Source organism: Stenotrophomonas sp. 22LJNL06-5-1, assembly GCF_056861455.1.
In genome coordinates this window covers 620,435-678,105 of the sequence record NZ_JBSPUE010000001.1, presented here as the reverse complement: position 1 = coordinate 678,105, position 57,671 = coordinate 620,435, and the positions used below count along the sequence as shown (strand labels likewise).

General features: G+C 65.9%; 46 protein-coding genes and 10 tRNA genes (1 of these 56 cut by a window edge). 35 read left to right on the top strand and 21 right to left on the bottom strand.

The annotated features are described in order from the left end of the window. Positions 1–40: 40 nt before the first annotated feature. Complete coding sequence (gene tdh, locus AC13GF_RS03185; RefSeq protein WP_010483949.1) at positions 41–1,063, bottom strand: L-threonine 3-dehydrogenase; 1,023 nt, start codon at positions 1,061–1,063, stop codon at positions 41–43. A 292-nt stretch (positions 1,064–1,355) separates the two neighbouring features. Here tdh and AC13GF_RS03180 point away from each other — a divergent pair, with 292 nt between their 5' ends. The 7 genes from AC13GF_RS03180 (at position 1,356) to AC13GF_RS03150 (ending at position 9,955) form a co-directional block, all read left to right on the top strand. Further along, positions 1,356–3,518, top strand: a complete 2,163-nt coding sequence (locus AC13GF_RS03180) for a S46 family peptidase (protein ID WP_483003231.1) — start codon at positions 1,356–1,358, stop codon at positions 3,516–3,518. 200 nt (positions 3,519–3,718) lie between these two features. Continuing rightward, entirely contained in the window at positions 3,719–4,363 is a 645-nt protein-coding gene (locus AC13GF_RS03175; RefSeq protein WP_010483945.1) for a histidine phosphatase family protein, read from the top strand. Between the two features lie 41 nt (positions 4,364–4,404). Continuing rightward, positions 4,405–5,676 carry a bifunctional tetrahydrofolate synthase/dihydrofolate synthase gene (folC, locus tag AC13GF_RS03170; RefSeq protein ID WP_483003229.1) on the top strand — a complete coding sequence of 424 codons (1,272 nt, stop codon included), beginning with the start codon at positions 4,405–4,407 and terminating at the stop codon, positions 5,674–5,676. Between the two features lie 81 nt (positions 5,677–5,757). After that, on the top strand, positions 5,758–6,798 hold the full coding sequence (locus AC13GF_RS03165; protein WP_483003227.1) for an SPOR domain-containing protein: 1,041 nt from the start codon (positions 5,758–5,760) through the stop codon (positions 6,796–6,798). A 46-nt stretch (positions 6,799–6,844) separates the two neighbouring features. Further along, positions 6,845–7,624, top strand: a complete 780-nt coding sequence (locus AC13GF_RS03160) for a CvpA family protein (RefSeq protein WP_019336370.1) — start codon at positions 6,845–6,847, stop codon at positions 7,622–7,624. A gap of 30 nt (positions 7,625–7,654) precedes the next feature. After that, positions 7,655–9,121, top strand: a complete 1,467-nt coding sequence (gene purF, locus AC13GF_RS03155; protein ID WP_483003225.1) for an amidophosphoribosyltransferase — start codon at positions 7,655–7,657, stop codon at positions 9,119–9,121. A gap of 9 nt (positions 9,122–9,130) precedes the next feature. After that, positions 9,131–9,955 carry a ferritin-like domain-containing protein gene (locus tag AC13GF_RS03150; protein ID WP_483003223.1) on the top strand — a complete coding sequence of 275 codons (825 nt, stop codon included), beginning with the start codon at positions 9,131–9,133 and terminating at the stop codon, positions 9,953–9,955. Between the two features lie 67 nt (positions 9,956–10,022). On the opposite strand, the gene AC13GF_RS03145 is transcribed toward AC13GF_RS03150, so the two are convergent. Further along, complete coding sequence (locus tag AC13GF_RS03145; RefSeq protein ID WP_483003221.1) at positions 10,023–11,480, bottom strand: DUF2235 domain-containing protein; 1,458 nt, start codon at positions 11,478–11,480, stop codon at positions 10,023–10,025. A 225-nt stretch (positions 11,481–11,705) separates the two neighbouring features. Here AC13GF_RS03145 and AC13GF_RS03140 point away from each other — a divergent pair, with 225 nt between their 5' ends. Beyond that, positions 11,706–12,959, top strand: a complete 1,254-nt coding sequence (locus AC13GF_RS03140) for a zinc-dependent metalloprotease (protein ID WP_483003219.1) — start codon at positions 11,706–11,708, stop codon at positions 12,957–12,959. Positions 12,960–13,046: 87 nt separating this feature from the next. On the opposite strand, the gene lpxH is transcribed toward AC13GF_RS03140, so the two are convergent. From lpxH to AC13GF_RS03090, 10 genes are all read right to left on the bottom strand, one after another. Then, positions 13,047–13,793 carry a UDP-2,3-diacylglucosamine diphosphatase gene (lpxH, locus tag AC13GF_RS03135; protein ID WP_126929886.1) on the bottom strand — a complete coding sequence of 249 codons (747 nt, stop codon included), beginning with the start codon at positions 13,791–13,793 and terminating at the stop codon, positions 13,047–13,049. A 66-nt stretch (positions 13,794–13,859) separates the two neighbouring features. Beyond that, positions 13,860–14,399 (bottom strand): phosphatase PAP2 family protein, encoded by a 540-nt coding sequence (locus AC13GF_RS03130; RefSeq protein WP_126929887.1) that lies wholly within the window; start codon positions 14,397–14,399, stop codon positions 13,860–13,862. Further along, positions 14,380–15,525: a glycosyltransferase family 4 protein gene (locus tag AC13GF_RS03125; protein ID WP_483003217.1), complete on the bottom strand. Its 1,146-nt coding sequence runs from the start codon at positions 15,523–15,525 to the stop codon at positions 14,380–14,382. Before AC13GF_RS03125 ends, AC13GF_RS03130 begins: the two co-directional genes overlap by 20 nt. Positions 15,526–15,669: 144 nt before the next feature. Then, a complete protein-coding gene (locus AC13GF_RS03120) occupies positions 15,670–18,594 on the bottom strand; it encodes a TonB-dependent receptor domain-containing protein (protein WP_483003215.1) in 2,925 nt (974 codons plus the stop codon). Between the two features lie 337 nt (positions 18,595–18,931). Further along, complete coding sequence (locus AC13GF_RS03115) at positions 18,932–21,901, bottom strand: TonB-dependent receptor domain-containing protein (RefSeq protein WP_483003213.1); 2,970 nt, start codon at positions 21,899–21,901, stop codon at positions 18,932–18,934. Between the two features lie 308 nt (positions 21,902–22,209). After that, a complete protein-coding gene (ppx, locus tag AC13GF_RS03110; RefSeq protein ID WP_010483920.1) occupies positions 22,210–23,736 on the bottom strand; it encodes an exopolyphosphatase in 1,527 nt (508 codons plus the stop codon). Positions 23,737–24,104: 368 nt separating this feature from the next. Further along, the gene (gene ppk1 / locus AC13GF_RS03105) at positions 24,105–26,192 is read right to left on the bottom strand and encodes a polyphosphate kinase 1 (RefSeq protein WP_483003211.1); all 2,088 of its coding nucleotides are present in this window, start codon (positions 26,190–26,192) and stop codon (positions 24,105–24,107) included. Positions 26,193–26,196: 4 nt separating this feature from the next. Then, positions 26,197–27,528, bottom strand: coding sequence for a phosphate regulon sensor histidine kinase PhoR (phoR, locus tag AC13GF_RS03100; protein WP_032129078.1), 1,332 nt, complete (start codon positions 27,526–27,528; stop codon positions 26,197–26,199). A gap of 106 nt (positions 27,529–27,634) precedes the next feature. After that, positions 27,635–28,324 carry a phosphate regulon transcriptional regulator PhoB gene (gene phoB, locus AC13GF_RS03095; protein WP_483003209.1) on the bottom strand — a complete coding sequence of 230 codons (690 nt, stop codon included), beginning with the start codon at positions 28,322–28,324 and terminating at the stop codon, positions 27,635–27,637. Between the two features lie 116 nt (positions 28,325–28,440). Next, positions 28,441–30,087 (bottom strand): M48 family metalloprotease, encoded by a 1,647-nt coding sequence (locus AC13GF_RS03090; RefSeq protein ID WP_483003207.1) that lies wholly within the window; start codon positions 30,085–30,087, stop codon positions 28,441–28,443. 142 nt (positions 30,088–30,229) lie between these two features. Here AC13GF_RS03090 and grxC point away from each other — a divergent pair, with 142 nt between their 5' ends. The 6 genes from grxC to AC13GF_RS03060 all read left to right on the top strand — a co-directional run bounded on the left by grxC (position 30,230) and on the right by AC13GF_RS03060 (position 34,958). Further along, positions 30,230–30,520, top strand: coding sequence for a glutaredoxin 3 (grxC, locus tag AC13GF_RS03085; protein WP_483003205.1), 291 nt, complete (start codon positions 30,230–30,232; stop codon positions 30,518–30,520). Then, complete coding sequence (locus AC13GF_RS03080; protein ID WP_005408260.1) at positions 30,517–30,909, top strand: carboxymuconolactone decarboxylase family protein; 393 nt, start codon at positions 30,517–30,519, stop codon at positions 30,907–30,909. Before grxC ends, AC13GF_RS03080 begins: the two co-directional genes overlap by 4 nt. A 317-nt stretch (positions 30,910–31,226) precedes the next feature. Next, positions 31,227–32,231, top strand: a complete 1,005-nt coding sequence (locus AC13GF_RS03075) for an isocitrate dehydrogenase (RefSeq protein WP_014036138.1) — start codon at positions 31,227–31,229, stop codon at positions 32,229–32,231. Positions 32,232–32,477: 246 nt separating this feature from the next. After that, entirely contained in the window at positions 32,478–33,221 is a 744-nt protein-coding gene (locus AC13GF_RS03070; RefSeq protein ID WP_483003203.1) for a cysteine hydrolase family protein, read from the top strand. Positions 33,222–33,274: 53 nt separating this feature from the next. Further along, positions 33,275–34,183 (top strand): LysR family transcriptional regulator, encoded by a 909-nt coding sequence (locus tag AC13GF_RS03065; RefSeq protein WP_483003201.1) that lies wholly within the window; start codon positions 33,275–33,277, stop codon positions 34,181–34,183. A 25-nt stretch (positions 34,184–34,208) separates the two neighbouring features. Next, positions 34,209–34,958, top strand: coding sequence for a sulfite exporter TauE/SafE family protein (locus tag AC13GF_RS03060; RefSeq protein ID WP_483003200.1), 750 nt, complete (start codon positions 34,209–34,211; stop codon positions 34,956–34,958). A 59-nt stretch (positions 34,959–35,017) separates the two neighbouring features. Here AC13GF_RS03060 and AC13GF_RS03055 read toward each other — a convergent pair whose 3' ends face one another. Further along, positions 35,018–35,776: a Bax inhibitor-1/YccA family protein gene (locus tag AC13GF_RS03055; protein ID WP_483003198.1), complete on the bottom strand. Its 759-nt coding sequence runs from the start codon at positions 35,774–35,776 to the stop codon at positions 35,018–35,020. Between the two features lie 180 nt (positions 35,777–35,956). On the opposite strand from AC13GF_RS03055, the gene AC13GF_RS03050 reads away from it, so the two are divergent. Together AC13GF_RS03050 and AC13GF_RS03045 are read left to right on the top strand one after the other, a co-directional pair. Then, a tRNA-Pro gene (locus tag AC13GF_RS03050) sits at positions 35,957–36,033 on the top strand. Between the two features lie 39 nt (positions 36,034–36,072). After that, positions 36,073–36,149: transfer RNA gene (locus AC13GF_RS03045), tRNA-Arg, on the top strand. 316 nt (positions 36,150–36,465) lie between these two features. On the opposite strand, the gene AC13GF_RS03040 is transcribed toward AC13GF_RS03045, so the two are convergent. Both AC13GF_RS03040 and AC13GF_RS03035 read right to left on the bottom strand, forming a co-directional pair. Next, positions 36,466–36,891, bottom strand: coding sequence for a hypothetical protein (locus tag AC13GF_RS03040; protein WP_483003197.1), 426 nt, complete (start codon positions 36,889–36,891; stop codon positions 36,466–36,468). A 75-nt stretch (positions 36,892–36,966) separates the two neighbouring features. Then, positions 36,967–37,887, bottom strand: coding sequence for a hypothetical protein (locus AC13GF_RS03035; RefSeq protein ID WP_483003196.1), 921 nt, complete (start codon positions 37,885–37,887; stop codon positions 36,967–36,969). A gap of 330 nt (positions 37,888–38,217) precedes the next feature. Here AC13GF_RS03035 and AC13GF_RS03030 point away from each other — a divergent pair, with 330 nt between their 5' ends. From AC13GF_RS03030 to AC13GF_RS02965, 14 genes are all read left to right on the top strand, one after another. After that, positions 38,218–38,925 (top strand): hypothetical protein, encoded by a 708-nt coding sequence (locus AC13GF_RS03030; protein ID WP_483003194.1) that lies wholly within the window; start codon positions 38,218–38,220, stop codon positions 38,923–38,925. 168 nt (positions 38,926–39,093) lie between these two features. Beyond that, positions 39,094–39,170 (top strand) — tRNA-His (locus tag AC13GF_RS03025). 79 nt (positions 39,171–39,249) lie between these two features. Further along, positions 39,250–39,325: transfer RNA gene (locus AC13GF_RS03020), tRNA-Lys, on the top strand. A 197-nt stretch (positions 39,326–39,522) separates the two neighbouring features. Then, positions 39,523–39,598 (top strand) — tRNA-Lys (locus AC13GF_RS03015). A gap of 682 nt (positions 39,599–40,280) precedes the next feature. Further along, a tRNA-Leu gene (locus AC13GF_RS03010) sits at positions 40,281–40,365 on the top strand. 188 nt (positions 40,366–40,553) lie between these two features. Then, positions 40,554–41,849 carry a trigger factor gene (gene tig / locus AC13GF_RS03005; RefSeq protein WP_043401326.1) on the top strand — a complete coding sequence of 432 codons (1,296 nt, stop codon included), beginning with the start codon at positions 40,554–40,556 and terminating at the stop codon, positions 41,847–41,849. Between the two features lie 76 nt (positions 41,850–41,925). After that, positions 41,926–42,552: an ATP-dependent Clp endopeptidase proteolytic subunit ClpP gene (clpP, locus tag AC13GF_RS03000; RefSeq protein WP_004146318.1), complete on the top strand. Its 627-nt coding sequence runs from the start codon at positions 41,926–41,928 to the stop codon at positions 42,550–42,552. Positions 42,553–42,678: 126 nt separating this feature from the next. Continuing rightward, the gene (clpX, locus tag AC13GF_RS02995; RefSeq protein ID WP_032129320.1) at positions 42,679–43,968 is read left to right on the top strand and encodes an ATP-dependent Clp protease ATP-binding subunit ClpX; all 1,290 of its coding nucleotides are present in this window, start codon (positions 42,679–42,681) and stop codon (positions 43,966–43,968) included. 142 nt (positions 43,969–44,110) lie between these two features. Beyond that, positions 44,111–46,561 (top strand): endopeptidase La, encoded by a 2,451-nt coding sequence (lon, locus tag AC13GF_RS02990; RefSeq protein ID WP_483003192.1) that lies wholly within the window; start codon positions 44,111–44,113, stop codon positions 46,559–46,561. A gap of 217 nt (positions 46,562–46,778) precedes the next feature. Next, on the top strand, positions 46,779–47,051 hold the full coding sequence (locus AC13GF_RS02985) for an HU family DNA-binding protein (RefSeq protein ID WP_004146343.1): 273 nt from the start codon (positions 46,779–46,781) through the stop codon (positions 47,049–47,051). A gap of 11 nt (positions 47,052–47,062) precedes the next feature. Continuing rightward, positions 47,063–47,137, top strand: a tRNA-Val gene (locus AC13GF_RS02980). A gap of 26 nt (positions 47,138–47,163) precedes the next feature. After that, positions 47,164–47,240, top strand: a tRNA-Asp gene (locus AC13GF_RS02975). Between the two features lie 106 nt (positions 47,241–47,346). Next, positions 47,347–47,423 (top strand) — tRNA-Asp (locus AC13GF_RS02970). Positions 47,424–47,605: 182 nt separating this feature from the next. Next, a complete protein-coding gene (locus AC13GF_RS02965) occupies positions 47,606–49,561 on the top strand; it encodes a peptidyl-prolyl cis-trans isomerase (protein ID WP_483003190.1) in 1,956 nt (651 codons plus the stop codon). A 205-nt stretch (positions 49,562–49,766) separates the two neighbouring features. Here the strand turns inward: AC13GF_RS02965 and AC13GF_RS02960 are convergent, their stop codons facing one another. Beyond that, positions 49,767–50,966 carry a lytic transglycosylase domain-containing protein gene (locus AC13GF_RS02960; RefSeq protein ID WP_483003189.1) on the bottom strand — a complete coding sequence of 400 codons (1,200 nt, stop codon included), beginning with the start codon at positions 50,964–50,966 and terminating at the stop codon, positions 49,767–49,769. Beyond that, the gene (gene gloB / locus AC13GF_RS02955; protein WP_483003187.1) at positions 50,963–51,727 is read right to left on the bottom strand and encodes a hydroxyacylglutathione hydrolase; all 765 of its coding nucleotides are present in this window, start codon (positions 51,725–51,727) and stop codon (positions 50,963–50,965) included. Before gloB ends, AC13GF_RS02960 begins: the two co-directional genes overlap by 4 nt. Positions 51,728–51,738: 11 nt before the next feature. On the opposite strand from gloB, the gene AC13GF_RS02950 reads away from it, so the two are divergent. Genes AC13GF_RS02950 through dnaQ form a run of 3 tightly spaced genes read left to right on the top strand, consistent with a single transcriptional unit; the run spans position 51,739 to position 53,585 of the window. Beyond that, on the top strand, positions 51,739–52,383 hold the full coding sequence (locus AC13GF_RS02950) for a methyltransferase domain-containing protein (RefSeq protein ID WP_049400387.1): 645 nt from the start codon (positions 51,739–51,741) through the stop codon (positions 52,381–52,383). 13 nt (positions 52,384–52,396) lie between these two features. Continuing rightward, a complete protein-coding gene (gene rnhA, locus AC13GF_RS02945; RefSeq protein WP_032129326.1) occupies positions 52,397–52,849 on the top strand; it encodes a ribonuclease HI in 453 nt (150 codons plus the stop codon). A 4-nt stretch (positions 52,850–52,853) separates the two neighbouring features. Then, positions 52,854–53,585, top strand: coding sequence for a DNA polymerase III subunit epsilon (gene dnaQ / locus AC13GF_RS02940; protein ID WP_483003185.1), 732 nt, complete (start codon positions 52,854–52,856; stop codon positions 53,583–53,585). A 65-nt stretch (positions 53,586–53,650) separates the two neighbouring features. Here the strand turns inward: dnaQ and AC13GF_RS02935 are convergent, their stop codons facing one another. Then, complete coding sequence (locus AC13GF_RS02935) at positions 53,651–54,355, bottom strand: PP2C family protein-serine/threonine phosphatase (protein WP_005408277.1); 705 nt, start codon at positions 54,353–54,355, stop codon at positions 53,651–53,653. 164 nt (positions 54,356–54,519) lie between these two features. Here AC13GF_RS02935 and AC13GF_RS02930 point away from each other — a divergent pair. Further along, positions 54,520–54,610, top strand: a tRNA-Ser gene (locus tag AC13GF_RS02930). 216 nt (positions 54,611–54,826) lie between these two features. Here the strand turns inward: AC13GF_RS02930 and fabF are convergent. Beyond that, a complete protein-coding gene (fabF, locus tag AC13GF_RS02925) occupies positions 54,827–56,161 on the bottom strand; it encodes a beta-ketoacyl-ACP synthase II (RefSeq protein WP_483003183.1) in 1,335 nt (444 codons plus the stop codon). Between the two features lie 20 nt (positions 56,162–56,181). Beyond that, positions 56,182–56,694, bottom strand: a complete 513-nt coding sequence (locus tag AC13GF_RS02920) for a winged helix-turn-helix transcriptional regulator (protein ID WP_483003182.1) — start codon at positions 56,692–56,694, stop codon at positions 56,182–56,184. A gap of 150 nt (positions 56,695–56,844) precedes the next feature. Here AC13GF_RS02920 and AC13GF_RS02915 point away from each other — a divergent pair, with 150 nt between their 5' ends. Beyond that, a complete protein-coding gene (locus tag AC13GF_RS02915) occupies positions 56,845–57,249 on the top strand; it encodes a DUF6165 family protein (protein WP_046982834.1) in 405 nt (134 codons plus the stop codon). Between the two features lie 48 nt (positions 57,250–57,297). Here the strand turns inward: AC13GF_RS02915 and AC13GF_RS02910 are convergent, their stop codons facing one another. Next, positions 57,298–57,671, bottom strand: partial view of a glycosyltransferase family 9 protein gene (locus tag AC13GF_RS02910; protein ID WP_483003180.1) — the end only. It continues 673 nt past the right edge of the window; the window shows 374 of its 1,047 coding nt (coding positions 674–1,047); its start codon lies off the right edge, out of view — the gene reads right to left on this strand; it ends in the stop codon at positions 57,298–57,300.

Sequence of the window (57,671 nt, the reverse complement as noted above, 5' to 3'; positions counted from 1 at the left end):
GCGGGGATAAGGAAACCTGCGGGGGAATTGACCCGAAGGGTCAATTCCAGCTCAGAACAACCTTGCCGGCCTTGCCTTCTTCCATCAGGTCGAAGCCCTTCTGGAAGTCGTCGATCGGCAGCTGGTGGGTCATCACCTTGCCGAGCGGGAAACCGGACAGCACCAGCTGGGTCATCTTGTACCAGGTCTCGTACATCTTGCGGCCGTAGATGCCCTGCACGGTCAGGCCCTTGAAGATGATCTTGTCCCAGTCGCAGCCGGCGCCCTTGGGCATGATGCCGAGCATGGCGATCTTGCCGCCGTGGTACATGCAGTCGAGCATGTCGTTGAACGCACGCGGGTTGCCGCTCATTTCCAGGCCCACGTCGAAGCCCTCCATGTGCAGTTCCTTCATCACGTCCTTCAGCGACTGGTTGGCCACGTTGACCACGCGGGTGGCACCCATGTCGGCGGCCAGCTTCAGGCGGAAATCATTGACGTCGGTCACCACCACGTTGCGCGCACCGATGTGCTTGCAGATGCCGGCGGCGATGATGCCGATCGGGCCGGCACCGGTGATCAGCACGTCCTCGCCGATCACGTTGAATTCCAGCGCGCAGTGCGCGGCGTTGCCGTACGGGTCGAAGAATGCGGCCAGCTCGGACGGGATCTGATCCGGGATCGGCCACAGGTTGCTGGCTGGCATCACCATGTATTCGGCGAAGGCGCCGTTGACGTTGACGCCGATGCCGACGGTGTTCGGGCACAGGTGCGGGCGGCCGCCACGGCAGTTGCGGCAATGGCCGCAGACGATGTGGCCTTCGGCCGAGACGCGCTGGCCGATTTCATAGCCGGTCACGGCCGAGCCGAGTGCGGCGACGCGACCGACGAACTCGTGGCCGATGGTCAGGCCCGGCTTGATGGTGCGCTGGCTCCACTCGTCCCACAGGTAGATGTGCAGGTCGGTACCGCAGATCGCGGTCTTCTCCAGCTTGATCAGGACCTCGTTCGGGCCCGGGGTCGGAACCGGAACTTCTTCCAGCCAGATGCCCTTGGCCGCTTCGCGCTTGACCAGGGCCTTCATCGTTTGCTGCGCCATCGGGGTGGAACTCATCAGGGGGAAAACGCGGATTATAGGGTGCCGCGCGGATTTCCCATGTTGCGCTGCGGGTGCAGTGGCGGAACGAAAGGCGTGCGCCGACGGGCGTTTCGAACGTGGCCGCTGTGCTCGACGGGCCATGCCCGGTGGATGCGCGGGTGCCAACCAAGGTTGGCTGCTACCGGGGCATCGGTGCGCCCGGCCCATGACTTCCGGGGTTCGGGGCGGGGCAGGGCGGCGGGCTACAATCGAAGGTTCCACTACCAGGGGCCGCTCCATGCGCTCGAACCTGCTTGCATTCTCCATCGTCGCCAGCCTTGGGCTGGCCCAGGTCGCCCATGCCGCTGAAGGCATGTGGGTGCCGCAGCAGCTGCCGGAAATTGCCGGCCCGCTGCAGAAGGCCGGCCTGAAGCTGTCCCCGGAACAGCTGTCCAACCTGACCGGCGACCCGATGGGCGCGGTCGTCGCCCTCGGCGGCTGCACCGCCAGCTTCGTCTCGCCGCAGGGCCTGGTGGTCACCAACCACCACTGCGCGTATGGCGCCATCCAGCTGAATTCGACTGCGCAGAAGAACCTGATCAAGGACGGCTTCAATGCGCCGACCCTGAAGGACGAACTGAGCGCCGGCCCGAACGCCCGCGTGTTCGTGCTCGACCAGATCACCGACGTCACCGCCCAGGCCAAGGCCGCCATCGCCGGCGCCGGCAATGACCCGCTGGCCCGCAGCCGCGCGCTGGATGCCTTCGACAAGGCCCAGGTCGCCGCCTGTGAAGCCGATGCCGGCTTCCGCTGCCGCCTGTACAGCTTCTCCGGCGGCAACACCTACCGCCTGTTCCGCAACATGGAAATCAAGGACGTGCGCCTGGTCTACGCGCCCCCGGGCAGCGTCGGCAAGTTCGGCGGTGACGTCGACAACTGGATGTGGCCGCGCCACACCGGCGATTTCTCGTTCTACCGCGCCTACGTCGGCAAGGACGGCAAGCCGGCCGCCTTCGCCGCCGACAACGTGCCGTACCAGCCCAAGCACTTCCTGAAGTTCGCCGACCAGCCGCTGGGTGCCGACGACTTCGTGATGGTGGCCGGCTACCCGGGCCGCACCAACCGCTATGCACTGGCCGGTGAGTTCAACGAAACCGCCAGCTTCACCTACCCGACCATCGCCAAGCACTACAACGCGGTGCTGAAGATGATCGCCGATGCCGGCAAGGCCGACGCCGACGTCAAGGTGAAGTACGCCGCCACCGCCGCCAGCATGAACAACGTGGCCAAGAACTACCTGGGCCAGCTGGAAGGCTTCAAGCGCATCGACGCCGCTGGCCAGAAGCAGGCTGAGGAAGCCGCCGTGCTGGCGTGGCTGAAGAAGCAGGGCGCTGCTGGCAAGCCGGCCCTGGCTGCACACGCGCAGCTGCTCAAGCATCTGGATACCAGCAAGTCGACCCGCGAACGCGACCTGTTCGTCGGTCAGTTCAACAACACCTCGGCCGTTGGCGCGGCGATCACCCTGTACCGCCTGTCGATCGAGCGCACCAAGCCGGATGCCGAGCGCGAAGCCGGTTACCAGGAACGCGACCTGACCACCATCGAAGGTGGCCTGAAGCAGATGGACCGTCGCTACGTGGCGAAGATGGACCAGCAGCTGCAGGCCTACTGGCTGGACCAGTACGTGGCCCTGCCGGCCGCACAGCGCGACAACGAAGTACTGAACAAGTGGCTGGCCGGCAGCGATGCTGCTGCGGTGAAGTCGCTGGTGGCCAAGCTGGGCGGCACCGAACTGGGCAACCTGGACACCCGCCTGAAGTGGTTCAAGGCCGACCGTGCCGCGTTTGAAGCCAGCAGCGATCCGGCCATCCAGTACGCCGTGGCCGTCATGCCGGCACTGCTGAAGCAGGAAGAGCAGAAGAAGATCCGCGAAGGCGAATCGCTGACCGCACGTCCGCTGTACCTGCAGGCCGTGGCCGACTACAAGAAGAGCCAGGGTGAGTTCGTCTACCCGGACGCCAACCTGTCGCTGCGCATCACCTTCGGCAACGTCATGGGCTATGGCAAGGACGGCGTGACGTACACCCCGTTCACCACCCTGGAAGGCGTGGCGGCGAAGGAAACCGGTGAAGATCCGTTCGATTCGCCGAAGGCGCTGCTCGATGCGGTCAAGGCCAAGCGTTACGGTGGCCTGGAAGACAAGCGCATTGGTTCGGTGCCGGTGAACTTCCTGTCCAACCTGGACATCACCGGCGGCAACTCGGGTTCGCCGGTGCTGGACGCCAACGGCAAGCTGGTCGGTCTGGCATTCGATGGCAACTGGGAATCGGTCAGCTCCAACTGGGTGTTCGACCCGGTGATGACCCGCATGATCGCCGTCGACAGCCGCTACATGCAGTGGATCATGCAGGAAGTGGCGCCGGCGCCGCAGCTGCTGAAGGAACTGAACCTGACGAAGTAAACCGGTTGCGGTAGTGCCGGCCGCTGGCCGGCAACCTCGACCAGACAGCCGGAGATTCCGAAACCCCGCGACGCAGGTCGCGGGGTTTTTTCATGCCCCGACCGGCCCGGTCCGCCGAACAGGTATCATCCCTGTTCCGCGTACTTCACAGGATGTGAACGAAACGCGGAAACCTCCTCCCCCCAGGACCCCTTGCACGCATGCGCATCCTGCTTGCCCGCCACGGCGAAACGCCGTGGAACGCCGAAGGCCGCTACCAGGGCCAGATCGATATTCCGCTTTCGCCGATCGGTGAAGCCCAGGCCCAGGCACTGGGTGCCCGCCTGGCCTCGGTGGACATCACCCGTGCCGTTGCCTCGCCGCTGTCGCGCGCGCAGCGCACCGCGCAGCTGGCGCTTGGCGCCGCCCGTGCCGACATGCTGCTGACCGAGCCGGAGCTGCAGGAAATCGCCCACGGTGAGTGGGAAGGGCTGCTGGCCAGCGAAATCAACGAGAAGGATCCGTCGCGCCTGCAGGCCTGGCGCGAGGAACCGGATACCGTGCTGATGCCCGGCGGCGAATCGCTGCGCCTGGTACTGGAACGCAGCTGGCGTGGCCTGGCCCGTGCCACCGAAGGCCTTGGCGAGCACGACACCCTGCTGGTGGTCGCGCATGACGCGGTCAACCGCGTGATCCTGTGCAAGGTGCTGGGCCTGCCGATTTCCCGCCTGTGGACCTTCCGCCAGGCACCGACCACGCTCAACCTGCTCGAAGGCGCCGACCTGGACAGCCTGGAAGTGGTGCGCCTGAACGACTGCGCCCACCACACGCCGTTCTTCGGCGAAGCCAAGCACCGCGCACTCTGACCCGCCACACCGAACCACCTGTACCTGCTGGAAGCACTGCCGTGACGAACACCCCGACCACCCTGGCCGATTGGCTGGATTACATTGAACGCCAGCACCCGGCGACCATCGACATGGGCCTGGAGCGCGTGCACGCCGTGGCCACGGCGATGGGTCTTGGCGCGCCGGCCGGGCGCACCATCGTGGTCGGTGGCACCAACGGCAAGGGCTCCACCGTGGCCTTCATCGAGGCCATCGGCCGTGCTGCCGGTTGGAAGGTCGGTGCCTACACCTCGCCGCACCTGCTGCGCTACAACGAGCGCGTGCGCATCGACGGGCAGGACGTGGACGATGCGGCGCTGGTCGCCGCGTTCAACGCCATCGAGGCCGCGCGTGGCGAGATCACGCTGACCTATTTCGAGTACGGCACGCTGGCCGCGCTGCAGCTGTTCGCCGACGCCGGGCTGGACCTGGCGGTACTGGAAGTGGGCCTGGGCGGCCGCCTCGATGCAGTCAACATCGTCGACGCCGACGTGGCGGTGATCACCACCGTGGACATCGACCACGCCGAGTGGCTGGGCGAGGACCGCGAAGCGATCGGCACCGAGAAGGCCGGCATCATCCGCGGCTGGAAGCCGGTGATCCTGGGCGAGACCGATCCGCCGTCCAGCGTGCTGGCGCGTGCCTATCTGGTGGGTGCCAACGCGATCCGCGGCGGCAGCGATTATTTCTACGAACCGATCGATGCCCAGCGCTGGCGCTGGCGTGATGTCGGCCTGCGCATGGAGCTGCCGACCCCGGCGCTGGCCGGCCCGATCCAGCTGGCCAATGCCGGTGCTGCCATCGCCGCCCTGCGCGCGCTGGACAAGCCGGTGCCGCGTGCGGCGTGGGCCGCCGGTATCGCGGCAGCACGCATTTCCGGCCGCATGCAGGCATTCGAACGGGATGGCGTGCAGATCCGTGTGGACGTGGGCCACAACCCGCAGGCGGCGGGCCAGCTGGCGCGTGCGCTGAAGGCCGAAGTATCGGCCGGGCGCACGCTGGCGGTGTACGCCGCGCTGCAGGACAAGGATGCGGTGGGTGTGGTGCAGGCGCTGCAGGATGTAGTGGGTGAGTGGACCCTGGCCGGGCTGGATGGCCTGCGTGGGCAGAGCGCCACCCAGCTGCAGGCGCGCCTGGCCGGCACGGCCGCGGCCCAGGCGCCGCTGGCCGATAGCGTCGAACAGGCACTGGCGCAGGTGCTGGCCCAGGCCGAGCGCGGCGACCGCGTGCTGGTGTTCGGCTCCTTCCATACCGCCGCAGCGGCTCTGCAGATGCTGCAGGGCGATGCCTGATCCGCGTTCAGCCAACGCCGACGCCGTCCGGTCCGGCACCCGTATAATCGACCGCAACCCCCGGACAGTTGCCTGCCTCACGTGGATACGCCTCTGAAACAGCGTCTGATTGGTGCCATCGTGCTGGTGGCACTGGCCGTGATCTTCCTGCCGATGCTGGTCAAGGGACCGGCACCCGACAGCGGTGTCGCCAATGTGCCGATCGCCGCACCGGATGCGCCGGCCGATGGCCAGTTCGAAACCCGTGAGCTGCCCCTGGTCGCCCCGGCCGGTGGTGCCACCGGCCTGCAGACCGGGCAGGCCAGGCCGCTGCAGGACGCCGCCACACCGGCCACGCCGCCGACCGTGGACACGTCGCCGGCGGTTGCCGCCGGCAACTACGCGGTCACCTTCGGTGCGTACGGCAGCAAGGCCGATGCCGATGCCGTGATCGCCTACCTGAAGCGCTCGCAGCTGCCGGGCTTCACTGAAACCGCCACCATCGGCGGCCGTCAGGCATGGCGCGTGCGCGTGGGGCCGTACGCCGACCGCGCACAGGCCGAGGCCGCCCGCCTGCAGGCGGTGAAGATCCGGGCGGATGTGAAGGCCGAAGTGATCACCCTGGACGCGGCGGCGGGCAACAGTGCCCCGGTTGCGGCCACCCCGGCACCGGCTGCGCCGAGTGCCAGCACTCCGTCCGCAGCGACTGCGCCCTCGGCCAGCAGCAACCCGGTCCGCAGCGAAAGCCTGCCGCCGAGTACGCCGGTCGCGACCGCGCCCCCGGCCGCCAAGCCGGAACCGCCGAAGCCGGCGCCGAAGCCCGAGCCGAAGCCCGAGCCGAAGCCGGAAGCCACCGCCAGCAAGCCGGCGACGGCGCCGACCACGCCGGCAGCACCGGCCGCCAGCGGCGTCGGCTTTGCCGTACAGCTGGGCGCGTTCGGCCAGGCCAACGATGCCAACGCCCTGCGCGACAAGGTCCGCGCCGCCGGCTTCAGCGCTTTCGTCGAACAGGTCCGCACCGAAAAGGGCACCCTGCATCGCGTCCGCGTCGGGCCGGTGGCCAACCGCGCCGATGCCGAGCAGCTGAAGGCGCAGGTCGCCGCCAAGGTCGGCGTGGCCGGCATGGTGCGACCGCACCCATGACCCACGCGCAGCCCCGTTGCCAGCGCCGCCGAAGGAGCGGGGCGCCATGATCGACGTGGTGCTGCTGATCGTGATCGCCGCCTCGACCCTGCTGGGGATGTTGCGCGGCTTCGTGGGAATCGTCATCGGCACCCTGTCGTGGCTGCTGGCCGCGTGGGCGGCCTTCGCCTTCGGCAACGATGCCGCCCATTGGTGGGCCGCCCCGGCGGCACCCGGTGGCGAACACTTCGTCGGCGGTTACCTGGGGGTCGGCATCGGCGTGATGATCGTGGTCGCGGTGATCGGCATGGTCATCAAGGCCCTGGTCCACCGCAGCATGCTGACCAGCCTGGACCGCCTGCTGGGCGGGGTGCTGGGCGCCGTGCGGGGCGGCCTGATCGCCGCGATCCTGCTGCTGCTGGGCAGCTTCACCCCGTTGACCGCCGAGCCCTCGTGGCAGCGTTCTGCGGTGCGCCCGCTGCTGAACCCCACGGTGGCCTGGATGAACAGCAAGCTGCCGCACTGGGAGGTTCCCGGGGCCGATCTGCTGCCCAAGGGCTTGCCGACCGACGCGCTGTCCCCATCTGCATTGATGGAGTTGGGCAAGAACGCAGGCGCCGGGTTGGGAAAGCCGGGCGCGGCAGGCGATAATGGCATCCTCAACCAGGTAGTGGCAGGCAGCGGATGGCTGCGGCCTGCGAAAGCGGAACAGGGCGATTCCTACGATCCGGCCGAAGTGCGCCCGGACGCTCCTGCACTGCCGGACAGTATCGAGCCGGGCGATCCGGCCAACGTCGACCGCGCGCGCGGCGACCACCGCGGCCAGGTACGGCCACCTTCCTTGTAACTGGGCACAGCCCAGCGGAGACCTCGCACCATGTGTGGCATCGTCGGAATCGTCGGCAACCAGAACGTCGCCGGGCAGTTGTATGACGGCTTGACCGTCCTCCAGCATCGCGGCCAGGATGCGGCGGGCATTGCCACCGTCAATGGCAGCCGCCTGCGGGTGCAGAAGGCCACTGGCCTGGTCCGCGATGTGTTCGATGCCCGCACCATGTCCACCCTGGAAGGCAGCGTCGGCATCGCCCATGTGCGCTACCCGACCGCCGGTTCGGAAGGCATGGACGAGGCGCAGCCGTTCTACGTCAATTCGCCGTACGGCATTGCGCTGGCCCACAACGGCAACCTGATCAACACCGAGGCGCTGCGCCAGCAGGTGTTCGAGCAGGACCGCCGCAACGTCAACACCGATTCGGACAGCGAAGTGCTGCTGAACGTGTTCGCCTACGAGCTGGAGCAGCAGCGCCAGCTCAGCCCGGAAGCCGCGATCCGCGCGGTGGCCGGCGTGCACCGCCGCTGCAAGGGCGGCTACGCGGTGGTCAGCGTGGTGCTGGGCCTGGGCCTGGTCGCCTTCCGCGACCCGCATGGCATCCGCCCACTGGTGCTGGGCAAGCGCAGCCATGCCGAGGGCGACGAGTACATCGTGGCGTCCGAGTCGGCCACGCTGGACGTGCTGGGGTTCCAGCGCGTGCGCGATGTGCAGCCGGGCGAAGCGCTGGTGATCACCGCGCGTGGCGAGCTGTTCTCGGAGATCTGCGCCGAGCCGGCCGAGCACACCCCGTGCATCTTCGAATACGTGTATTTCGCACGCCCGGATTCGATGATCGACAACGTGTCGGTGCACAAGGCGCGCATGCGCATGGGCATCAAGCTGGGCGAGAAGATCCTGCGCCTGCGCCCGGACCACGACATCGACACCATCATCCCGATCCCGGATACCTCGCGCGACGCTGCGCTTGAGATCTCCAACGTGCTCGGCGTGAAGTACCGCGAAGGCTTCATCAAGAACCGCTACATCGGCCGCACCTTCATCATGCCGGGCCAGGGCGAACGCGTGAAGTCGGTGCGCCGCAAGCTCAACCCGATCCACCTGGAGTTCCGCAACCGCGTGGTGCTGCTGGTGGACGACTCGATCGTGCGCGGCACCACCAGCCAGCAGATCGTGCAGATGGCCCGTGACGCGGGCGCGCGCAAGGTCTACCTGGCCAGCGCCGCGCCGCCGGTGCGCTACCCGAACATCTACGGCATCGACATGCCGGCGGCCGAGGAACTGGTCGCGCACAACCGCACGGTGGAAGAGATCGAGGCCCACCTGGGCTGCGACTGGCTGATCTACCAGGATCTGGAAGACATGGAAGCCGCGGTGAGCGAGGGCAATCCGGCGCTGCGCAACTTCGATTCGTCCTGCTTCAACGGCCACTACCCGACGGGTATCGAGCCGGGCTACTTCGAGCGCATCCAGCAGCTGCGCTCGGACGATGCCAAGCACAAGCGCCGCGCCTGAGGTCCAGGCGTGGTTGATGTGCCCGACGCTGGTGGCGACCTGCTGCGCGCTGCGCAGCAGTGCCTGGCTGAAGCCGACCCGCTGCGCAAGGTGGCGCTGACCCAGGCCTATGCCGCCGCGTTCCGTGCCGGTCGCCTGAAGGTGGCTGCGGATGCGCCGCCGCCGGAGCCGATCCGCATGCCTGGCCGGCCGGCGCAGCTGGTGCTGGTGCATCCGCGCGAAGTACCGCGGCGCGGTCTGGGCGGCGTGGAAGGGCGCGCCGCCTTCATCCACGCCATCGCCCATATCGAACTCAACGCGATCGACCTGGCCTGGGATGCGGTGTACCGCTTCCGTGGCCTGCCGCCAGCGTTCCATGCCGACTGGGTCAGCTGTGCCGACGACGAATCGCGGCACTTCATGCTGCTGCGCGAGCGCCTGCAGGCACACGGCCACGATTACGCCGATTTCCCCGCGCACAACGGCCTGTGGGAAATGTGCGAAAAGACCGCGCATGACGGTCTGGCGCGCATGGCACTGGTGCCGCGCGTGCTGGAAGCGCGCGGCCTGGACGTGACGCCCGGCATGATCGAGAAGCTGCGCAATGTCGGTGATGGCGAGACCGCCGATGTGCTGGAAGTGATCCTGCGCGAGGAAGTGGCGCATGTGGCTGCCGGTTCGCGCTGGTACCGCTGGTACTGCGACCGCGCCGGCGTCGAGCCGCGCGCACGTTTCAAGGAACTGCTGGTGGAGTATGCCGGCGGCTACCTGCATGGGCCGTTCAACATCGAAGCGCGCCTGCTGGCCGGTTTCGATGCGGATGAGCTGGCCAACCTGGTTGAACAGGCCGGTTGAAGAAAAGGGGACGGAGGGGATTAAGTCGTTTGTGGCACAAACGACTTAATCCCCTCCGTCCCTTTTTTCAGGCGTTTGGCAACACCACGCGCTTGCCATCCACTGTGGGCCGGTTGATGTAGAACAGGCCGGGACCCGGCCGGTACGGCAGTTCGCTGACGCCGGCATCGGCGGCGTAGGTCAGTGCGGTGTCGCCCAGTGCATCGAAGTTCCAGTGCGCCGACTGCATCAGGTAGCGCCGCCGCAGCAGCGCCTCCTGTGTCTGCGTCAGCGGCTGCCCGGCCACCAGGCGCCGTGCGATCGGCTGCAGGGCGGACGGCAGCTCCCAGCCGGGAACCTCGGCGGCATTGGCGGTCCATTGCACGCCGGCATCGATGGCCTGCTGCTGCATCACCTGCAGTGCGATCAGCTGGTAACGCCAGTCGATGCGCCGACGCAGCACCACTGCGGCGGTCACATACAGCACCGGTGACAACAGCACGCTGCGGCTGCCGGCGCGACGCTGCTGCTGCCACTGGTGCCAGACATCCACCCAGACCTCCTTTTCACCCACGCCCAGCTGCTGGCGCCAGCGTTCGGCATCGGCCTGCGTTTCGGCGTAGGCCGTGGTGGCCTGCAGCAACGCCAGTGGAGGGACCTGGTAGTCGGCAACCGCTGGGCGGCGCAGCTGTTGCCGGCGCGGGCGGCTGAGCAGCTTGGGACCTTCTTCCAGCTGGTTGTAGCCACCGCCGATATTGGCGTGCACGCCGGGCAGGGCGATTTCGGTGAACGTTGGTGCGACGCTGGTCAATGGATAGTGCTGGCGATGCTCGTCGCGCGCGGCCAGTTGCACGACGTGTGCAGCGATGCCTCTGTGCAGGGCGAGCTGCGGGTGTTCATCGGCGCGGCCGCCATTGACCGCAACCACGGTGTCGAACAGTCCGATGAAGCGCAGCACCGGCGCAACGGCGGCGAAGTTCGCAGTGCAGGACAGGCCGGCGCCCTGCAGCAGCTGGCGCCAGCGCGCGCTGTCCCAGGCCTGCAGCTGGTTGGCGATATCACGTGCCGCGGCAGCGCCGCGCGAATAGCCGAACAGATCCAGCTGCACGCCACGCAGCGGTTGCTGCCAGCGCGCGGACAACTCGGACAGTGCCGCCGGCAGCAGCACCTGCAGCGCGCGCTGCACTTTCGCACGAACGCCACTGGCACCGATGCCGAAGGCCAGTCCGATCAGATCATCATCGGCATCATCGCGGGTGCCCACGCCCTCCACATAGATCGACAGCGAAGGTGCGCCCATCGCACCGCGGCGGCTGTCCGGATATAGCTGCTGCAGGCGCGCGATGTTGGTCAGGCCGTTGTCGTAGCTGCTGGTCAGCCGGCTCTGGTAGGTCGAATCATCATCCGCGCGCAGCTGCGCCGGGCGTGGCTGCGGAACCTGTGGTCGACCGCGTGCCAGGTTGTGTGCGTTGTTGCGGGTGCCATCGAAGAACAGGCCAATCCGCAGCAAGCCGACATCTTCGTCCGTGTCCTGCGATGGTGCCATGTGCATGTCCTGTCGTGGCTACGTCACGGTAGCGCGAAAGCGGTGTATTGGCGAAGTGTAGTGACGCTTTTGACCTTTCTTAACGCAGATGCGGTCGATCACAGTTCCTGATTTTCATTCCCATCTTCTATTGAATTCACACGACCCGCGCAGGCCAGATGGCCAGACCCGGTAGACCCGGGCGTGCTGCATCAACGCTGTTCACATCATTCAAGGAGCGACGCAATGTTGTCCAGATCGATTGGCAAAGCGGCAGGTGGCCTGGTGTTGGGTTTGTCGGTGGCAGCGGCCGCGCATGCGGCACCGTTGTTCGAACCGGTGACGGTCATCAGCCGGGCATCGGCAAACAGTGAGCCCGCGCTGGGCAAGCTGCTGGCCACCCCGTCCACCGCGACGGTACAGGAAGTGCGTGTCGACGCTGCTGCCACCGCGCAGCCGCAACTGGAGTTCGAACTGCTTGGCCTGCGCGTGCAGGCGGTGCGCAGCAAGGTGGAAGCACTGCCCGATGGCGGCAGCATCTGGTACGGCCAGTTGCGCTCGCCGTCCGATCGGCTGACTGCCGCCACTTCGAACGGTCAGGATGATCCTGGCAATTCAGTGATCCTGGTGCGTTCGGGCAACACCCTCACCGGTTCGATCCGCAAGGACGGCAAGCTGTATCGCCTGCGCCCGCTGGGCAACCGCCACGTACTGGTGGAAGTGGATGAATCGCGGATGCCGGCCGATCATCCGGCCGACTACAACCAGCTGCCGAAGATTCCGATGGGTAACAACGACCGCATCGGCATCGCGCAGGCCTCATCCGGCACGCCGGCGACCATCCGCGTACTGGTGGTTGCGACCAATGCTGCGGTAACGGCCTATGGCGGCAACATGCAGTCGCTGGTGCAGCTGGCAGTGGCTGAATCCAACCAGGGCTACGTCAACAGCAACGTTGGCATCACCCTGCAGCTGGCCGGCTATGAAACCACCAACTACACCGAGTCCGGCAACTTCACCACCGATCTGACCCGCTTCCGCAACACCAGCGACGGCTACATGGACAGCATCCACACCAGCCGCAACAACACCGCGGCCGATGTCGGCGTCCTGCTGATCAACAACACGAGCTACTGCGGGTTGGCCTCGGGCATCGGCTCGACGGCGGCGACGGCCTTCGCGGCGGTGTACTGGGATTGCGCGACCGGCTACTACTCCTTCGCGCATGAAATCGGCCATCTGCAGAGTGCGCGGCACGATATCGCCAGTGATCCCAGCACGTCGCCCTACGCCTATGGGCATGGCTACCGCTACGAGCCGTCCTCCGGTTCGCGCTGGCGCACGATCATGGCCTATGACTGCTCGGCCGGCTGCCCGCGCCTGAACTACTGGTCCAATCCGAACATCAGCTACAACGGCATCCCGATGGGCAATGCCAGTACCGCCGACAACCAGCGCGTGCTGGTCAATACCAAGGCCACCATCGCGGCCTTCCGCTGAAGCCAATCGCCGACCAGGGTCGGCGTCTACCGGGGGGCGTGCACCTGCCCCGGTAGATGCCAACCCTGGTTGGCACCCTGCGATCCATCATTCGCGCGCGAGCGTATCCAGCGACCAGCCGCTGGCATCCACGCGCAGCACCGATCCCTGTTCGTACCAGTCACCCAGCACGATGCGGTTGCAGGTGCGGCCACCGGCCTGAAGCGTGTGTACCGCCGGGCGATGGGTGTGGCCGTGGATCATGGTGTCCACGCCATGGCGCACGAAGGTGGCATCGACTTCGGCCGGAGCCACATCGGTCACGGTCTCGAACTGCGCACGATCGCCCTGCTTCATTTCCGACTGGCGGGCCTGGCTGGCATCGCGTGCCTTCTGCGCGAAGGCGATGCGTGCGGCCAGCGGCTGCGACAGGAACTGCGCCTGGAAGACCGGGTCGCGCGTCTGTGCACGGAACTGCTGGTAGGGGATGTCGTCCGTGCACAGCAGGTCACCGTGCTGCAGCAGCACCGGGCGACCGTACAGCTCGATCACGCACGGGTCGGGCAGGATGCGCAGGCCGGCACGGCGCGCATAGTCTTCGCCGAGCAGGAAGTCGCGGTTGCCGCGGATGAAGTACACCGGCACGCCGCTGTCGGAGAGCACCTTCAGCGCGTCGGCCACCGCATCGGCGGCGGGCGAGGGCGTGTCGTCGCCGATCCAGGCTTCGAACAGGTCGCCGAGGATGTACAGCGCATCGGCGCCGGGCGCCTGTTCGCGCAGGAAGCGCAGGAACAGGTCGGTGATCTCCGGACGGCTGGGGTCCAGGTGCAGGTCGGAAATGAACAGCGTGGTCATGCCTGCATTCTAGGCCATCAACGATGACGGTAGCGCCGGGCCATGCGTGGGCCGGCGCGGCGGCCATCACACCGGCAGCGGCAACCAGGCCAGGCTGGCCGATGCCAGCAGGATGGCGATGCCGGTGGCGGCCAGTACATCAGACGGGTAGTGCAGGCCCAGCACCACCCGCGACAGCGCGACGCCGAAGGTGAATGGCACCAGCAGCGGTGCCAGCCACGGGTAGTAGGCCAACGCGACGATGGTGAACGACACCGCGTGCAGGGTGTGCCCGGAGGGGAAGCTGAACTCGTCCAGCGGCGCGACCCAGGCGCGGATGCGCAGATCGGCCGCATACGGGCGCGGCCGCCGGGTCCAGCGCTTGAGGCCTTTGTAGAGCAGCAGCGCGGCCAGCCCGGTGGCGGCCATGTGCACCGATGCACGCAGTCCGTCGAAGCCGTCGAGCACCACCAGCGCGCCCATCAGCACGTACCAGAACACGCCGTCGCCGAGACGGCTGATGACCGAGAACAGGCGACGCACGCGGCGACGCCGGCAGTAGTGGTTGGCCCGGCGGCAGAGCCGCGCCTCGCGGCCGGCCAGCAGCTCAAGCGGCGTGGTGCGCATGGCCGCTCCTCCGCGACTGGGCCAGCTCGGACAGCAGGGCATCGAATTCGGCAACCACCTGCTGTGGATGCAGGCGCTTCATCGCACGCGCGGCGCTGCTGCCGAATTCGCGGCGCCGTGCATCATCGGCGGCCAGCTGCACGGCTGCCTCGATGAACTGCTCATCGTTTTCCACGGCCGCGCCGTTCTCGCCATCACGCAGGTATTCGCGGGCCGCACCGTAGTCGAAAGCGACAGTGGCCAGGCCGCTGGCCATGCTTTCCAGGGTCACGTTGCCGAAGGTCTCGCTGCGGCTGGGGAACAGGAACAGGTCACCGCTGGCGAAATGCCGCGCCAGGGCCTCGCCGCGCTGGATGCCGCAGAAGATGAAATCCGGGTTTTCATGTGCCAGTTTTTCGCGAGCCGGACCATCACCCACCCAGACGAAGCGGGCTTTGGGCCGGATCTGCTGCAGGCGACGGAAGGCCTTTACCGCCAGGCTAAGGTTCTTTTCCGCGGCGATGCGGCCGACATAGATCGCGACCAGGCCATTGCCGTCCACGCCCCATTCCTCGCGCAGCGCCGGGTCGCGCCGGCCCGGATCGAACTGCTGGCTGTCGACCGCGCGTGCCAGCAGGCGCACGCGTTCGAAGCCCTGTTCACCGAGGAACTGCTGCAGCTCGCGGGTGGGCACCAGGGTTGCATCGGCCTGGTTGTGGAACCGGCGCATCCAGCGCATCGCAGCGGCCTGCAGCCAGGCCACGCCGTAGTCGGGCAGGTACTCGTCGAAGCGCGTATGGAAACCACTGGCGACCGGAATGCCAAGGCGGCGCGCGGTGCGCAGCGCCGACCAGCCCAGCGGGCCTTCGGTGGCGATGTAGACCGCATCGGGACGCTGCTGTTGCCAGTGGCGGTTGAGCCGGATCGGTGCAGGCAGGCCGAAGCGCAGGCCGGGGTAGCGCGGCAGTGCGGCGCCCGGGACCAGCAGCGTGCCCGGTGCCGAGTCCAGTGCTTCGCTGGCCTGGCGTGGCCGGATCAGGTCGATGTCATGGCCGGAATTGCGCAGTCCCTGCTCCAGGCCCTGCACGGTGAGGGCAACGCCGTTCACTTCCGGCGGGTAGGTCTCGGTGACGATGGCATAGCGCATGGCGGGCCTCCGGGTTTCCGGCATGCTCGGGCCTGGCGATGTAGCCGATATGACCGCTTTGCGACCACGGGATGACGGTGGTCAGGTTCCCGTGGAGCCACGGCCCCGAAGGGCCGTGGCGGTGGTGCAGGCGCGCGCGGTGGATCAGAAGCGCTGCTGGTATTTCATGTAGATGAAACGACCGATATCGAAGCCACCGTAGTAGGAGAAGTTGGCGCTCGGCTGGCTGTACATGACCGGTCCCTGGCGGCCGAACACATTGTTGGCACCGATCGAGACGGTCGCATCCCATGGCAGGTTGTAGCGCGCCTGCACGTCGTGGAAGGTAACCGATCCGCGACGGTTGTAGTCACGCGTGCCGCTGAACCATGGTGCGCGCTGGTCGGGGTGCGAACACTCGTTCGGATACTCATCAACGTCCAAGCAGCGCTCCTTGACCGCAGAGAAGTAGCGCAGGCCCCAGGTGAGGCCGAGATTGCCGCGTTCCCAGCCCAGCGATGCGTTGGAGCGCACGCGGAAGCCGATGCCATCGTCGGTGGCGATGCCATTGCTGGGAATCGGCGGCACATCCGCCTCGTTGGTGGTGCGCTCCACCGAGGCAACCACATAGGTGGTTTTCCAGTCTGCGCTCAGCGTGCCCCAGGACGTTGCGACCTTGTGGCCGATCTCGAGGTCATAGCCTTCGGCCTGGGCGAAGCCACTGTTGCGACTGCCGTACCTGAGCTTGTTGACGATGCCCAGCTCCGGGTCGCGGGTGAAGCTGCTGCAGCGCTCGGCAATGCCCAGTTCGTAGCAGTCGCGGAGAATGTCATTGGGATGATCGGAAACGATGGTGTTCTCGATGCGGATCTTCCACCAGTCCAGTGCGATGTGCAGCCCTTCAGCGAACGTCGGGCTCCAGACCAGGCCGAGGGTGCGGCTGGTCGAGGTTTCCGGCTTCAGGTCGGGATTGGAACCGTTGGTGAAGGGCACCGGCGTCTGCCCGCTGCTGCCGGTGATCGGTTCGTTGCCCTGGCCGAGCTGGCGATAACTTTCCGCGTTGGCGATGTCGGCAGCGCAGCGGGCACGCACCTCCGGACTGCTGGCGGCCGCGCCGTACACGCTGTCGCAGGGATCGCGGAAGCCGGTGGTGAAGGTTTCCGAGCCGCCGCCGTAGAGGTTGGAGATGGTCGGTGCACGGAAGCCCTGCGCCCAGGTGCCACGGACCAGCAGCTGATCGATCGGCTTCCAGCTGAAGCCGAACTTGCTGTTGAGGGTTCCGCCGAAGGTGGAATAGTCCGAGTAGCGCGTCGCTGCATTGAGCGTCAGCTCGCGCGCACCGGGGAGGTCGCGCAGCACCGGCACGCTCAGCTCCAGATAGGCCTCGTCGACGCGGTAGCCACCGCCGGTGGGGCCTGCGGCGAGGTTGGTGGTGGCGCCGGTCTGCGCCAGCGCGTCGGGAATGAAGCGACCGTCCTCGCGGCGGCTCTCGGCACCCACGGCAAAGCCCAGTTCGCCGGCCGGCAGTGTGGCGAGGCTTCCACTGAGGCTGGCGAACAGGTTGCGGGTGGTGGTGCGGCCACGAGTGAGTTCTTCGGGGAACAACCAGTCCTGCAGTTCCTTGTTGCCGGTCAGGCCATAGGGATCATCCTGGCCATACGGCACCAGCGGATTCCACGGTTTGCAGCCGGCAATCGGTGCTCCCGGGGTGCCGCATTCAACCTTGCCGGTTTCCGGGTTGAAGAACGAAGGGCCGGTGGCATCGGCCACGCGCTGCTTGTGCAGGTTGCCGGTGGCACGCTGGGTCAGCTCGCTGCGGTTGTACTGGTAGCCGGCTTCCCAGTCGAAGTCGCGACCGCCGAATTCGAAGCTGCCTTCGAAGGCGGCAACGCCCTGCCAGGTGGTCAGTTCGCTGGTGCTGACCCGCGGAACCTCCCAGGTGCGGCGGTTCCAGTGCACATCGCTGGGCGTGTCGTAACCGTGGTGGCTGCCGAACGGGTTGAACCAGCTGTCGGCAGACATCGGCGTGATGCCGGCGCCACCGGACTGGAACGGATAGCCGGCAATCTGGCGGGTGGTGGTGCGCCGGTTGTAGGACAGCTGGGTATTGAAGCGGACCTGGTCGTTCAGGTCCACGCGCGCGTCGACGAAGATCGAATCGCGCTTGATCGGCGTCTGCAGGTGCATCTGCTCGTTGCTGTTGCTGACATCACCGGTGAACGGTGTGTTGTCGCTGAGGTGGAAACTGTCCGGCCCGCCCGGCTGGCTGCCGCGGTCGAGCGAATAGCTGCAGCCACGGTTGCTGCTGCAGCCCGGGCCATTGAAGCCGACGATGCGTCCCCACTGTCCGACCGTGGTCCAGCCATCGTCCGGATGGCGGTCGGTATAGGTGTAGGCACTGAAGCCGCGATCCCTTGCCCACACACCCTTTTCTTCGACATGCTCGGCCGCGACGCTGATCGAGGCACGGTCATTCGACCAGCCGGCAACCACGTCGTACTGGGTACGGGCGCCATCGCCTTCGCTGTACTGGCCGTGGTAGACGCTGGCGGCGACACCTTCAACGTTGCGGCGGGTAATGATGTTGACCACGCCGGCCATCGCGTCGGCGCCGTAGATGGCCGAGGCACCGTCCTTGAGCACTTCCATGCGCTCGACGGCGGCTGCGGGAATGCTGGAAATGTCCTGGTAACCGCTGGTGGTCATGCCTAGGCGCTTGCCGTTGACCAGCACCAGGGTGCGTTGTGCACCGAGGCCGCGCATGTTCACGTAGCTGCCGCCTGCGGCCTCGCCCGCACTGAGTGGGCTGGCACGGCTCAAGGCCGGGCTGCCGGTTGCGGTCAGGTTCTGCAGGATGTCGGCAACGGAGTTGAAGCCCTGCCGCTCGATGTCGGCGCGGCTGATGGTCAGCACCGGCTGTGCGGTTTCCAGATCGACCTGGCGGATGCGCGAGCCGGTGATCTCGATGCGGTCCAGCGTGGTGGCTTCCGGTGCCTGCTGGGCGAGTGCCGGGGTGGCCAGTGCTGCGGTTGCCGTCATCGTCAGTGCACGACGGATCGCCAACCCCAGTTCGGGAATACGGATGGTCATGAGTCTCTCTCTCGGTCTTCGAAGTCTTCGGAACACAGCCAAGCGGGGCTGCGTCAATGCCACCGCGGTGGTGGACGTTCGAACCTAGTGAAGACGGGCGTGGAGACGTATGGGCAAACGACGAAAGCACCGTAGACAGTCGTGACGCTTCTGCACAAAGCAGAAGTAAATCAATCGATTGCTGCAAACAGTGGCAGTGCGGCGGAAGCAGATCAGAGGATCGTGCCCCTGATTGAACGCATCAAGGTCAATGTGGAAAGCGACAGTCTGCGCGGGGGCAGAAAAAAACCACGGCCCCGAAGGGCCGTGGTCGTCGAGCTTCAACAGTGCGGATGGATCAGAAGCGCTGCTGGTACTTCATGTACATGAAACGACCGATGTCGTAGCCACCGTAGTAGGAGAACGACGAGTTCGGCTTGCTGTACATCACCGGAGCTTCCTTGCCGAACACATTGTTCGCGCCCACCGAAACGGTGGCATCCCACGGCAGGTTGTAGCGGAACTGCACGTCGTGGAAGGTCACCGCACCGCGCTCGTTGTAAGCGGTCGGCGACTTCAGCCACGGAGCCAGGAAGGTCGGATCGGAGCATTCGTCCGCATACCGCGAGGCGTTGAGGCAGCGCTCCTTCACACCGGAGTAGTAGCGTGCCGTCCAGCTGACGCCGAAGTCACCCACATCCCAGCCCAGCACCAGGTTCGAGCGCACGCGGAACGCAAGGCTGGTGGCGGTGCCGATGGTGTTGGCAACGCCGTTGATCGGCGTGATCGCTTCGCGGACATCGTTGGTGGAGCGGTAGACGTTCTTGCTGACGTAGGTGCTGGTCCAGCCCGCGCTCAGCTTGCCGTAGCTGGTGTCGACGCGGTAGCTGACATCCAGGTCGTAACCTTCGGTCTCGGCGAAGCCGGCGTTGCGGTTGCCGAACTTCAGGCCGGTGACGATGCCGTTGGACGGATCGCGGGTGAAGCGGCTGCAGCGCGATTCGATGCCCTGCTCGTAGCAGTCCCTCAGGATCTGGTTCGGGCTGTCACCGACGATGGTGTTGTCGATGCGGATCTTCCACCAGTCCAGCGCCACGTTGAGGTTGCTGAGGAAGGTCGGGCTCCACACCAGGCCCAGCGTCTTGCTGGTCGAGGTTTCCGGAACCAGCAGCGGGTTCGAACCGGACACGAACGGCGTCGGGGTTGCATCCTGTGCCGTGGTCACCGGGGCGTTGCCCTGCTTCAGCTGGCGGAAGTTGCCGGCATCGGCGATGTCACGTGCGCATCGCGCGCGGACTTCGGCACTGCCCTTGGCCGAGCCGAACACGGTGTCGCACGGATCGCTGAACTGCGCAAAGGTTTCCGAACCGCCACCGTACAGGTCGTTGATGGTCGGTGCGCGGAAGCCTTCTGCCCAGGTACCACGGACCAGCAGCTGGTCGATCGGCTTCCACTTGAAGCCGAACTTGCTGTTGAGCGTGTTGCCGAAGGTGTTGTACTTGGAGTAGCGGGTGGCGGCACTGAAGCTCAGCTCACGCGCACCGGGCAGGTCGGCCAGCACCGGCACGCTGAGCTCCAGGTAGGCTTCCTTCACGTTGTAGCTGCCACCGGTCGGGCCTGCGGCCAGGTTGGTGGTGGCGCCGGTCTGGGCCAGGGCATCGGGGGTGTAGCGGCCATCTTCCTTGCGGCTTTCCACGCCGAAAGCGAAGCCCAGGTCGCCGGCCGGCAGGGTCATGATGCTGCCGGACAGGTTGGCGAACGCGTTCTTGGTGGTGGTGCGGCCGGTGGTGCGTTCTGCCGGGAACAGCCAGGCCATCAGTTCTTCATTGCCGGTCAGTCCGTTCGGATCGTTCTTGCCGTAGGGCACCAGCGGGTTCCACGGCGTGCAGCCGCTGATCACCGCGCCCGGACGGCCACACATCACCTTGCCGGTGGCCGGATCCAGGAACGACGGACCCACCGCGTCGCGTACGCGCTGCTTGTGCAGGTTGCCGGTGGCGGTAGCGGTCAGCTCGTTGCGGTTGTACTGGTAGCCCACGTCCCAGTCGAAGTAGCGCTGGCCGATCTCGAAGCTGCCATCCAGCGACACTACCGCACGGTAGGTCTTCAGTTCGCTGGTGCTCACACGCGGGATTTCCCAGGTGCGGCGGTTCCAGGCCACGTCGGTGGGCTTGGCATAGCCGTGCTGGTTGCCGAACGGATTGAAGTAGCTGTCCTTGGACATCAGGCCGGTGGCGGTCGGGTCGCCCGAGATGGACACCGAGCTGGACTGCAGGGGATAGCCTGCAATCTGGCGCTCGGCCGAACGCTTGTTGTAGCCGAATTCGGTGCGCAGGTTGACCTGGTCGGTGATCTTGAAGCGGCCGTCGAAGTACACCGAATCACGCTTGAGCGGATACATGACGTGCATCTGTTCGTTGGCGTTGCTGACGTCGCCGGTGAACGGGGTCGCATCGGTCAGATGGTAGTTGGCCGGGTTGGTCGGGTCAGCACCACGGTTGAGCGAGTAGCCGCAGCCGTCCTTGGTGTTGGTGCAGCCCGGGCCACCCTTCAGGCCGGTGACCTGGCCCCACTGGCTCAGCGTGGTCCAGTTGGAGGCATCGTTCGGGTGGCGGTCGCTCACGCCGTACTTGCTGAACCAGCGGTCCTTGGCCCAGACGCTCTTTTCTTCGGAGTGCTCCAGTGCCAGGGTCAGCGACACGCGGTCGTTGCTCCAGCCACCGACCACGTCGAAGCGGTCGCGCGCGCCGTCACCTTCGCTGTACTGGCCGTGGTAGACGTTGGCGGTCACACCGTTGACGTTGGAACGGGTGATGATGTTGACCACGCCGGCCATCGCATCGGAACCGTAGATGGCCGATGCGCCATCCTTCAGCACTTCGATGCGCTCCACCGCCGACACCGGCAGCGAGGACACGTCCTGTAGGCCCGAGGTGCTGATGCCCAGGCGCTTGCCGTTGACCAGCACCAGGGTGCGCTGCGCGCCCAGGTTGCGCATGTCGATGTAGGTGCCGCCGGTGTTTTCGCCCGAGCTCAGTGCGTTTGCACGGCTGATCGCCGGGCTGCCCATGGCGGTCACGTTCTGCAGGATGTCGGCCACCGAGCTGAAGCCCTGGCGCTCGATGTCCAACCGGCTCAGTGCCAGGACCGGCTGAGCGGTCTCCACGTCCACCTGGCGGATGCGCGAGCCAGTGATCTCGATGCGATCCAGGGTGGTCGGCGCGGCGGTGCTGCCACTCTGGGCGAACGCGGGCAGGGCGGCCAGCGTCGCAGTGGTTGCCAGGGCGTAGCGGATGGCCTGCCCCAGGGGGGTGGTACGTGAAGTCATGACGAGCTCTCTCTCTCTCTCAGGTCGTGCAGGGACGCCAAAAGGGGCGTCGAAGAAATCGGCCGCCGATAAGCGGACCGATGACCCGATAGTAGTCTCGTTGGTTAATGCTCTGTAAAGAGGTCGTGTCGATTTGTACCAGGCTTCATCGTCAGATTTCACGAAAGCTCAACAAAAGCAGTCGCTTAGCTGTAACGCTGAATGCGCTCCCCCGACATGATCTGCTGCGTCGCAGCAGGTCAACGGGGGGCGCATGCGCGAACCGTAACGGTGTGTGACCTTCTTTCCCTTGTGGGAAAGCGTGAGCCTCAGGCCACGAACGGCCGGAACTGGATGCCCAGCCCGGCGATGCCGTCGGTCTCGCCGATCAGATCGGCGCGCAGCAGTGGCCGGGCATCGATGAAGGCCTGCGGCACGATCAACGACAGGCGGTTGTCGTCGGCGGTCAGTTCCAACGCCGGCAGCGGATCGTCCTCATGGGCACGATTGAGCAGCACCGCCAGGCGCAGCAGGGCGGCCAGCCGGCGAGCGGTCAGCAGCAGGCGCTCGGGCAGGGCGTCAAAGGCGGTCTTGGTTACGCTGCGACGATGGCTGCGCACCAGCGCGGCCAGCATCTGCTGTTCCTGCCGCGAGAAGCCGGCGATATCCGAGTGTTCCAGCACGTAGCTGCCATGCACGTGGTAGCCGCTGTGCGCGATCATCAGGCCCAGCTCGTGCAGGCGCGCGGCCCAGCCGAGCATGCGCGCGTCGTCGGCATCGAGCCGCCAGCGTTCCTGCACCTGTTCCAGCAGTGACAGCGCGGTGTCCTGCACACGGTCGGCCTGCACGGTATCGATGCCGTAGCGCTGGCTGAGCGCGGACACCGATTCATCGCGCAGGTCGTTCTCGCCAGCGCGGCCGACGATGTCGTAAAGGATGCCTTCGCGCATCGCGGCCTTGCTGACCAGCAGCTTCTGCAGGCCCAGCGCCTGGAAGGCGGCCTCCAGCACCAGGATGCCGCCGGCGATGATCGGGCGGCGGTCGCTGGACAGTCCGGGCAGCTGGATGTCGTCGATCTTCTTGGCCTTCAGCAGTTCATCGCGCAGCTGCGGCAGGGCCTCGGCAGTGATCGCGCCCTTGCTCAGCTTCATCGTCGCGCAGATCTCGCTGATCGCCTTGTGCGTGCCCGAAGAACCCAGTGCTTCCTGCCAGCCCAGCGCGCGGTACTTGCTGGCGAAGGGCTGGAATTCGCGACCGATCTCGGCCAGCGCGTCCTTCCAGCGCTTCTTGCTCAGCTTGCCGCCGGGGAAGAAACGCCGGGTGCTGGCAATGCAGCCGGCCTGCAGGCTCTCGCGCTCCAGGGTCTGCATGCCCATGCCGATGATGAATTCGGTGGAGCCGCCGCCGATGTCGATGACCAGCCGGCGTTGGCCGGGCTTGGGCGGTTGCGCATGGGCCACGCCCAGGTAGATCAGGCGCGCTTCTTCGCGGCCGCTGACCACTTCGATGGCATGCCCAAGCGCGGTTTCGGCGGGAACCAGGAACGACTGCGGTGAACGCAGCTGGCGCACGGTGTTGGTGGCCAGTGCGCGCACCCGGTGCGGTGGTACGTTGCGGATGCGCTGGCCGAAGCGGGCCAGGCATTCCAGCGCGCGCTGCCGGGCGGCGGATGAGAGCCCACCTTTGCCATCCAGGCCGTCGGCCATGCGCACGGTCTCGCGCAGGCGGTCGATCACCCGCAGCTGGCCGAGCGTGTAGCGCGCGATGACCATGTGGAAACTATTGGAGCCAAGGTCGATGGCGGCCAGCAGGTCGCCATCCTGCAATGCGGGCGGAGTCGTGGTGGTGTGCGGCATGGACGAATGTTAGCCGAAGGGGCGGTGTGCTCGTCACCGCGCGGCCTTCACATTTTGGAAGAGGGGAGTGCGGCAGGGCTGCGCCCTGCACCTGCCGAATCAACGGCAACGGCTAAAGCAAAAGCAAAAGCGGGCTATCCGTGGGATGGCGGGGTGGGTCCGATGGCAGGGGACGCCGTGAACCCGTCCATGGGGGCTTGGTCGCCGCATCCATGCGGCTCACACCCCTGCCACCGGACCCACCCCGCCTTCGACAGGTCGCTGCGATTTGATGGTGGGTGCCGACCGTTGGTCGGCACTGATCCTATCCCGACCAAAATCGGTGCCTACTGCTCTTGGTAGGTGTCGACCTTGGTCGACACACCGGGTTACAGCCCCTGCATCAATGCCATCTGCGCAGAATGCGGGGCTTCGTCGTGCGCCGGGGCACGTTTGTGGTAGATGCCGTCGGCATCCAGTTCCCAGGCGTTGAGGTTGTCGTCCAGGTAGTTCTGCAGCACCTCGCGGTAGACCCGCTTGGCCAGCTCCGGATCGAGGATCGGGAAGCAGGTCTCGACCCGGCGCAGCAGGTTGCGCTCCAGCCAGTCGGCGCTGGCGCAGTACATCTCCGGTGCGCCGTCGTTGCCGAACCAGTAGACGCGGCTGTGCTCCAGGAAGCGGCCGACGATCGAGCGCACGCGGATGTTGTCCGAGATGCCTGGCACGCCCGGGCGCAGGGTGCAGGCGCCGCGGATGATCAGGTCGATCTGCACGCCGGCCTGTGAGGCGGCGTACAGCGCGCGCACCACCTGCGGTTCGTTCAGTGCGTTCATCTTGGCGATGATCCGCGCCGGGCGGCCGGCGGCGGCGATGCGCGTTTCGCGCTCGATGCGGCCGAGGATGCCGGTGTGCAGGGTGAAGGGGGATTGCAGCAGGCGCTTGAGCTTCATCTTCGAGGCCAGCCCGGACAGCTGCTGGAACAGCAGGTGCACGTCGTTGCCGATGTCCGCATCGGCGGTGATCAGGCTGATGTCGGTGTACGCGCGGGCGGTGCCGCTGTGGTAGTTGCCGGTGCCCAGGTGCACGTAGCGGCGCAGCTTGCGGCCTTCGCGGCGCACGATCAGCAGCATCTTGGCGTGGGTCTTGTAGCCCACCACGCCGTACACCACCTGCACGCCGGCCTCCTGCAGGCGATCGGCCAGGCCCAGGTTGGCCTCTTCATCGAAGCGTGCGCGCAGCTCGACCACCACGGTCACGTCCTTGCCGTTGCGCGCGGCCTGGATCAGCGCATCGACAATCAACGAATCCTTGCCGGTGCGGTACAGGGTCTGCTTGATCGCCAGCACGTTGGGGTCGATCGCCGCCTGCCGGATCAGCTCCAGCACTGCGGTGAAGGCATCGAACGGGTGGTGCAGCAGCAGGTCCTGGCGCGCAGTCGTCTCGAAGATGCCGTCGCTGTCGCGCAGCGTGCGCGGTGTCATCGGCGGATACTTCAGGTCCGGCTGCGCGATCAGGTCGTACAGCTGGATGATGCGGTTGAGGTTGACCGGGCCGTCGATGCGGTACACCGCGTTCTCGGTCAGGCCGAAGTTCTGCAGCAGGGTGCGCACGATGTCGCGTGGCATGTCCTGCGCGATTTCCAGGCGCACCGCCGGCCGGTAGCCGCGGTCGACCAGTTCGTCGCGCAGTGCCAGCGCCAGGTTCTCCACTTCTTCCTCGTCCACCACCAGCTCGGAGTTGCGGGTAACGCGGAACTGGTAGGCCCCCTGGACTTCCATGCCCGGGAACAGCTCATCGACGAAGGTGGACAGCACCGACGACAGGAACACGAAGTTCTGCGATCCGCCGAGCTTCTCCGGCAGCTGGATGATGCGCGGCAGCGAGCGCGGCGCGCGCACGATGGCCAGGTGGCCGGCGCGGCCGAACGCGTCGGTGCCCTTCAGCACCACCACGATGTTCAGCGACTTGTTGAGGATCTTCGGGAACGGATGCACCGGGTCCAGGCCCAGCGGCGACAGCACCGGCATGATCTCATTGCGGAAGTACGCGCGCAGCCAGCGCTTCTGGCGATCGGTCCAGGAATGGCGGCCGAGCACGCCGATGCCGGCCTCCATCAGCGCCGGGCGCAGCGTCTCGTTCCAGCAGCGGTATTGCTGGTCCACCAGTTCGGCGGCGCGGTCATGGATGGCGGTGAGGATGGTCTGCGGGCTCATCCCGTCCGGGGCCGGCGGCAGGCCGAACTCCTGCGCGTGGCGTACGGCGGCGGCGCGGATTTCGAAGAACTCATCGAGGTTGGTGCAGGAGATGCACATGAAGCGCAGGCGCTCCAGCAGCGGCACCTGCGGGTCCATCGCCTGGGCCAGCACGCGGAAGTTGAAATCCAGCTGCGACAGCTCGCGGTTGATGTACAGCGCCGGGTCACGCAACGGATCGTTGTCCGGGCTCACGGGGAGGGGGAGGGATCCGAGGCTGCTCATGGCGTCATTCTTCGATGGAGGTCAGGGGGGCGGACTCGCGCGGGCGCACGTGGTCGGCATCGAAATGGCAGGAAAACACCGAGCCCTTGCCGACCTCGCTTTCAATCTCCAGCCGTGCATGGTGCAGGCCGAGGATGTGCTTGACGATGGACAGGCCCAGGCCGGTACCGCCGCTTTCGCGCGAGCGGCTGCTGGAGACACGGTAGAAGCGTTCGGTCAGGCGCGGCAGGTGGGAGGCCGGGATGCCGTAGCCGGAATCGCGCACCGCCAGCACCGCGCCGTCGCCTTCGCGGCGGAACTCCACGGCGATGCGGCCGCCGGCCGGCGTATAGCGCACCGCATTGGTGACCAGGTTGGAGAAGGCGCTGTGCAGTTCCTTGGTCGAACCCTGCAGGTCAACGCCGGCCAGGTCGTCGATGCTGATCTGGTGGCGGCCCTGGCTGTGCGCTTCGGCTTCGCGGCGCAGTGTCGCCAGCATCGGCTGCATGGCCACGGTCTCTTCCTCGCTGTGTTCCTGCGATTCGAGGCGCGACAAGGTCAGCAGGTCTTCGACCAGCTGGGCCATGCGCTGGCTCTGCTTGCGCATTTCTTCCAGCATCGGTCCGGTTCCCGGGAAATCCTCCGGGTCCATCATGTCCAAGTAGCCATGGACCACAGTGAGCGGCGTGCGCAGTTCGTGTGAAACGTTGGCCACGAAATCGCGGCGCACCTGTTCCAGGCGCAGCAGCTTGCTGACGTCGCGGGCGATCAGCAGCCAGTAGTCCGACGAATAGGGAATCAGGCGCAGGTTCAGGCGGATCGCCGGATCGACCGGCGAGGGCACATCCAGAATCGGCTCGGCATTGCGACCCCCGGCCAGCCAGTGGGCCAGTGGCATCGGCTGCAGGCGTTCGACCAGGGCCTCACCCAGGTCGCCGGGATGATGCAGGCCGAGCAGGGCGGTGGCCGCTTCGTTGAACCACTGCACGCGCTGGCTGTTGCGGTCCAGCACCACCACCGCATCGGGCAGCGCGGCGGCGGCGGCGCGGTAGCTGCGCAGCATGTCCAGCAGGCGGCGCTTGCGCACGCGCATTTCCACCTGGTTGCGGTACAGCAGGCGGTCCAGCTCGTTCCAGACGCCGGTGCCTTCTTCGGCGGTGTCCCAGCGCTGGCGCGCGGTCAGGCGCCGCAGCACGCTGCGCAGTCGCCAGTAATGCCAGGCCAGGGTGGCCAGCGCGCCCAGTGCGATGCACAACCACAGATGGCCCGTGAACCACCCCACCAGTCCGGCGAACAGCAGTACCGCGGCAACGGTGGCCAGGGTCTTCAACCAGGCAGAGCGGATGTGGCGGGGCATTGCGATCTCGTCGTTGAGGTGCGGCGGTTCACTGGGGTGAACCGAGGGTTATAGCAGAGTTGCCGGCGCCGGCACCCGCGGGTGCGTGGCGCCGGCACGACGAGACTCAGGTAGCAGTGGAGAAGCGGTAGCCGGCGCCGCGCACGGTCTGCACCATGTTCTCGGCATTGAACGGTTCCAGCGTCTTGCGCAGGCGGCGGATGTGCACGTCGATGGTGCGCTCCTCCACGTACACGCTGCCGCCCCACACATGGTCCAGCAGCTGGGCGCGGGTATAGACGCGCTCCGGGTGGGTCATGAAGAAGTGCAGCAGGCGGTACTCGGTGGGGCCGATCGGCACAGGCTGGTCGTTGGTGAACACGCGATGGGCGGCGCCGTCGATGCGGATCGAGCCGACGGCCACGCTGCCGTCCTCGTCATCTTCGCGGGCGCGGCGCATCACCGCACGGATGCGGGCCAGCAGTTCGCGCGCCGAGAACGGCTTGACCACATAGTCGTCGACACCGGCTTCAAGGCCACCGACGCGGTCATTCTCTTCGCCGCGGGCGGTCAGCATGATGATCGGCACTTCGCGGGTCAGGGTTTCCTTGCGCCAGCGGCGGGCCAGGTCCAGGCCGCTGGTGCCGGGCAGCATCCAGTCCAGCAGGATCAGGTCGGGGACGCGATCGGCGATGGCGGTCTGGGCCTCACGGGCGTCGCCGGCGTGGACCGGTTCGTAATCGCCCTTGCGCAGGGCGAAGGCGACCATTTCACGGATCGCGGGCTCGTCATCGACGATCAGGATGCGTTTCTGCACGAGGACACCGTAGGGCTCGGTTACTGGAGTGGTGCCAGTAGACTACGGTTTGATGACATGTTTGTGACTACCCGGCCGGAACCGTCCTGGATTGCCATCGGCCGGTCATGCAGCGCTCAGCGGCGGTCCAGATCGGGGTCCTGCACGCCCTGGCGGCGCAGCTCCAGCACGGTGGGGGTGATCGCCTCGATGCGGGCATCCACACGTGCCCGGCCTACATAGTCCAGCGCCGGATTGCGCTTGAGCGCCTGCAGCTGCATCAGCGACTGTTCCGGCCGGCCGCTGAGGAAGGCCGCCTCGGCGTAGGCCTCGCTGGCACGCACGCTGTCGCCGGCCAGTTCGCTGGCGCGGGCGTACCGCTGCTGGAAGACCGGATCGTTACCGCTTTGCGACAGCAGGGGCCGGAGCATGGCCTGCGCGCGCTGGCCGGCCTCGCGGCTGCCCTGTTCGTTCAGGATCTCGGCATAGGTCAGCGCCACCGGACGGCTGTTGGGGTGCTGGCGCAGCAGCTGCTCGAAGCGGCTGTTGGCCTGGGCGGTCTGGCCCGCACGCGATTCGGCTTCACCCAGCCCCAGTGCCAGCCACAGATTGTCCGGGCGGGTCTGCAGCAGGCCTGCCAGGGTCTGCCGGGCCTGGGTGGCGCCGGCGCGACCGCTGCGCATCACCGCCAGCGCCTGGCCATAGCGCTGTGCATCGTTGAGGCCGTCCTTCTGGCGCTTGGCCAGATCCGCATACTCGCGTTCCAGTTCTGGGGTGGAGTCCGCGCTGAGCACGCGCAGGCGCTCGCGCGCCCAGTCGAAGTCGCCACTGGCGCCGCGGCTGAGCTGGCCCATCGGGATGCGCAGAACGCTGCTGGGCAGCAGCGGGTTGTTTCCGCGCAACAGGGGTTCGGCCAGGCTGGGATCGGCCGGGTCCACGCGCTCCCTGCGCTCGCCACTGGGGGTAGTGGTGGTCAGCAGCACCGTGTCCTTCTTCATCTGGTCGGCGCGGGCTTTGGCCTCGCTGATGCGGGTGATGTTGACCGGGTGGGTGCGCAGGAACTCGGGCACGCTGTAGCCGCCCTCGTTGCCGCGCATCGCCGATGCCATCCGCTCGAAGAAGCCGGCCATGGCATCCACGTCGTAGCCACTGCGCGACAGGGTGCGGATGCCGAGGCGGTCGGCCTCGGACTCGTTGGAGCGGGTGTAGTTGATCTGCCGCTGCTGCATCAGGCCCATGCCGGAGCTGATCGCGGCCATCGTGGCGTTGCCGGAGGACGTGCTGTTGCTGGCCTGTGCGGCCACCACCGCCGCCAGCATGCCGAGCAGGATCGGGATCTGGTCGCGCTGGGCGCGCTCGACCCCGCGCAGCACGTGCTGCTGGGTGACGTGGGCGATTTCGTGGGACAGCACCGCGGCCACCTCGTCCTCGCGTTCGGCGGTCAGCACCAGGCCGGCATTGACCCCGATGTAGCCGCCCAGCGTGGCGAAGGCGTTGATCTGGCGGTCGTTCATCACGAAGAACGTGTAGGGCTGGCGCGGCTGGTCGCTGTTGGAGCCGAGGCGGGTACCCATGGTCTGCAGCCAGTCGTTGACCAGCGGATCGTCCAGCAGGTAGCCGTAATTGCGCAGCTCGCGCAGCATCATCGCGCCGTACTCGGCCTGGCGGGCCGGGGTCAGCAGCTCGCCGGCCGACGAGCCGATGTCGGGCAGCTTCTCCTGGGCCTGGGCCAGCGGCATGGCCAGGGCCAGGGTGACGGCGGTAGTCAGCAGCAGGGCTCGCAAGCAGGGGGTCCTCGGGCGGGGCGCGCCAAGCGTGGCAGGGCAGGGGGCAACCATTCGTTAATCCACAGTGTTGCGGCCGTGGCGTGGAATTTCCAGCGCACCGGTACCATATGTAGACCGTCGATCCATCGTGGAGTTTCCCGTGACAGCCCAGACCGCCGGCGGTGCCCCCGCCATCACCATCTATTCCACCGCCGTCTGCCCGTACTGCGTGGCCGCCAAGAACTTCCTGAAGAGCAAGGGCCAGCAGTGGACCGAGGTCCGCATCGACCTGGACCCGGTCGAGCGCGAGAAGATGATGGCACTGACCCGTCGCACCAGCGTGCCGCAGATCTTCGTCGGCGACGTCCACGTGGGCGGCTACGACGACATGATGGCCCTGCACCGTGAAGGCAAGCTCGAGACGCTGCTGGCCGGGCAGGGCCAGGCATGAGCGCGGCCGACGACGGCAGCAAGGACCGCATCGCCGAGTTCACCGACTTCCGCAAGCGCATGAACGAACGCATCCTGGGTGAGCCCAACCAGGTGGTGCGGCGCTTCTTCGCGCTGGACACGCAGACCTACCAGGCCGGCGCTTTGGATGTGAAGACCAAGGAACTGCTGGGCCTGGTGGCCTCGATGGTGCTGCGCTGCGACGACTGCATCAGCTACCACGTGGCCCAGTGCAAGGACGCCGGGGTGACCCGCGAGGAGTTCTTCGAGACCTTCTCGGTCGGCCTGGTGGTCGGTGGCTCGATTGTGATCCCGCACCTGCGCCGCGCGGTCGACTTCCTCGACCAGCTTGAAGGCGGCGCCGCCGCCCCGGCAGCGCACGAGCACTGAGGGTCGTGCCGGCCGCTGGCCGGCATTCCCTGAACCCGACACGGCCGAGGTTGCCGGCCAGCGGCCGGCACTACCAGGCGCGTCGGGGCCTCCCCCGCGATCCAACAGCCCAGGAGCCCCTTCTTGTTGAAGGGGCGCGCCGACAGGCGGGGGTAGAGGAGAAATGCGCGGGCAATTCTGCCTTACCCGGCTCGGACTAATTGCCTATTTGGGGTCTCCTAGCCGGGTAAGGCATAATTGCCGGTGAAACTTCCTTTGCGCCGGCGTTTCCGGGCACGTCCGGACGGCGTTTTTCCCCCTGTTCGGAACATCGATCAATGACGCAGAAAATTACGGTCATCCGCGGCGACGGCATTGGCCCGGAAATCATGGACGCCACCCTGTTCGTGCTCGACCAGCTCAAGACTGGCCTGGAGTACGAAGACGCCGACGCCGGCCTGGTGGCCCTGGAAAAGCACGGCGACCTGATGCCGGCGGTGACCCTGGAATCGATCGCGCGCAACAAGGTCGCGCTGAAGAGCCCGCTGACCACCCCGGTCGGTGGTGGCTTCACCTCGATCAACGTCAGCCTGCGCCGCCACTTCGACCTGTACGCCAACGTGCGTCCGGCCCACACCTTCCCGAACACCAAGTCGCGTTTCGACAACGTCGACCTGATCACCGTTCGTGAGAACACCGAAGGTGCGTACCTGGCCGAAGGCCAGGAAGTGTCGGCCGATGGCGAGACCGCCTTCTCCGGCACCCGCATCACCCGCAAGGGCTCCGAGCGCATCGTGCGTTACGCCTTCGAGCTGGCCAAGAGCACCGGCCGCAAGAAGGTCACCGCCGTGCACAAGGCCAACATCATCAAGTCGACCTCGGGCCTGTTCCTGAACGTCGCCCGTGAAGTGGCCGCGCAGTACCCGGAAATCGAATTCCAGGAAATGATCGTCGACAACTGCTGCATGCAGCTGGTGATGCGTCCGGAACAGTTCGACGTGATCGTCACCACCAACCTGTTCGGCGACATCATCTCCGACCTGTGCGCCGGCCTCGTCGGCGGCCTGGGCCTGGCCCCGGGTGCCAACATCGGCAAGGACGCGGCGATCTTCGAGGCCGTGCACGGCACCGCGCCGGACATCGCCGGCCAGGGCAAGGCCAATCCGTGTGCGCTGCTGCTGGCAGCCGCGCAGATGCTGGACCATGTCGGCCAGCCGGAGAACGCCGAGCGCCTGCGCAAGGCCATCGTGGCGACCATGGAAGCCAAGGATTCGCTGACCGGCGACCTGGGCGGCACCGGCACCACCATGAGCTTTGCCCAGGCCATCGCCAGCCGCCTGTAAGCGGCCGGCAGACCTCGGTTGGATCCACAGCGGGGCGCCTTCGGGCGCCCCGCTGCGTTGTGGGCCGGCTCGGTAGATCCACGCCATGCGTGGATGGCGGGGCTTTGGTCCGCAGCCACCCATGGGGTGGCTCTACAGGGGATTGTCTGTGCGTATGTCGCACAGATCATGTGCTGTTACACGGCTGGTTCGTGCGCCATCCGCTCCGCATCCTGTGCCCACTTTCCACTGCACAGGAGTCGCCCCATGAATTTCACCGCCTTCGGCCTGGCCAGCCTGATCGGCATGGCCGCCACCACGCCGGTCGTTGCCGCCGAGCCGGCCCATCCCACCATCCGCCATCTGGCCGGGGCGCCGGCTGCAACATCGCTGGATGCGGCGAAGACCGCCGTGCTGGTGATCGACTTCCAGAACGAATACTTCGACGCCAAGCCTGCGCCGGGCTTTGCCGGTGGCCGCATGGTCATTCCCGATGGCGTGGCCGCACTGCGCCAGGCCAAGCGGGTGGTCGAGTTCGCCGATACCCATGGCATCCGCGTGATCCACGTGCAGCACGTGTTGCCGGCCGGCGCGCCGCTGTTCGCACAGGGCAGCGTCAATGCCGACTTCCATCGCGACCTGCTGCCGCGCAAGGGTGAGACCGTGGTGCAGAAGGACAACGTCAGCGTGTTCGCTGGCAACTCGGCCGCGGTGCTCGACACGGTGCTGAGGGATGCCGGCATCGACACCCTGATCGTCACCGGCCTGCAGACCCATGCCTGTGTGGCCGGTGCTGCGCGCGACGCGGCGGCGGCGCCACGCGGCTACCGGGTAATCGTATCGTCCGATGCCAGCGCCAGCCGCGACCTGGACCTGGCCGGTGGCCAGCGCATCGATCATCGCGCGCTGCATGACGCCTCGCTGGCGCAGATCGAAGACGCCTTCGGTGATGTCATGAGTACCGACGCGATCCTGGCACTGCCGGTGCGCAAGACCGGCGACGGCGCTTGATAAGCTGGCGGGGCCCGCATGCCGTGGGCCCCGCCACGTGGAGCCACTTGCCGATGGATCACTTCGCCGCCCTGCGTGCGCTGCGCGCCATCGTCGACGCAGGCAGCTTCACTGCTGCTGCCGAACGCGTGGGGACCACCCACTCGGCAATGTCACGGCAACTGCGGCAGCTGGAAGAGCATCTGCAGGTGCGGCTGCTCGATCGCAACAGCCGCCGGCTGTCACTGACCGAAGCCGGTCGCGACTACTACCGCGAGGCGGCAGCGCTGCTGGATCGCCTGCAGGAAGCGGATGATCGCGTGCGTGCCGGTCAGGCGCAGCCCAGTGGCATCGTGCGGATCAGCGTGCCGCAGGTGGTGGCCAGCCAGGAGCTGCCGCATTGGCTGCCGTCGTTCCTGCAGCGCTATCCGCAGGTCGCGCTTGACCTGTCGGCCGATGATCAACTGGTCGATGTCGTCGGTGGTGGCTTCGACCTGGCGCTGCGTATCGCGGCCTCGTTGCCGGACAGCCAGCTGGTTGCGCGCGAACTGGCCAGCTGCCCGCGCATCCTGGTCGCGGCGCCGGCCTACCTGGCGCGTCATGGCCTGCCGCGTCAGGCATCGGATCTTGCGCAGCACACGCTGCTGGGCTTCAGTCCCACGCCGTCAATGCCGCCCTGGCAGTTGCAGGGGCCGCGCGGTGCCGCCGCGAGCATCGAGGCGGGGCAACGCCTGCGGGTGGATGCGACGCCTGCGCTGTACGCCGCCGCGCTGGCTGGCATGGGCATCAGCCTGTTTACTGCGCTGACCGTGCAGGAGGACCTGCGTGCCGGCCGCCTGATCCGCGTGCTGCCGGCCTGGCACGCCGGACAGCGGCACTACTTCGCACTGTATCCGCATGCGCGGGCGCTGGCGCCGAAGGTGCGCGCGCTGGTCGAGCACCTTGCGGCGCACTACGCTGCACAGGTGGGCGCGGCAGGGTAGTCGCGCGGCTGCAACCGAGGTGGTGATGGAGTCGGTGTATCTGCTGGTCGCGCTGGGCGCGATCGTCGCCGGATTCGTGCAGGGCCTGTCCGGCTTCGCCTTCGGCATGGTGGCAATGTCGTTCTGGGCGTGGGGGCTGGAGCCACGATTGGCGGCGACGCTGTCGGTGTTTGGTGCACTGGTCGGGCAGCTGGTCGCGGTGTTCACCGTGCGCCGCGGATTCAATCTGCGCCTGCTGCTGCCGTTCGTGCTGGGCGGGTTGGCCGGCATTCCGCTGGGCGTGATGGTGCTGCCACAGCTGGACATGGACTGGTTCAAGGCGCTGTTGGGCGGCTTCCTGGCGCTGTGGTGCCCGGTGATGCTGATGGCGCGCTCGTTGCCTCCGGTCCGCGTCGGCGGCCGTATCGGTGATGCGATTGCTGGCATGGCCGGTGGCGTGCTCAGTGGCATCGGCGGCTTTGCCGGGCCGGTGCCGACGTTGTGGAGCACCCTGCGGGGCTTCGGCAAGGACGAACAGCGCGCGGTCATCCAGAACTTCAACCTGGCAATGCTGGCGGTGACCATGGCCACCTATGTCGGCAGTGGCATGGTGAGCCGACAGATGTTGCCGTACTTCGCCATCGTGGCACCGGCCATGCTGGTGCCGACCCTGCTGGGTGCGCGGGTCTACATCGGCATCAGCGAGGCGCGCTTCCGGCAGGTCGTGCTGGGCCTGCTGACCGCATCAGGCATCGCGTTGCTGGCGTCGTCGCTGCCGGTGCTGCTGGCGCGCTGAGGGGGAACGAAAAAGGGCGCCACGAAGGGCGCCCTTTGTCGTCTATGGCATGTTTCGGCTCAGCGCTGCTGGATCTTCGACAGCAGGCGCAGGAATTCAACGTACAGCCAGACCAGGGTCACCATCAGGCCGAATGCGCCATACCACTCCATGTACTTCGGTGCACGCTGGGCAACACCGGTCTCGATGAAGTCGAAGTCCAGCACCAGATTCAGCGCGGCCACGACCACCACGAACAGGCTGAAGGCGATGCCCAGCCAGCTGGAGTCATGGATCACCGGCACGTCGATGTTGAAGAAGCCCAGCACGAACGACGCCAGGTAGAGCAGGGCGATGCCGCCAGTGGCCGCAACCACGCCCATCTTGAAGTTCTCGGTGGCCTTGATCAGGCCGCTGCGGTACGCGAACAGCAGCGCGAACAGGGTGCCAAAGGTCAGCAGCACGGCCTGGAACACGATGTCCGGGAACTTGGCGTTGAACACGGCCGAGATGGCGCCGAGGAACAGGCCTTCCACCAGCGCGTACATCGGCGCGGTGACCGGCGACCATTCCTTCTTGAAGACGGTGATCAGCGCCAGCACCAGGCCGCCGATGGCGCCGCCCATGGCATACAGCCTGGCACCAGGCAAAACCTGACCGTAGTCGCCGATGGTCTGGTTCCAGGCGAAAGCGGCCGTCAGCACGGTCAACAGCAGCAGGAAGCCGGTCTTGTTGACGGTGCCGTTGAGGGTCATTGCCTGGTCGGGGCTGGTCACCACCGAGCCACTGGCAAGGTCGAGGAAGGTGGACTCGGAAAGAGCCGGGTTGCCGCTGCGCATACGCGTTCTCCGTGCGAATGAGGGTCAGGACGGCCATCCGGCCGATGGGCGTGAGCATAGCCGATGACTGCTTTCGGCGTTGTGGCAGGCGCCGGATCTGCGCATCCTGCGTTGACAGTTCCCAATGCGCTTGGCGACAATGACCAACTCCCCGGGCGTGGCCCGAGGGGATTGCAAGACCGGGGTATAGCGCAGTCTGGTAGCGCGCCTGCTTTGGGAGCAGGATGTCGGGGGTTCGAATCCCTCTACCCCGACCAATCCCACATCACGTCGGATTGGACACCGTTCCGGTTCGGGCGCCCGTAGCTCAACTGGATAGAGCACCGGCCTTCTAAGCCGGCGGTTACAGGTTCGATTCCTGTCGGGCGCGCCATTGGAATCAATGGTTTAAGTGCTCACATCCGTGAACACCGGTTCCCATTCGATGGCTGCGCGACCCAGGGTGGCGAGCATTCCACCTTCCTCTTTTCCGATGAAAGATACCCTTTGCATGGGGTGCAGTCGCACGGCGTGATGTCATGCCGGTTGCGGTTGACCGGCGTCTGACGACGATCGGCTCACTCCGCAGGTGCTTGAGCAGCGCCGCCTCGGATGGGGCAATGCGCCCGGCAACGAAAAAGGCCAGCGCTATGCGCTGGCCTTTCTCATGTCGCGATGGACGCACTCTGCTCGAGTGCACCCTGGATGGATCACATCTGTTCCAGTTCGCCCACCCGCACCTTGCCGCCACCGCCGCAGTTGCCATGGCAGCCGCCGCTGATCGGGCCGCTGCCACCGCCGCCGCCGCCGCCACCACCGCCACCACCACCACCGCCCCGGGAGTTGGGCGGGAGGACGGTCGAAATCACTTCGCCGGAGTCGAAACCTGCACCTCGCCACGTGTAGTTGACGCAGGAAATGCCGTTGCACACGGTCAGGACATCGCCGTTCTGGACTCGCGTCTGGGCTGTCCAGACGGTGGTCCGGCCGTCATTGAGCTTCTGGACCTCTTGGGAAAGCTGCTGGTTGGTCACCGGATCGGGATACGGGGTTGTCAGCGTGCATCCGGCGGTGCAGTTGATGACGCCAGGAAGCTTTTTCGCTTGAAGGCTCCCGGCCGCCATGAACAGCAGCACGCCTGCAATGGCGGGAATGGAGTTTCTACCAAGCGAAGGGATAATCCCAATCAGTCTAGCTTTCACAATAGGTCCTTATCGTGGGATGCAACAGTTCTTGAAGATTTCGTTCGATGAAATGCGGGCTTTCTCTTTCTCTTGGCTGCTCAGGTTTTTCTCATGGTTGGCAATGTCATTGGTGGTGGCAAAACGTGGGTCCAGCCGGTTGAGGACGCGGGTGTACGCCAGGGCGGCAACGGGATCCGCAGGCACGATGCCGCCATAGGTGTAGGCCATCGCCATGTCGCTGATGACATTGACGTTCCCTTGTGATTCCAGCTCGCGCAGATATCCGGTGGCGGTGTCCTTCCACGCCTCGAGCGCCGCTGGATCTCGGATTGCGTCATCAAGCGAACCGATGACTTTCTCCGGCGATCGCGAGTAAGCGCGCATCGCTTCCTGCGAACCCATGGCGGCCGCCTTCGAAAGCCAATCGGCGTGATAGATGTCCTGATCCAGAGCCAGCGACTCGCACTCTTTGAGGATCCGTTCCGACCGCTCCAGGAACCAGTTGCCGGACCCGACCGTGGTGGCTGAATCCGCCAGCTTGTCAGCGCGATCCGAGATGAAGGTCTGGCATTGCTCGATGGTTCGATAGATTTCGTAGGTTGCCGTGGCGTCTCCGGATTCGGAGCGCAGCATCAGTTGCTTGACGTGGGCAAGCGCATCACCGGGAGGCCGGAACTCATTGCCTCTTACGATTTCGTAGGCTTTGGGGCCCACGGCCTTGTACGAGCCGGGCGGGATCTTGTTGTCCCGCTCAAGCCTCTGCGCGGCGGCTGCACCTGACGCCGGAAGCTGCCTTCCCTGGTCAGGCCTTTCATCGAGGCCGCCACTCTTCCCGGATTCCTCTGCCTTGGCATCGGCAGCCGCCTGCTGCCGGTAGCCGGACATTGCAACGGCTGCCACTGCCAGCACCGCTGCCAGCGCGACGAATCCGATTAGCCGCTTGCTCATCTATTGATCTCACCTTCACTGCAGGAACCGGCATGGTTGCAAACGCGCGCCTCGCGTTCCATGTCCTGCAGCTAACGTTGTATGAATGGATCTCCCCCATTGTTGTTCCAGATCCATTCACTATCCATTCACTTAAAGTTCACGATCTCGGCAGCGCGTCCGACGACGGATGAGCTGTTTGCCAGCGCCTGACCTTCGGTGCGTGCGGCATGACTTGGGTTCCGCTAACGTCATCAGATCGGACAGGGTCGTCCGGGGCAGCGCGTTGTCCGTCTTTTCCCGCCCCTTCTGGAGTTCGGCATGGATGCAGTTTCGAAAGACGCGGGTGAGGTGGAGCAGGTGCTGGCCGAAGTGCATCGACTGCGCAGGCACCAACGGCGGCTTACCCTGTACTGCGGCGGTGTCACTTTGCTGGCGTTGGCTGGCCTGCTGATGGGGGCGACGGCTCAACGCAACGCGTCGTTCGACGTGATCGATGTGCAGCGCATCAACATCAAGGAGCCTGACGGCACCCTGCGCCTGGTGGTCTCCAACCGCACGCTGTTTCCTGGCGCTTTCATGAAGGGGCGCGAGATCGTCGAGCACGCGCGGCCGATGGCCGGCATGCTGTTCCTCAACGACGAAGGCACCGAAAACGGGGGCCTGATCTTCAATGGCCGACGCGACGACAATGGCAAGCCTGACAGTGGGCTGAGCCTGACGTTTGATCGCTATCAACAGGACCAGCAACTGCAGTTGCTGGGGCTAGATGGCCCGCGTGGTGCGGTTGCCGGACTGCAGCTCAACGATGTCGCCGATGGACAGCTGCGGCCGATGTTCTCGGCCGAAGACGAGCGCTTGCACGCGCAGGGTGTGCAAGCGATTACCCGTCGTGTGTTTCTTGGCAGGACGCAGTCGCGCAATGCGATGCTTCAGCTGCTCGACGGAGCGGGCCAGCCGCGCCTGCAGTTGCAGGTCACGCCGAAGGGGGAGGCCACGCTGTCATTCCTGGACGAGCATGGGGACACCGTGCGCGTGATCTCGGCGGAGCAGCTCTGATCTGCGGTTCCGGCTCCTGCGCATCAATGTGAAGAAATGCTTGCAATTCCTTCGCGACTCCCGGAAAATGCCGGACTCGCTTCGGGGGACGGACTTCTGGTTCCGCCCGGTAGCAAGGCATCAAGTTCCAACGTCAGCCTCATCGGCGGTGGAGCGAAAGTTTCAGTGGTGGCTGTAGCTCAGTTGGTTAGAGTACCGGATTGTGATTCCGGTGGTCGGGGGTTCGAATCCCCTCAGCCACCCCACTGATTCAACCGCATCGGCGCAGCCGAAACGGTATTGCAATAAACAGAAAGCACGCTACAATGTGCGTCTGAGTTTCACGGGCCGTTAGCTCAGTTGGTAGAGCAGTTGACTCTTAATCAATAGGTCCAAGGTTCGAATCCTTGACGGCCCACCAAGACAGAAGCCACCTGGTACCCCGGGTGGCTTTTTTCTTATAAGTGTGACTCCTTCGTTCCGATGGATCACGCGTTGCAGGACCCGCTCGGCGTGGATCTGCAGCAGTAGCGGGACCGCAGTGCTGGTTTCAACCACGTTGAAAAAAAGTGCTTGCACCCACCGAGCGGATCGGGTCATAATTCGCGCCCCGATTTCGGGCTGTTAGCTCAGTTGGTAGAGCAGTTGACTCTTAATCAATAGGTCCAAGGTTCGAATCCTTGACAGCCCACCAGACGAAAGCCACTTGGTTCGCCAAGTGGCTTTTTTCTTGCCTGTTCTCTGGTTTCTTGCCTGTTCGCCGGGATGCATTTCATCCACGCATGGCGTGGATCTACTGAAGCGGTGCTGAAATCAGGGGCATGTGCGTCATCAGTGTTCTCAATGCTGTGCGCTGCTTCTCACCGCGTTGCCTCCTTCATCGCACCCAATGGATCTTCCGCGCCGAGGGCGCATGTACGAAGGAAGATCCTGATGGCCGATATAAAACGACTGCACCGGGGGCTGTGGGGTTTCATTTGCGTTGCTGGCGCTGGCGGCCTGCGCGCCTGGCAATGACCCGGCGAAGACCGTCGAGCGCGATGCGGGCGCCGAGGCCGTTCCGGCGCGCCCGATCGCTGGAGTCGCGCAGCCGGCGTCACCGGTGGAGGGTCGGACCGCCCTCGAGGCTGTGGACCTGCGTCGTACCGACGAGGGTGGCGTGGACATCCGCAAGGTGGATGTGGCGGCCGGGCAGGGCGCTGACGCACCTGCGTCTCCTGCCGAGGCGAAACACTGAGTCGCCGCCGTCCCGAACGGTCGCACGACCTTCGGGGCGGCCTTTGGCGCGGGCAATGTGTGCCGCCGCCATGTTCAGTTTTGTGCAGGCCTTCCGATTCCCGCCGTCGCCTGCGACAATGAATGCCTGTGCCGGCCACGCGAAAGTGGCGGAATTGGTAGACGCCCTGGATTTAGGTTCCAGTGCCGCAAGGCGTGGGGGTTCGAGTCCCCCCTTTCGCACCAGTGCCGGCCTGTCCCCGCCCTGATCGGGCCATCGACGCCCCTTGACCGGCACGCGCTGGCAGTGCAGGCCGAATTGGGCGAAACTAAAGGGCTGCGGCAAGCAGGCGCGTCCCAGACGTCGTGTCCTTACAACCGTTTCATCCCAATCATCGAGCCGGGGGCGTGGGCCACCGGTGGCAGGAGTCAACATGCAAGCTTCGATCGAATCCACCGGCAACCTGGAACGCCGCCTGAGCTTCTCGCTGCCGGAAGAGCGTCTGCAGAGCCACATCGTCGGCCGCCTGGGCGAAATCGCCCGTACCACCCGCATCAAGGGTTTCCGTCCGGGCAAGGTGCCGGCCAAGGTGATCGAGCAGCGCTTCGGCGCGCAGGTCCGTGGCGAGGCGCTGGACGGCCTGCTGCGCGAAACCTTCGATGCCGCCGTGCGCGAGCACGACCTGCGCATCGTCGGCAGCCCGCGCATCGACAAGGGCGACGAGGGTGAGTTCTCCTTCGTGGCCACCGTGGAAGTGGTGCCGGACTTCGGCGATATCGACGTCAGCAAGCTGACCGTCGTGCGCCACAGCGCCGAGATCACCGACGCCGACATCGACCAGATGATCGAGAACCTGCAGAACCAGCGTCGTACCTGGGCCCCGGTCAGCCGTGGCGCGCAGGACGGTGACCTGGTCGCGGTGGAAACCTGGTCGCAGGCCGGCGAAGAGCGCCTGCCGGCCGAGGGCACCGAGAAGGGTTCGATCGTGCTCGGCCAGGGCATGATGTTCGAAACCATTGAAAAGGGCCTGGTCGGCCTGGCCAAGGGCGAAGAGAAGACCCTGGACGTCGAGTTCCCGGCTGACTGGCGCGTGCCGGTGCTGGCCGGCAAGACCGTGCAGGTCACCGTCAAGGTCGCCGAAGTCTCCGAGCCGGTCGTGCCGGCGGTCGACGAAGCCTTCATCAAGAGCTTCGGCGTGAAGGGTGGCGATGTGGAGCAGTTCCGCAGCGACATCCGCGCCAACCTGGAGCGCGAGCTGAAGGGCGCGCTGATGAACCGTCTGCGCCGCGAAGTGGGCGAGCAGCTGATTGCCGCCTATTCGTCGGTGGAAATGCCGCCGCGCCTGGTCGAGAACGAAGCCCGCGCCATGCTGGCCCAGCAGGTCGAGCAGATCCGCCGTAATGGCCAGAATGTCGGCGAGATCCCGGCCGATGCCCACGAAGGCTTCAAGGAAGCGGCCGCCAAGCGCGTGCTGGTCGGCCTGCTGGTCGGTGAAGTGGCCCGCATCAACGACCTGCGCCTGGAAGCCAAGCGCCTGAACGAAACGATGCGCCTGATCGCTTCGACCTACGAAGAGCCGGAACAGGTCATTGAGATGTACCGCAACGACCCCCAGCTGATGTCTGGCCTGCAGAACCGTGTAATGGAAGAGCAGGTGATCGACTGGATCGCCGAGCGTGCCCAGCACACCGAAGAGAAGCTGTCGTTCCAGGACGCGATCCGCCAGTAAGCCCGGGCGGATCACCGGATGCCCCGCGCCGTTGCCGGCGCGGGGTTGTTGCCCCCCAAGATAGGTACCTCACGTAATGGACAACCGAACCAAAGCCCTGAACCTGGTTCCGATGGTGGTCGAGCAGACCAGCCGCGGCGAGCGTGCCTACGACATCTATTCGCGCCTGTTGAAGGAGCGCCTGATCTTCCTCGTGGGCCCGATCGACGATCACATGGCCAACGTGGTGGTGGCGCAGTTGCTGTTCCTGGAATCGGAGAACCCGGAAAAGGACATCAACATCTACATCAACTCGCCGGGTGGCGTGGTCACCGCCGGCATGGCGATCTACGACACCATGCAGTACATCAAGCCGAATGTGAGCACCACCTGCATCGGCCAGGCCGCCTCGATGGGCGCCCTGCTGCTGGCCGCGGGCGAAGCCGGCAAGCGCTATGCGCTGCCGAACTCGCGCGTGATGATCCACCAGCCGCTGGGTGGCTACCAGGGCCAGGCCACCGACATCGACATCCACGCGCGTGAGATCCTGACCCTGCGTTCGCGCCTGAACGAGGTGCTGGCCAAGCACACCGGCCAGTCGCTGGAGACGATCGCCCGCGACACCGAGCGCGACAACTTCAAGAGCGCCTTCGAGGCGCAGGCCTATGGTCTGGTCGACCAGGTCCTGGAGCGTCGTCCGGACGAGTCGATCCAGGCCGGCTGACCGGCCATCACGGGGCCATGGAGGCCCCGTTCCTGCAGGGTCGGGCGGGACTGGTGTCCCCTCGGCCCTGTGCTATTCTCGAATCGAACCCCCGTTCAGCGGGTGGGGTAACTGGGTAAGCGAAGCATGAGCGAAGACCGCCAAGGTCGTTCCACGGACACCGGCAAGATCCTCTACTGCTCTTTCTGCGGCAAGAGCCAGCATGAAGTGCGCAAGCTGATTGCCGGTCCGAGCGTGTTCATCTGCGATGAGTGCGTGGAGCTGTGCAACGACATCATCCGTGAAGAACTCGAGGAAAAGGCGCAGTCGGCGCGCAGTTCGCTGCCCAAGCCGCGCGAGATCCTCGAGGTCCTCGACCAGTACGTGATCGGCCAGAACCGCGCCAAGCGCACCCTGGCCGTGGCCGTGTACAACCACTACAAGCGCATCGAGAGCCGGCAGAAGAACGACGACGTCGAACTGGCGAAGTCGAACATCCTGCTGGTCGGCCCGACCGGTTCGGGCAAGACGCTGCTGGCCGAGACCCTGGCCCGCCTGCTCAACGTGCCGTTCACCATGGCCGACGCCACCACGCTGACCGAAGCCGGTTACGTGGGCGAGGACGTGGAGAACATCATCCAGAAGCTGCTGCAGAAGTGCGACTACGACGTCGAGAAGGCGCAGCAGGGCATCGTCTACATCGATGAAATCGACAAGATCTCGCGCAAGAGCGAGAACCCGTCGATCACCCGCGATGTGTCCGGCGAAGGCGTGCAGCAGGCCCTGCTGAAGCTGATCGAAGGCACCGTGGCCAGCGTTCCGCCGCAGGGCGGCCGCAAGCACCCGCAGCAGGAATTCCTGCAGGTGGACACCAAGAACATCCTGTTCATCTGCGGCGGCGCGTTCGCCGGGCTGGACAAGGTGATCCAGGCCCGCTCCACCGACGTTGGCAGCATCGGCTTCGGCGCCAAGGTGAAGAGCAGCGAGCGCAAGCAGGAAGTGGGCAAGGTGCTGGCCGAAGTCGAGCCGGAAGACCTGATCAAGTTCGGCCTGATCCCCGAGTTCGTCGGCCGCCTGCCGGTGGTGGCGACCCTGGAGGAGCTGGACGAGCCGGCCCTGATCAGGATCCTGACCGAGCCGAAGAACGCCATCACCAAGCAGTTCAAGAAGCTGTTCGAGATGGAGAACGTCGAGCTGGAGTTCCGTCCGGACGCGTTGTCGGCCATCGCCAGGAAGGCGCTCAAGCGCAAGACCGGCGCCCGTGGCCTGCGCACCATCGTCGAATCGGTCCTGCTGGACACCATGTACGACCTGCCGTCGCAGGAAAACGTCAGCAAGGTGGTGGTGGACGAGTCGGTGATCGAGCACAAGTCCGAGCCGTACCTGATCTACCAGACCCCGGCGGCCCCTGAACAGAAGGCCGCAGGCGCCGAGTGATCCTTCCAGGTTGTTGATTGGAAAGGATTTTCAAGGAATGCCTTGCATCTGAAAGCCGATGGCCCCATAACGGGGCCATCGGCTTTTTTTGTCTCCGGAAGATGCCCTCCCGGAGGCGGTTTTCCCCTTCCCTGGAGCCCCCATGGCCCGTTCCCCAAGTGAAACCCTCGACCTGCCGGTCCTGCCGCTGCGCGACGTAGTGGTGTTCCCGCACATGGTCATCCCGCTGTTCGTCGGCCGTGACAAGTCCATGCACGCGCTCGAACAGGCAATGGAATCGGACAAGCGCATCCTGCTGCTGGCGCAGAAGTCGGCCGAGACCGATGACCCGCATGCGGCCGACCTCTACCAGGTTGGTACGCTGGCGCAGGTGCTGCAGCTGCTGAAGCTGCCCGACGGCACCATCAAGGTGCTGGTCGAAGGCCTGTCGCGCGTGCAGGTCACCCACGTCGACGAGCGCAACGGCTCGCTGCACGGGCAGGCGGTGGAAATCGACGCCACCGACGCGCGCGAAGCGCGCGAAGTCGAGGCGATCGCGCGCTCGCTGATGTCGCTGTTCGAGCAGTACGTAAAGACCAACCGCAAGCTGCCGCCGGAACTGCTGCAGACGCTGTCGGGCATCGATGAGCCGGCGCGCCTGGCCGACACCATCGCCGCGCACATCAGCGTGCGCCTGGCCGACAAGCAGCGCCTGCTGGAAACGCTGGCCGTCGGTGACCGCCTGGAGATGCTGGTCGGCCTGGTCGACGGCGAGATCGACGTGCAGCAGATGGAGAAGCGCATCCGCGGCCGCGTGAAGTCGCAGATGGAGAAGAGCCAGCGCGAGTACTACCTCAACGAACAGATGAAGGCCATCCAGAAAGAACTGGGTGACCTGGACGACGCGCCGGGCGAGCTGGAAGAGCTTGCCCGCAAGATCGCCGAAGCCGGCATGCCGAAGGCCGTTGAAGCCAAGGCGCGCAACGAACTGAACAAGCTCAAGCAGATGTCGCCGATGTCGGCCGAAGCGGCCGTCGTGCGCAACTACCTGGAGTGGCTGCTGGGCGTGCCGTGGAAGAAGCGCAGCAAGGTGCGCAAGGACCTGAAGGCCGCACAGGACACCCTCGACGCCGACCACTACGGCCTGGAGAAGGTCAAGGAGCGCATCCTTGAATACCTGGCGGTGCAGTCGCGCGTGAAGCAGATGAAGGGCCCGATCCTGTGCCTGGTCGGACCGCCGGGCGTGGGCAAGACCTCGCTGGGCCAGTCCATCGCCAAGGCCACCAATCGCAAGTTCGTGCGCATGTCGCTGGGCGGCGTGCGCGACGAGGCCGAGATCCGTGGCCATCGCCGTACCTACGTCGGTTCGATGCCGGGCCGCATCGTGCAGAACCTCAACAAGGTCGGCAGCAAGAATCCGCTGTTCGTGCTCGACGAGATCGACAAGATGTCGATGGACTTCCGTGGCGATCCGTCTTCGGCGCTGCTGGAAGTGCTCGACCCGGAGCAGAACAACGCGTTCAACGATCACTACCTGGAAGTGGACCTGGACCTGTCCGAAGTGATGTTCGTGGCCACCTCGAACTCGCTCAACATTCCGGGCCCGCTGCTGGACCGCATGGAAGTGATCCGCATCCCCGGCTATACCGAGGACGAGAAGCTCAACATCGCCACCCGTTACCTGGTGCCGAAGCAGATCAAGGCCAACGGCCTGCAGGCGGAAGAGCTGGAGATCGGCAGTGATGCGATCCAGGACATCGTGCGCTACTACACGCGCGAATCGGGCGTGCGCAACCTGGAACGCGAGATCGCCAAGATCTGCCGCAAGGTGGTGAAGGAGATCGCGCTGGCCGGTCCGCAGCCGGCGGCGAAGGCGAAGAAGGGCGCGAAGAAGAAGGCGCTGGTGAGCGTGTCCAGCAAGAACCTGGACAAGTACCTGGGCGTGCGTCGTTTCGACTTCGGCCGCGCCGAGGAAGAGAACGAGATCGGCCTGGTCACCGGCCTGGCCTGGACCGAAGTCGGTGGCGATCTGCTGCAGATCGAATCGACGCTGGTGCCGGGCAAGGGTCAGCTGATCCTGACCGGCCAGCTCGGCAACGTGATGAAGGAATCGGCCTCGGCGGCGCTGTCGGTGGTGCGTTCGCGCGCGGTCGGCTTCGGCATCGACAGCGACTTCCTGCAGAAGCACGACGTGCACCTGCACGTGCCCGATGGTGCTACCCCGAAGGACGGCCCGAGTGCCGGTGCGGCCATGGTCACCTCGCTGGTGTCGATGCTGACCAAGGTGCCGGTGCGTGCCGACGTGGCGATGACCGGTGAGATCACCCTGCGGGGTCGTGTCACCGCCATCGGCGGCTTGAAGGAAAAGCTGCTGGCCGCATTGCGGGGCGGCATCCGCACGGTCATCATCCCGGAAGAGAACCGCAAGGACCTTGCAGACATTCCGGCCAACGTCACCCGCGATCTGGAGATCGTGCCGGTGAAGTACATCGAAGAAGTCCTGGACCTGGCGCTGGAGCGTCCGCTGGCACCGAAGAAGGCGCGCAAGAGTGCGCAGCGTGTCACGGTGCGCAGCAAGGCCAAACCGAGTGGAAGCGCGCGCGTCAAGCATTGACGCGCGCTGTCCGATGGCCCGAAACCCGCGTCGTTGCTGGCTTTCCAGCTTGCGTGGGGGTAGGGCCACTGGTATAAAAGCAGCACTCGCGAATGAGTGATCGCTGTCAGCGATGACTGAATCGGCGAACCGTTTCCACATGGCGGCCGCATGCAGAAGGCGTGCGGTTGCTTCCCTGTCGAATAAGCGGAACCCACCGCCAAAGGAGTTGTAGAGAATGAACAAGACCGAATTGATCGATGCCGTTGCTGAAGCTGCCGACCTGACCAAGGCCGAGTCCAGCCGCGCTGTCGATGCCGTCGTTGCTGCCGTCACCAAGGCGCTGAAGGACGGCGATGCGGTCACCCTGGTTGGCTTCGGTACCTTCCAGGTCCGCGACCGTGCTGCCCGCACCGGCCGCAACCCGAAGACCGGCGACACCATCAAGATCGCTGCTTCGAAGAATCCGTCGTTCAAGGCTGGTAAGGCCCTGAAGGATGCTGTAAACTAAGCGGCTCGCTGGGGTGCTTAGCTCAGCGGTAGAGCGTCTCCTTTACACGGAGAGGGTCGGGGGTTCGAAACCCTCAGCACCCACCACAGCACCGCGGTAAAAGTTTGAGTGTGGAGCGGTAGTTCAGCTGGTTAGAATGCTGGCCTGTCACGCCGGAGGTCGCGGGTTCGAGTCCCGTCCGCTCCGCCATTGCAGAATTCTTAAGTCCCCGTGAAAAAACTTTGAAAAAAGTGTTCATCGGGCTGGGTTTCCAGGGAGTCTTCGGATATACTGGGCGCCTGCAAAGTTTCAGCGCGGAGCGGTAGTTCAGCTGGTTAGAATGCTGGCCTGTCACGCCGGAGGTCGCGGGTTCGAGTCCCGTCCGCTCCGCCAACTTTAAAAGCCCTCGGCGCAAGCCGGGGGCTTTTTCTTTGTGCCGTGCCGCAGGCCTGCCGCAGTGCTTGATGGCGCAGGTCCGCGAAGATCGGCGCAGGCCGCGCCGGCGCTGCTTTTGGTCCCTGCGGCGAAGCGGGTTACACTGCCGGGCTCGCCAATCAGGCCTTGTGATTCTCACCATGCTGCAGAAACTCCGCGACAAGACCTCAGGCTGGATCGTCACCGTGATCCTGGGGCTGCTGATGATTCCGTTCCTGTTCGTGATCGACAACAGCTACCTCGGTGGCGTTGGCGCACAGAACGTGGCCAAGGTTTCCGCGCCTCCGACCTGGTGGCGTTCGGCGCCGTCGTGGTGGCCGGTGCGCATGCTGTGGCAGCACCACGAGATCAGCGCGCAGGATTTCCGCACCCGCTTCGAGCAGGAGCGCATGCGCGAGCGCCAGCAGCAGGGTGAGAACTTCGACCCGCGCGCGTTCGAAAGCACTGAAAACAAGATGGCCGTGCTCGACCAGCTGATCGACGAGCAGGTCGTGCGCCTGGTCGGCGAGCAGGCCGGTGTTGTGATCGGCGATGGCGCGGTGCGCGAGTACATCGCCACCATCCCGGCCTTCCTCGATTCGAACGGCAAGTTCAACGAGAACAACTATCGCCTGGCCCTGGCCGGTGGCAATCCGCCGCGTACCCCCACGCAGTTCCAGGAGCTGGTGCGCGAGAGCCTGCAGCAGTCGGTGATCCCGTCGGGCCTGCAGAATTCGGGCTTCGTCACCCAGGCCGAGACCGAGCGCCTGCTGAAGCTGCTGGGTGAAACCCGCGACGTCGAGCTGGCCGCACTGCCGGAGGTTCCGGCCGATACCGCGCCGGTCACCGATGAGCAGATCAAGCAGTGGTACGACAGCCACGGCAAGGATTTCCGCCAGGCCGAAAGCGTGTCGCTGGAATACGTCGAGATCAATGGCGCCAACCTGCCGGCACCGACCGCGGCCGACGAAGCGACCCTGCGCAAGCGCTATGAGGACGAGAAGGCGAAGTTCACCTCGCCGGAACAGCGCCAGGCCGCGCACATCCTGATCACCGGTGACGGTGCCGAAGCCAAGGCGAACAAGATCGCCACCGAAGCCAAGGCGGCGGGTGCCGACTTCGCTGCACTGGCCAAGACCAATTCGGAAGACCCGGGTTCGAAGGACCAGGGCGGTGACCTGGGTTGGGTCGAGCGCGGTGCGATGGTCAAGCCGTTCGAAGATGCACTGTTCGCCGCCAAGGCCGGTGACGTGATCGGCCCGGTCAAGACCGACTTCGGCTACCACATCATCAAGGTCGCAGCGGTGCGTGGCGGCGAAGGCAAGTCGTTCGAGGAAGTGCGTGACACGCTGGCCGCCGAGCAGCTGAAGGCCGACGGCGAGCGCGGCTTCAACGAGCTGGCCGGCCGCCTGGTCGATGCCATCAACAAGAGCCCGAGTGATCTGGCCGCTGCGGCCAAGGAAGTGAACCTGCCGCTGCAGACCCTGGGCCCGATCACCCGCGCAACCGCCAGTGGCATCGCCACCGATCCGGCCGTGCTGCGTGCCGCCTTCTCTGAAGTGCTGGTGCAGGATGGTACTGCCAGCGACCCGATCGCCCTGGGCGGTGCCACCAACCACAGCGTGGTCATCCGCGTTGCCGCGCATACCCCGGAACAGGCAATGCCGCTGGACAAGGCGCGTGAGCAGGTGATCGCCGCGATCCGCGCCGACCGCCAGCGCCAGGCCAGCGACAAGGCCGCCGACGCCGTGCTGGCCAAGCTGAAGGCCGGTGCCACCCTGCAGTCGCTGGCTGCCAGCGAGAAGCTGCAGCTGAGCCCGATGCCGGGCCTGCCGCGCAGCCAGCCGGTGCCGACCCCGGAAATCAACCGCGCGATCTTCAGTGCGCCGGTGCCGGCGGAAGGCAAGCCGAGCTACGGCAAGGTTGACGTCAACGGCCACGCGCTGCTGTTCGCCGTGAACAAGGTCAACCCGGGCGACATCAAGGAAGTCACCGCCGAGCAGCAGAAGCAGCTCAAGGATCAGCTGAGCCAGATCGACGGCATGGCCGCAGCCAAGGCCTACGTCGAGGCGATGCGCAAGAAGTTCGTGATCCAGACTACCGAAGAGAACCTGTAAGCTTCGCAGCGAGCAGGATCGAAAAAGGCCCGGCATTGCCGGGCCTTTTTTGTGGGTGTGGGTGCGTAGAGTCGAGCTTGCTCGACTGCAGATGTGGATGCAGTCGAGCAAGCTCGACTCTACGAGAAGCATGTCGAAGCAGCCGCACCGCGCAAGAAAAAGCCGAGCATGGGCTCGGCTCTACAGGCAGCGCCTGGCTGGCGCGTCAGTCCTCGACGCGCAGTACCGCGCCGGGCTTCAGTACGCTGCTGCCACTCAGGCCGTTGAGCGACAGCAGGGCCTTCACCGGCATGCCGTAGCGGCGGGCGATGGTCCAGGCCGACTCGCCATTGCGCACGGTGTGGCGGCGGCTGCGCGGGCGGTCGGCGATCGCGGCGACGGTCTTGGCCACCTGCGGCGTCGGCGAAGTCGTGGCAACCGGTGCGGTGCTGGCCACCAGCGTGGTCGCGGCTTCCGTCACCGTCGCATTGGCTGCCGAGACCGGGGCCAGCACCCGGGTGGTTCCCGAGGCGCGGTTGCCGGTGGCCAAGGCCGGGTTGAGGCGGGCGATCCTGGCAGGGTCCAGGGCGCGCTGTGCAGCCCACTGCTGGACGCTGGTGCCGGCCGGCAGGGTGTGGTCCTTCAGCACCGGCACGGTGCGGTCCAGCGAGGCCATCACGCCGGGCTGGTCTTCCACGTCTTCCAGCACGCAGGCCAGGGCATGCAGCTTCTCGACGTAGGCATGGGTCACCGGCGACAGGCCGGGCAGGGCTGCTGGCTTGGCGTTCTGCGCGTTCATGCCGGCCTTGCGCATGGACTGCAGCACCCGGTACTCGCCGGCGTTGTAGGCCATGGTGGCCAGGCGCCAGTCGCCGCCGAACATGCCGTGCAGGGTCTTCAGGTAGCGCACCGCGGCCTGGGTCGAGTCGACCGCCGACAGGCGCCCGTCGTAGCCGTTGGCCATCGGCACGCGGTGGTTGCGTGCGGTGGTGGCGATGAACTGCCACAGGCCGGTCGGGCCGCTGCCGTTGCGGGCATTGGGCCGATAGCCGCTTTCCACGAACGGAATGAGCGCGAATTCGGTGGGCAGGTTGGCCTTGCGCAGCTCTTCGACCACATAGCCGAACAGCACCAGCGCATCGTCATCCTGGTTGGCCAGGCGTGAGGGGGCGTGGGCGAACTGCTTCTGCCAGCGCGGGCTGGTGGCCTCTGCATCACAGCTGGGCTCGGCCAGGCCGTCGCGGAAGCTGGTGAAGATCTCCTGGCCGTTGCGTACCGAAGCGGCCGGCAGCGCCGATGGATCCAGCGGCAGGGCCGCAGCAGCGGTCAGGTTCTGGCTGATGCCGGCGCCCAGCGACTGTGCGCCTGCGGTTCCGGCCAGCCCCAGGGCAAGGCCCAGGGCCAGCGGCAGACTTCGGCGCATCATGCGCGGAAGCCGTCTTTCCAGTGCCGGAGACCGGCCATCACGTCGACGTCGTCCACGACGTCACGGCCCAGGTGTGCCGATACCGACGCACGGATCGGTGCGGCGTGCACACGCAGGAAGGGATTGCAGTCGAATTCGTTGGCCAGGGTTACCGGCAGGGTGGAACGGTCATCGCGGCGCATGGCCAAAGCCTCCTCTTGGCGCTGCCACAAGGCAGCGTTGGCGGGGTCGACATGCCGCGCGAAGACGGCATTTGACACGGTGTACTCATGAGCGCAACAAAGCAGCAGTTGCGCGGGCAGGGCACCCAGCTTGCGCATCGACGCCAGCAGCTGGGACGGCGTACCTTCGAACAGGCGTCCACAGCCCAGGCTGAACAACGAATCTCCGCTGAAAAGATGTTCAGCAGTGTGAAACGCGATGTGGCTGCGGGTGTGCCCGGGCACGGATAGTACGTGGAACGTCCGGCCCAGTGCCTGAACGCGTTCACCTTCGCCGGCCCGCTCGGTCGCCGTGGGAATGCGTTCCTCGACCGGCGCGACGACTCGCACGCCGGGGAAACGTGCCTGCAATGCCGGCACGCCACCGATGTGGTCGTCGTGGTGATGGGTAAGCAGGATCGTGTCCACGCGCAGGCCCTGATCGGCCAGCGCGAGCACTGGCGCGGCGTCACCGGGGTCGACGACCACGGCAGCGCCCTCGTTGTCGATCAGCGTCCAGATGTAGTTATCCGCAAATGCGGGCAGGGCAGTCAGTCGCATAGAATTGGACCATGCCCGCGCTGCAGAGCACCCGTCAAGCGAGCCAGACCCCGTGGTTCGACAGTGAACCGGCGGAGGCCTTGCGCGTGCTGGAGCGGCAGTTGCTGCTGCCGCAGCTGTCGGTGCTGCCGGCGCAGCCCTGGCTGTGGATCGCACCAAGTGCGGCCTGGCTGGACGATGCACAGCTGGGCGGACGCGGTCTGCGCCTGTTCCGGCAGGGGCAGGGCTATGCCGGCGACACCCGCTGTGCGCTGCCGTTGCCGCTGGCCAATGAAAGCGTCAATGCGATCGTGCTGCAGCATGTCACTGCCGCCGACGCCGACCGTCTGCTTGACGAGTGCGAGCGCGTGCTGATGCCGGGCGGCCACCTGTGGCTGAGCAGCCTCAATCCGTTCAGCCCGTATCGCACGCGTTGGCGCCAGCATGGGCTGGTGGTGCGCACGCCGCAGCGGATCCGCCTGCTGCTCGGCCGTCATGGGCTGGAGTGCGACGATATGCGTTACCTGGGCCCGCTCTGGCGCGGTGCGGGCAGCCGTCGTCCCGGAGGTTGGGCACCGCTGCGCGCGGCCTGCCTGTTCCATGCGGAAAAACGCACGCTGGCCCTGCCCGGGCCGAAGCCGCTGCCGGTGCGCTGGCACGGCACCGTAGCTACCTGATTCTGGAGTTGTATTGAAAACCATCGAAATCCACACCGACGGTTCCTGCCTTGGCAATCCCGGCCCCGGCGGCTGGGCTGCGCTGCTGCGCTACAAGGGCCACGAGCGCGAACTGAGCGGTGGCGAGGCGCACACCACCAACAACCGGATGGAGCTGATGGCGGCCATTTCCGGGCTGGAGTCGCTGACCGAACCGTGCAACATCGTGCTCTATACCGATTCGCAGTACGTGCGGCAGGGCCTGACCCAGTGGATGCCGGGCTGGATCCGCAAGAACTGGAAGACCGCCGGTGGCGATCCGGTGAAGAACCGCGAGCTGTGGGAGCGACTGCAGGCGGCCACGCTGCGGCATCAGATCGACTGGCGGTGGGTGAAGGGCCACTCCGGCGATCCGGACAATGAGCGGGTGGATACCCTGGCCCGCAACGCGGCGATCCAGATCCGCGACGCCAGCCCGGTAAACTGAGCCCATGCGTCAGATCATCCTCGATACCGAAACCACCGGCCTGGAGTGGAAGAAGGGCAACCGCATCGTCGAAATCGGCTGCGTGGAGCTGTTCAAGCGCCGCCCGACCGGCAACAACTATCACCAGTACATCAAACCGGACTGCGAGTTCGAACAGGGCGCGCAGGAAGTCACCGGCCTGACCCTGGAATTCCTTGATGACAAGCCGGACTTCGCGCAGATCGCCGACGAGTTCCTGGCCTTCATCGATGGCGCCGAGCTGATCATCCACAACGCGGCATTCGACCTGGGCTTCCTCGACAACGAGCTGTCGCTGCTGGGGCCGCAGTACGGGAGGATCACCGATCGCTGCACGGTGATCGATACCCTGGTGATGGCGCGCGAGCGCTTCCCGGGCCAGCGCAATTCGCTGGATGCGCTGTGCAAGCGGCTGGGCGTGGACAACTCGCACCGTGCGCTGCATGGCGGCCTGCTCGATGCGCAGATCCTGGGCGACGTCTATATCGCGCTGACCTCGGGCCAGGAAGAAATCGGCTTCGGTCTGGGCGATGACGATGGCGGTGGTGCCGGTGCGGCACTGCAGGCCTTCGATACCAGCAAGCTGCTGCCGCGCCCGCGCGTGGTGGCCACGCCGTCGGAGCTGGAAGCGCATGCGGCGCGACTGGAGCGGCTGCGCAAGAAGGCTGGCCACGCGTTGTGGGATGGCCCGAAGGTGGAAGAGCCCGCCAGCGCGTAATACATCGAGGTAGTGCCGGCCGTTGGCCGGCAGCGCCGTATCCACGCGTGGCGTGGATCTACCGGTTAGTGGCAGCGCACCAGGATCACGCTGATGTTGTCGCGGCCACCGCCGTCGAGTGCGGCCGCGACCAGTGTGTCCACGCATTCCTGTGCGCTGGCATCCTCGAAGGCGAGGGTGCGGGCGATGCCGCGGTCGTCCACTTCCTCGGTGAGGCCGTCACTGCACAGCAGCAGCTGCATGCCCGGGCGCAGCTCACCACTGGTGGTGGCCACGTTCAGATGCGCCGGATCGGTCACGCCCAGCGCCTGGGTGACCACGTTGCGATGCGGATGCGCACGCGCCTGTTCGGCGGTCAGGTTGCCCTGCGCGACCAGTTCCTGCACCACGCTGTGGTCCTGGCTGAGCTGCGCCAGCTGGCCATCGCGCCACAGGTAGGCACGGCTGTCGCCGACCCACGCCACTTCATAGCGGTTGCCCTGCACACGCGCAGCGACCACGGTGGTGCCCATCGGCAGTGTGTCGTTGCGACGGCGCGAGGCGCGGATGATCTCTTCGTCGGCGGTGCGGATGGCCTGCGCCAGCGGCGCGCCGCGGCGGATCTCGCGCACGATGGTCTCGCGCGCCAGTGCGCTGGCCACTTCACCGCAGGCGTGCCCGCCCATGCCATCGGCCACCAGCCACAGGGCCAGCTCGCTGTCACCGTAGTAGGTGTCCTCGTTGAGCTCGCGGCGCATGCCGGGGTGGGTCAGGTGTCCGAATTCGATCATGGGGGCTGGGGCGGGGTGTTGCTGGGGAGACAGGCATCATCGGGTGGCTGCACGCATCCGGCAAGGCATGAGCCCAGGAAATTTTCACTTCGTTGACCGGAATGACTTGTCGTCGGCCTCACTTCCTCGTATGATGCGCGTCCCCGGTCCGCCGGGGACCACCCGGAGAGGTGGCAGAGTGGTTGAATGTACCTGACTCGAAATCAGGCAGGCGTTTATAGCGCCTCGGGGGTTCGAATCCCCCCCTCTCCGCCAGATAAAGAAAAAGGGCTGCCGAAAGGCAGCCCTTTTTCTTTATCTGGCGCGGGATGCGACGCGCTTTGCGCGTCGCCCCACACGTTGCTGCGCAACGCGTGGGCCCCTCCCTTTGCCGGCCTCTCCCCGCCCCTGTCGGGGCAGCCCCTCAACAGAGGGGCTTGTTCCTCCAGATGCATCCGTAGATCCACGCCATGCGTGGATGCACAGGAGGCATTACGCCGTAGTGGCGATGTCCTGTTCCGGCAACCTGCGGAACACCAGGCTGGCGTTGGTGCCGCCGAAGCCGAACGAGTTCGACAGCGCGTAATCGATGCGGCGGTGGCGCGGCACCTTTGCGGTGAGGTCGAGCCCGGCACAGGCATCCGACGCGGTGTCCAGGTTGCGGGTGGGCGGTGCAACCTGGTCGCGCAGCGCAAGGATCGAGAGGATGGCTTCGACGCTGCCGGCGGCGCCCAGCAGGTGCCCCATCGAGGACTTGGTCGAAGAGATCGACATCGCACCTGTGGTGGCGTGTTCGCCGAACACGCTCTTGATGGCGGCGATCTCGGCCAGGTCGCCGGCCATGGTCGAGGTCGCATGGGCATTCAGATAGTCGATGCGTTCCGGTCCGACACCCGCGCGGCGCAGGGCCGCCTGCATCGCGCGGGCGGCACCGTTGCCGTCCTCCGGCGGCGACACGATGTGGTAGGCATCACCGGACATTCCATAGCCCACGATCTCGGCGTGGATATGGGCGCCGCGGCGGCGGGCGTGTTCGTATTCCTCCAGGACCAGGATGCCGCTGCCTTCGCCCATGACGAAGCCGTCGCGATCCACGTCCCAGGGGCGCGATGCGCGCTCCGCGGTGTCATTGAAGGCGGTGGACAGCGCGCGCGCCGCGCAGAAACCGCCGATGCCGAGCTCGCACACCGTCGCCTCGGTACCGCCCGCGATCATGACGTCGGCATCATCCAGCGCGATCATTCGCGCAGCATCGCCGATGGCGTGCGCGCCGGAGGCACAGGCGGTCACCGCCGCGTGCGCAGGGCCACGGAAGCCGTACTGGATGGCGATATGACCGCCGGCCAGGTTGATCAGCGTGGAGGGAATGAAGAACGGCGAGATGCGCCGTGCGGAGGTGCGTTCGAGCACGCGCGCGGTGGCTTCGATGCCGGGCAGGCCGCCGATGCCGGCACCGACCATGACGCCGGTGCGGTCACGCTGTTCGATGTCCTGCGGCAGCCAGCCTGCATCGTGGATGGCTTCGTGTGCAGCGGCCAGCGCATAGACGATGAAGTCGTCCATCTTCTTCAGTTCTTTGCTGTCGGCCCAGTCGCTCGGGTCGAAGCCGCCGCTTGCGCGGTTGCCCTGCGGCAGCAGTCCGGCGATACGGCAGGGCAGGTGCGCGGCGTCGAAGCGATCGATCGGGCGCACGCCGCTGTGGCCGTCCAGCAGGTTGCGCCAACTGGTTTCCACGTTCATGCCCAGCGGCGTGATCATGCCGATGCCGGTGACCACGACGCGGCGATAGCCCAGCGGATACGGGGGAGCAAGAGAGGGAGTGTTCATGGCAGCAGGGACCGTGGGATTCATTCGGGCAGGGGGACGTCTTTCCAGAGGGCTTCGACCTGGGCGGCGCGTTGCCTGACCTGCTCTGAGGCGACGGGGCCGGGTTGCAGCAGCACGCGATCAACCGTGATCGGCGTGCGCGTGTGGCGGTCGACCACCATCGACTGCAGCGGTGCACCGCTGCCACGGTCGATCTGTGCAACGGCGGTGCCTTCAGGCGTGAGGTAGCGGTTGCCCCAGTCGAACAGCACCACCAGTACCGGAAACAGATCCTGGCCTTTGGCCGTCAGCACGTACTCATGGCGCGGTGGGCGTTCGCTGTAGGCCTGCTTCTGCAGCAGGCCGTTGTCGACCAGATGCTTCAGGCGCCGGGTGAGGGTGTTGGCCGGGATGCCCAGGCTCTGCTGGAAGTCGTCGAAGCGGCGGCAGCCCTGGAAGGCGTCGCGCAGGATCAGCAGGCTCCAGGACTCGCCGATGCAGTCCAGTGCCCGCGCCGTCGGGCATTCCATCGTGGCGAAGCTGGTTGTTCTCATTGCGGCAGCGTAATCCAGTAACTTCAAATATGGAAGTAACTAATCTGCGCAAAGTGACTGCCGGATATGGGGCAGGTGGTGTGCTTGATCCCGGCAGTGATCGTTCGGGCCCGGGTTACCATGTGCCCATCACTTGCTGGAGCTTTCCCCATGACCGCTGAAATCCTCGTCCCCGTTTCTTTCGGCGAGCTGCTGGACAAGATCTCGATCCTGCAGATCAAGTCCGAGCGCATCAGCGACGAGGGCAAGCTGGCCAATGTACGCAAGGAGCTGTCGGCGCTGGAGCAGACCTGGATGGCACACCCGGCGGCGGTGAAGGACATCGCCAAGCTGCGTGCCGAGCTGAAGGCGGTCAACGAGCAGCTGTGGGACATCGAGGACGACATCCGGCTGAAGGAGAAGGCGCAGGCGTTCGACCAGGGTTTCATCGACCTGGCGCGCAGTGTCTACCTGCGCAACGACGAACGCGCGCGCATCAAGAAGGCGATCAACCTGGCGCTGGGTTCGGCGTACGTGGAAGAGAAGTCCTACCAGGATTACGCGCAGCGCGCGTAATCCCGGCCCAGGGGTAGATCCACGCCATGCGTGGAAGAGTCCTGCCGCTCACCCCAGGTGGTCGGCGACGTAGCGTTCGAAGGCGGCGATACCGTCTTCGACGGTGATCAGTTCCATCACATCGTCGAACTCGATCTTGGTGCCCCACTTCAGATCCGCGGCCTGCTTGGCCAGATACTTGCGCGCGGCATCGTCGTAGCGGTCCACGCAGTAGCGGCGGTCGGAATAGGGGCCGCTGCGGTTCGGATTGCTGGCCGCATGCAGGCCCAGTACCTTGGCGCCCATCGCGTTGGCGATGTGCATCGGGCCCGAGTCCGGGGTCATCACCAGATGGGCGCGGGCCAGCAGCGCCGGCAGCTGCTTCAGGGTGTCCTTGCCGACCAGGTCCAGCGCCGGCGTGTGCAGCTGCGCCTGGATGGCAT

Coding starts and splice junctions, on each gene's coding strand:
- AC13GF_RS02935 (WP_005408277.1), bottom strand. CDS start 54,355: ATGATCGAATTCGGACACCTGACCCACCCCGGCATGCGCCGCGAGCTC.
- AC13GF_RS02965 (WP_483003190.1), top strand. CDS start 47,606: ATGCTGCAGAAACTCCGCGACAAGACCTCAGGCTGGATCGTCACCGTG.
- AC13GF_RS02915 (WP_046982834.1), top strand. CDS start 56,845: ATGACCGCTGAAATCCTCGTCCCCGTTTCTTTCGGCGAGCTGCTGGAC.
- AC13GF_RS03075 (WP_014036138.1), top strand. CDS start 31,227: ATGACGCAGAAAATTACGGTCATCCGCGGCGACGGCATTGGCCCGGAA.
- gloB (WP_483003187.1), bottom strand. CDS start 51,727: ATGCGACTGACTGCCCTGCCCGCATTTGCGGATAACTACATCTGGACG.
- tdh (WP_010483949.1), bottom strand. CDS start 1,063: ATGAAGGCCCTGGTCAAGCGCGAAGCGGCCAAGGGCATCTGGCTGGAA.
- AC13GF_RS03115 (WP_483003213.1), bottom strand. CDS start 21,901: ATGACTTCACGTACCACCCCCCTGGGGCAGGCCATCCGCTACGCCCTG.
- purF (WP_483003225.1), top strand. CDS start 7,655: ATGTGTGGCATCGTCGGAATCGTCGGCAACCAGAACGTCGCCGGGCAG.
- AC13GF_RS03125 (WP_483003217.1), bottom strand. CDS start 15,525: ATGCGCTATGCCATCGTCACCGAGACCTACCCGCCGGAAGTGAACGGC.
- AC13GF_RS03055 (WP_483003198.1), bottom strand. CDS start 35,776: ATGCGCAGCGGCAACCCGGCTCTTTCCGAGTCCACCTTCCTCGACCTT.
- clpP (WP_004146318.1), top strand. CDS start 41,926: ATGGACAACCGAACCAAAGCCCTGAACCTGGTTCCGATGGTGGTCGAG.
- AC13GF_RS03060 (WP_483003200.1), top strand. CDS start 34,209: ATGGAGTCGGTGTATCTGCTGGTCGCGCTGGGCGCGATCGTCGCCGGA.
- AC13GF_RS03140 (WP_483003219.1), top strand. CDS start 11,706: ATGTTGTCCAGATCGATTGGCAAAGCGGCAGGTGGCCTGGTGTTGGGT.
- ppx (WP_010483920.1), bottom strand. CDS start 23,736: ATGCCGCACACCACCACGACTCCGCCCGCATTGCAGGATGGCGACCTG.
- AC13GF_RS03175 (WP_010483945.1), top strand. CDS start 3,719: ATGCGCATCCTGCTTGCCCGCCACGGCGAAACGCCGTGGAACGCCGAA.
- AC13GF_RS02985 (WP_004146343.1), top strand. CDS start 46,779: ATGAACAAGACCGAATTGATCGATGCCGTTGCTGAAGCTGCCGACCTG.
- AC13GF_RS02950 (WP_049400387.1), top strand. CDS start 51,739: ATGCCCGCGCTGCAGAGCACCCGTCAAGCGAGCCAGACCCCGTGGTTC.
- AC13GF_RS02960 (WP_483003189.1), bottom strand. CDS start 50,966: ATGATGCGCCGAAGTCTGCCGCTGGCCCTGGGCCTTGCCCTGGGGCTG.
- fabF (WP_483003183.1), bottom strand. CDS start 56,161: ATGAACACTCCCTCTCTTGCTCCCCCGTATCCGCTGGGCTATCGCCGC.
- lon (WP_483003192.1), top strand. CDS start 44,111: ATGGCCCGTTCCCCAAGTGAAACCCTCGACCTGCCGGTCCTGCCGCTG.
- AC13GF_RS03080 (WP_005408260.1), top strand. CDS start 30,517: ATGAGCGCGGCCGACGACGGCAGCAAGGACCGCATCGCCGAGTTCACC.
- AC13GF_RS03070 (WP_483003203.1), top strand. CDS start 32,478: ATGAATTTCACCGCCTTCGGCCTGGCCAGCCTGATCGGCATGGCCGCC.
- AC13GF_RS03065 (WP_483003201.1), top strand. CDS start 33,275: ATGGATCACTTCGCCGCCCTGCGTGCGCTGCGCGCCATCGTCGACGCA.
- AC13GF_RS03145 (WP_483003221.1), bottom strand. CDS start 11,480: ATGGCACCATCGCAGGACACGGACGAAGATGTCGGCTTGCTGCGGATT.
- AC13GF_RS03035 (WP_483003196.1), bottom strand. CDS start 37,887: ATGAGCAAGCGGCTAATCGGATTCGTCGCGCTGGCAGCGGTGCTGGCA.
- AC13GF_RS03120 (WP_483003215.1), bottom strand. CDS start 18,594: ATGACCATCCGTATTCCCGAACTGGGGTTGGCGATCCGTCGTGCACTG.
- AC13GF_RS02920 (WP_483003182.1), bottom strand. CDS start 56,694: ATGAGAACAACCAGCTTCGCCACGATGGAATGCCCGACGGCGCGGGCA.
- clpX (WP_032129320.1), top strand. CDS start 42,679: ATGAGCGAAGACCGCCAAGGTCGTTCCACGGACACCGGCAAGATCCTC.
- AC13GF_RS03160 (WP_019336370.1), top strand. CDS start 6,845: ATGATCGACGTGGTGCTGCTGATCGTGATCGCCGCCTCGACCCTGCTG.
- AC13GF_RS03180 (WP_483003231.1), top strand. CDS start 1,356: ATGCGCTCGAACCTGCTTGCATTCTCCATCGTCGCCAGCCTTGGGCTG.
- lpxH (WP_126929886.1), bottom strand. CDS start 13,793: ATGACCACGCTGTTCATTTCCGACCTGCACCTGGACCCCAGCCGTCCG.
- tig (WP_043401326.1), top strand. CDS start 40,554: ATGCAAGCTTCGATCGAATCCACCGGCAACCTGGAACGCCGCCTGAGC.
- ppk1 (WP_483003211.1), bottom strand. CDS start 26,192: ATGAGCAGCCTCGGATCCCTCCCCCTCCCCGTGAGCCCGGACAACGAT.
- phoR (WP_032129078.1), bottom strand. CDS start 27,528: ATGCCCCGCCACATCCGCTCTGCCTGGTTGAAGACCCTGGCCACCGTT.
- dnaQ (WP_483003185.1), top strand. CDS start 52,854: ATGCGTCAGATCATCCTCGATACCGAAACCACCGGCCTGGAGTGGAAG.
- AC13GF_RS03130 (WP_126929887.1), bottom strand. CDS start 14,399: ATGCGCACCACGCCGCTTGAGCTGCTGGCCGGCCGCGAGGCGCGGCTC.